Below are 55,400 nucleotides of genomic sequence, written 5' to 3'. Positions count from 1 at the left end.
TCCATATGGCGACCGACTGGGAACAGTATGCGGAACATATGCTGGAGGTGATGTCGGGGCTCGACGGGTATAAAAACCAGTCGCAGAGCAACGACTATGTACCGCGTCCGGAATCACGTCCGGTAACCAAATTTGAACAGCGTGGCCATCGTCTTGGTCACGGCGTATGGGACTTAATGTTCGAGAGGGTGAAATAATGGCAAAGAACCGTAGCCGTCGTCTGCGTAAGAAAATGCACATCGACGAGTTCCAGGAAATGGGTTTTTCGGTTGCATGGCGTTTCCCGGAAGGCACCAGCGTAGAAAAAATTGATGAAGACGTGGATGCTTTCATCAACGAAGTCATCGAGCCGAATAAGCTGGCGTTTGACGGCAGCGGCTACCTGGCGTGGGAAGGTTTGATCTGCAAACAAGAGATCGGCAAGTGCACCGAAGAACATCAGGCCATCGTACGTAAGTGGCTGGAAGACCACAAATTCGAAGAGGTGCGCATCAGCGAACTTTTCGACATTTGGTGGGACTAATAAAGCATCAGAGGGCCAGCAATTGCTGGCCCATTTTGTATGAGGGAGAATATATGATGCGCAAAACGCTGCTCGCTGCGGCTTTAATGACCACGGCTCTGACCGCACACGCAGAATACAAATGCGAGGTTACGCCGCGTGACGATGTGATCCTGAGTCCGCAAACCGTGCAGGTAAAAGGTGAGAACGGCAATCTGGTACTCACGCCTGACGGCAACGTCATGTTTAACGGCAAGCAGTATCAGCTGAGCGCCGCCCAACGCGAACAGGCAAAAGATTACCAGGCCGATCTGCGTAGCGCGCTGCCGTGGATCGATGACGGCGCCCGTACGCGGGTGGAACAAGGCCGTATCGCGCTGGATAAAATCATCGCAAAAGAGGTCGGGGAGAGCAGCAATATGCGCTCGCGCCTGACCAAACTGGACGCGCAGTTAAAAGAGCAGATGAACAAGATTATCGAACATCGTACCGATGGCCTGACGTTCCACTATCAGGCGATCGACCAGGTACGCGCCAACGGGCAGCAGCTGGTAAATCAGGCGATGGGCGGCATCCTGCAGGACAGCATTAATGAGATGGGCGCTAAAGCGGTGCTGAAGGGCGGCGGCAACCCGCTGCAGGGCGTGCTGGGTAGCCTGGGCGGCCTGCAAACCGCGATCCAGAATGAATGGAAAAACCAGGAAGCGGATTTCCAGAAATTCGGTAAAGACGTGTGCAAACGCGTGGTGTCGCTGGAAGAGAGCCGCAAGGCGCTGGTGGGGACGCTGAAGTAGGTTAGTGCGGCCCGGGCCCCTCACCCTAACCCTCTCCCCTGAGGGGAGAGGAAACAGTCTGCCACCGCTGGTGAGTTATAGCGTGGTTTGCCCCCTCTCCCCTGAGGGAGAGGGAACAGTCTGCCACCGCTGGTGAGTTATAGCGTGGTTTGCCCCTCTCCCCTGAGGGAGAGGGAACAGTCTGCCACCGCTGGTGAGTTATAGCGTGGTTTGCCCCTCTCCCCTGAGGGGAGAGGGAACAGTCTGCCACCGCTGGTGAGTTATAGCGTGGTTTGCCCCTCTCCCTTGAGGGAAGAGGGGGCAGTCTGCCACCGCTGGTGAGTTATAGCGTGGTTTACCCCTCTCCCCTGAGGGGAGAGGGAACAGTCTGCCACCGCTGGTGAGTTATAGCGTGGTTTGCCCCTCTCTTCGGAGGGAAGAGGGAACAGTCTGCCACCGCTGGTGAGTTATAGCGTGGTTTTCTCCCTCTCCCTTTCAGGGAGAGGGCCGGGGTGAGGGTAGAAGCGTTTGCAGATTCTCTAAAACTGTATTCAACACCCCTTCCTCGTTATTCCACAGTTCGTTGTTCCAGAACCGAATCACCGTCCAGCCTCTCTGATTCAACCAGGCGGTTCTGTCCCGGTCATATTCTTCTCTTTCATCGTGTTGTCCTCCATCCAGCTCAATCGCCAGGCGAGCCTCGCAACAAACGAAATCCAGAATGTAATTCCCGGCAGGATGCTGGCGACGAAATTTATAGTGAGCGAACCGGCGACTGCGTAACAGATACCAGAGTCGTCTCTCTTCTGTGGTCAGCTCACGGCGGAGCTGTTTTGCATAAGAACGAATAATTTCCATCCCTGCACTCTGCCAGCTTTTCCCTCAGCCAGCAGAACGGGATGCAAAATCCTGAATCAGGCTTCAGAATCTTCGGCGAGGAACAGCTCAAGAAGGGAGTTTAAGAACAGCTTGCCGTGCTCGGTTATTTTCCAGTAATCAGCACATTCAGTGAGATACCCCTGCGCCAGCGCTTCGTCAATCTGCGGGCGAATGACCGACTCCGGTAATCCGGTATACCGCGTAAACTCCACGCGGGGCGCGGCCTCCAGCAGGCGGAAGCGGTTCATAAAGAACTCAAACGGCTTATCTTCAGCTTCGACGTCGTGGCTGCGCTCCAGATAGCGTCCCTCCATAAAGCCACGCGGATGACGCGTTTTGGCCGTGCGCAGGATCCGTCCGTCCGGGAAGGTCACTTTGCCGTGCGCGCCACAGCCAATCCCTAAGTAATCACCAAAGCGCCAGTAGTTCAGGTTGTGCTGGCACTGGTAGCCCGGCTTAGCGTAGGCCGAGGTTTCATACTGTTGATACCCGGCAGCGGTCAGTAGCTGGTGGCCCTGCTCGAAAATATCCCACAGCGCATCGTCATCAGGTAGAACCGGCGGCCGCGAACCAAACAGCGTGTTGGGCTCAATCGTCAGCTGATACCAGGAGAGGTGCGGCGGGTTCAGCTCAATAGCCTGGCGCAGATCGTCCAGCGCTTCTTCCAGAGACTGATCCGGCAGGCCGTGCATCAGGTCGAGGTTAAAGCTGCGCAATCCCAGACCGGTTGCCAGGTGAGCGGCACGCTTTGCCTCATCCGGGCCATGAATTCGCCCCAGTCGTTTTAATTTCGGCTCGCTGAAACTCTGCACGCCAATGGAGATACGGTTCACCCCGGCGCGCTGATAGTCGACAAAACGGTCGGCCTCAACCGTGCCCGGATTGGCCTCCATGGTAATTTCTGCATCCGCTGCCAGAGTAAGGCGTGCACGCACGCCAGCCAGCAGCGTCTGCATCGCCGGGCCTGAAAGCAGGCTCGGCGTACCGCCACCGATAAAAATGGTCTTTACTTCACGTCCCTGCGCGTAAGGTACATCGGCGTCCAGATCGGCCAGCAGATGCTGAACATAATCGTCATGAGGCACTTCGCCTTTCAGCGCATGCGAGTTGAAATCGCAGTACGGGCACTTCTGCACGCACCACGGGATGTGAATATAAAGACTCAGGGGTGGCAAATTAGCCATTACGTAATGCTTCCAGTAACAGTTTCAGGGCGCGCCCACGATGGGAGATCGCGCTTTTTTCTTCGCGGGTCAGTTCCGCAGCGGTTTTGCCCTCGGTCGGGACAAAGAAAATCGGATCGTAGCCAAAGCCGCCACTGCCTGCCGCCTCGCGGGTAATCACACCCGGCCAGCTGCCGTGGCAGACGATAGGCGTAGGATCTTCTGCATGACGCATATAGACCAGTACGCAGTGGAACTGCGCCTGGCGCTGCTCGTCCGGCACATCCTTGAGCGTCTCCAGAAGTTTCTCAAGGTTCTGCTGGTCGCTGGCATCGACGCCGGAATAGCGAGCAGAGTAAATGCCCGGTGCGCCATCAAGGGCATCCACCGCCAGGCCAGAGTCATCGGCGATGGCCGGCAAGCCGGTTACCTGCGCCGCATGACGCGCCTTCAGAATGGCGTTTTCAATAAAGGTCAGGCCGGTCTCTTCTGCAGAGTCCACACCCAGCTCGGTCTGGGCTACCACATCCAGACCAAAATCGTTTAACAGCGAGGCCAGCTCGCGCACTTTACCGGCGTTACCGGTAGCGAGAACAACTTTTTGCATGTGTTAATCCTGTTGTATCAGTGCCGCGACTTCCGTCGGGATTTGTTGCGGATTAAGAATTTTGACCTGCTTGTGGCGCCCCAGTTCACCCTTCTCGATCAGTACCTGGCTTTTCGCGACGCGAAACTGCTTTGCCAGATACTTAACCAGATGGGCGTTCGCCTGGCCGTCCACAGGTGGGGCAGTGATGGCGACTTTTATTTCGTCGCCATGCAGTCCAGTAATGGTGTCACGGCTGGCTTTCGGCTGAATATACAGCCGCAAAACCAGCCCATCGGCGCAGGTGCTGACCGCACTCATAGCGCCATCCACAGCCCCGGCAGCAGGATGTTGCCTGTAGACTGCAGCAGTTCAGCGATGCCCATATTGATAACGTACAGCAGCAGTACGAGGATCATCGGGGAGAAGTCGATCCCGCCCATGGCTGGCAGCAGATTACGGATCGGGCGCAGCAGCGGGTCGGCGAGCTGAATAAGAGAATATTCCACCGGACTACGGCCCTGGCTCACCCAGCTCATGATCGCCATCAGCAGCAGGACCCAGAAAATCAGCAGGCCGATGGTTTTTATCAGGATCAGTACCGCCGCGATCCAGATGATCGGCTGGAAGGTGATGACCATAAACAGTACGATCGCTTTCACCACGCACAGGATCAGCGCTACCAGCAGGGAGGCACTGTCGATGGGCCCCATCGGGGGGATCACCCGACGCAGCGGCCCGACTATTGGCTGGGTCACTTTCACGACAAACTGTGAGAAGGGGTTGTAAAAATCACAACGGGCCCACTGCATCCAGACGCGTAACAAAAGCACCATCGTATACAGTTCAATGACCGTTGAGAGCAGGAAGGTCAACGTCTTCATGGCGTTCCTCAGGTTTCCTTATTATTGGGTGTAATCGCGCGCACCGAAAATTGCTGTACCGATGCGCACCATGGTGCTGCCAGCCGCAATTGCGGCGGCCATATCGTCCGTCATGCCCAGTGAAAGCGTGTCGACCGTTGGGTAGCGCGTTTTAAGCGCCTCAAATGCTACAGCCATTTGCCGGGCCACGGCAAACTGCCTGTCGTAATCCGCTTCAGGAGCAGGGATCGCCATTAACCCACGCAGGCAAATGCCGGGCAGCTCGGCCACCTGTTCCGCCAGCAGATCCAGCGCATCCAGCGGAATGCCGGATTTGCTGTTTTCATCACTAATGTTAATTTGAATCAGCACGTTAAGCGGCGGCATCCCGGCCGGGCGCTGCTCGCTCAGACGAGTGGCGATGCGTAGCCGATCGACGGTATGGCACCAGTCGAAATGCTCTGCCACCAGCCGGCTTTTGTTCGACTGCAAGGGCCCGATAAAGTGCCACTGCAGATCCGTGGCGCCTGTTTCGCGGAAGTGGCGAATTTTTTCCACACCTTCCTGCACGTAATTCTCACCGAACATGCGCTGGCCTGCGTCAATCGCTTCTGCGATAGCGCTCGCAGGTTTGGTTTTACTGACGGCAAGCAACGAAACTTCTTCTGAAGCACGGCCGCAACCTGTTGCTGCGGCTGAGATTTTGTCCCTGACCTGTGCCAGGTTATGCGCAATGTCGTTCATTTTCCGAGGATCATTAAATGGATATGGAAGAAATTGTGGCCCTTAGTGTAAAGCATAACGTGTCGGATCTACACCTGTGCAGTAACGCGCCGCCTCGCTGGCGCCGGCGAGGCAAAATGGAGTTTGCCCCCTTTCCGGGGCCGGATGTCGTAATGCTGCTGAAAAGCTGGCTCAGCGATGAGCAACAAGGGGCATGGTGCGCCCAGGGGCAGTTGGATTTTGCCGTCACGCTTGCGAGCAAGCAACGGCTGCGGGCCAGCGCCTTCGCGCATATGCAGGGCTGTTCTCTGGCGCTCCGCCTGCTTCCGGAGCGGTGCCCGCAGCTGCGTACCCTGGGGGTACCGCGGGCGATCCCGGAGTTGCTGGCGAACGACAACGGTCTGATTCTGGTGACCGGGGCGACAGGCAGCGGAAAATCCACGACCCTTGCGGCAATGGTCGACTTTCTGAATCACCACAGCGACGGGCATATCCTGACCCTCGAAGATCCGGTGGAGTTCATCCATCAGAGCAAGCGGTGCCTGGTGCAGCAGCGGGAGATTGGCCTGCATTGCCCCTCCTTTTCCGATGCGCTGCGGGCCGCGTTACGTGAAGATCCCGATGTGATCCTGCTTGGCGAACTGCGTGACAGCGAGACGATACGCCTTGCGCTCACCGCCGCAGAGACCGGGCATCTGGTGCTGGCGACCTTGCATACCCGGGGCGCCGCCCAGGCAATAGAGAGGCTGGTGGATGCTTTTCCGGCGCAGGAAAAAGAGCCGGTACGTAAACAGCTGGCAGGTAGCCTGCGTGCTGTGCTGGCGCAAAAACTCGAAAGAGATAACCAGCAGGGGCGCGTCGCGCTGTTCGAGTTACTGGTCAACACCCCTGCGGCAGCGAATTTAATTCGCGAAGGTAAAAGCTGGCAACTGCCTGGGGTGATCCAGACCGGGCAGCAGTCAGGCATGCAAAACTTCGATCAGAGCCTTGCTGAACGCAGGGCGCAGGGGCGGCTGTAATGCGTATGCGACAGCAGAGAATAACCCTGGCGGCCTTGTTTCCTGCTGCACGGGCGCTAAAATCGACTTTCTTATTGCAATGATTAAAAGCGGCTATGTCATCACAACCGAACCAAAGTCTTATCGACGGCATTCGCTGTCTGCAATATCTGGTTTCCAGCGGCCGTGCTATCGGTTGTCGTGAACTCGCGCGGCTGATGGGGATCAACACCACCCGTGTTAACCGCTTGCTAATGACCATGGCCTCCATTGGCCTGACCATGCAGGATGAGCATCGCCGCTATCTTCCCGGCCCCGGCATTCACGCCCTGGCGGCACAGTCCATCCGTGGCTCAGAGCTGTTTTCCCGCGCCTTACCCCGGCTGGAGCGCCATGCGCCACGAGATATCGTGGTGGCGCTGGGGGTGCTGTGGGAGGACCAGGTTATCTATATCTGGCACGCCGTTCCCGGCAGCCAGGCCAGCCAGGCGCTGGCCGGTTTCCACATGCTGCCTGCCTGGCAATCGGTGATTGGCATGTCGCTGCTGGCGAGCGAACCGGATGACGCGCTGATACCACGCTTTACCCCTGAACAGTGGCAAAACCTCGCGCCACATGTGGCCCAGCAGCGCGAGCTGGGGCGGGTCGTCTGGCATCACGACGATGGCGAAGTGTCGATGGCGCAGCCCGTAGGCGCGCATCATGCCGCGCTGGCGTTTGCCGGTATGTGGAATATTGACGATGAAAGCGTTCGCACACGCCTGGATGAGCTGACCGCGCTCAACGCCACGCTGCTGGCGGAATAAGGATGCATTGCCCGGAAAGCCGGGCAGAGGGAAGGGGATCAGTAGCCCTGTTCGAAGAAACTTTCGAGAATAATCACGGCCGAGGCGGAATCGACGCTGCCTTTGTTGAGCGCCCGAAAGCCACCATGCTCAAACAGACCGGCGCGGGCTTCTACCGTGCTTAAGCGTTCGTCGTGCAGCTTAATCGCCACCCCAAACCGGCCATGAATTTTATTGGCAAAATTGCGTGCCCGGGCAGTTAATGGCTGTTCTGTGCCATCCATATTCAGCGGTAACCCGACAATCACTTCATCCGGCTGCCACTCTTTCAGCAGTTTTTCAATCAGGTTCCAGTCCGGCGTGCCGTTTTGCGCTTTCAGCGCCGTCAGTGGACGAGCGGTGCCGGTGATACGCTGGCCGATCGCCACGCCGATGCTTTTGGTACCGAAATCAAACGCGAGAAGCGTGCCGCTCATCAGGCGTGCCCCGCAACGCCAGGCATGGTCTGGATATCAATACCAATCAGTTTTGCCGCATCCCGCCAGCGATCGGCGATCGGGGTTTTAAACAGAATGTTCAGATCTGCCGGGGCAGTGAGCCAGGCGTTGTCCAGGATCTCCTGCTCAAGCTGGCCTTTTTCCCATGAGGAGTAACCCAGTGCCACAAGGACATCGGCCGGCTGGCTGGTGGTGCCCAGCGTCTCCAGCACGTCGCGGGAGGTGGTGACAACGGTATTGTCAGAGATACGAATGCTGGAGGAAAAGCCTGGCGGCGTATGCAAAATAAAGCCGCGGTCTTCTGCCAGCGGGCCACCCAGCATCACCGGTTTATCGAGACGAATTTCAGGAACACGTTCGTCCTGGGAAATTTTCAATTTTTCCAGAATGCCTTCAACAGAAAGATTTTCCAGCGGTTTATTGATGATAATCCCCATCGCGCCATCTTCGCTGTACTCGCAGATATAAACTACGGAACGGCGGAAAATCGGATCCTGGAGAGCAGGCATGGCAATAAGAAAGTGATGCTGTAAATTCATTGTCAGAGGTTCAGTTTCCTGGTTTAAAAAGCGACAGCACCCAGTATGCGGACAAACCCGAATGCTGTCACTAACAGTATTGGCTGGGTGACTACTGCTTCAGCCGTTTTTCGATCGCATCCATCAGCATGCCGGTAATGGAGACCGGGAACTCAGCTTCGATTTCACGAATACAGGTCGGGCTGGTGACGTTCACTTCCGTCAGACGATCGCCGATGATGTCGAGGCCAACAAAAATCAGCCCTTTGGCTTTTAACAGCGGACCCACGCGGCGGGCAATTTCCCAGTCGCTTTCGGTCAGCGGACGCGGCTCGCCACGGCCACCGGCAGCCAGGTTACCCCGGGTTTCGCCGCCCTGAGGAATACGTGCCAGGCAGTAGGGAACCGGCTCGCCGTCCACCACCAGCACGCGCTTGTCGCCGTCAACAATCGCCGGAATATAGTTCTGCGCCATGCAGTAGCGGGAGCCATGCTCGGTCAGCGTTTCAGCGATCACGCCCAGGTTCGGGTCGCCCTCTTTAACGCGGAAGATAGAGGCGCCGCCCATGCCGTCCAGCGGTTTCAGAATGATATCGCCGTGTTTCTGCCAGAAGGCTTTCAGCTGCGCTTTGTTGCGCGTCACCAGCGTTTCCGGCGTCAGGTCGGAGAACCAGGCGGTGTAAAGCTTCTCGTTGCAGTCGCGCAGGCTCTGCGGTTTATTGACGATCAGCGTGCCTTTCTCTTCTGCGCGCTCAAGGATATAGGTGCAGTAGATGTATTCCGTGTCGAACGGCGGATCTTTACGCATCAGGATTACGTCGAGTTCGGCAAGCGGCAGATCCTGCTCGGAACCGAACTCGTACCATTTATCGTAATTCTGCTCGACGTTGACGATGCGGGTGCGCGCACGCGCTTCGCCGTTAATCAGGTACAGGTCGCTCATCTCCATATAGTGAAGCTGATAGCCGCGACGTTGCGCTTCCAGCAGCATAGCGAAGCTGGAATCTTTCTTGATATTGATGCTTGCGATGGGGTCCATCACGATGCCGAGCTTAATCATTGTCTTCTCCGTTAATGCTTCAACCTAAATCGCCAAAACGCACCTGCAGGGCAGTAATGGCGGTTAGCGCGGTGGTCTCAGTACGCAGAACGCGGGGTCCCAACAGAATATCAGTAAACTGGTAGCGAGCGGTCATGGCGATCTCCTCTGCCGACAGGCCGCCTTCGGGGCCAATCAACAAGCGCACGCGCTCAACCGGCAGCGGCAGGGTGTTAATACTGGCGCTGGCGCGAGGATGAAGGTTGAGCTTCAGCCCCTGCTCCTCTTCCGCACACCAGGCTTCAAGATCCATGGCCGGGCGGATCTCCGGAACGCGGTTACGGCCACACTGTTCGCAGGCGGCGATGGCGATTTTTTGCCACTGCTGGAGCTTCTTATTCAGACGTTCAGCATCCAGTTTAACCCCGCAGCGCTCAGAAAAAAGTGGCGTAATGAGGCTTACGCCCAGTTCGATCGATTTCTGGATGGTGAATTCCATTTTTTCGCCGCGCGACATCACCTGGCCTAAATGAATATGCAGCGGTGATTCACGATCGTCGATGTCGCCACGCAAAATACTCACCTGCACGCTTTTCTTATCCGCGCGGGTAATTTGTGCGTCAAAGACCTGGTTTGTACCATCAAACAGTTGAATCGCCTGGCCAGCCCCCATACGCAGCACGCGGCCAACGTGGTTGGCGGCCTCCTCAGACAGGGCAATTTCGCTGCCTGCGGCAATAGGTTCAGGGTGATAAATACGGGGAACGCGCATAGTCAAAGAATTCCATAAATAGCCAGGACCCGGCTCAGTCTGTCCCTTCTCCCCTGTGGGGAGAGGGATAGGGTGAGGGGTATACTTAAAGAAACAGTTGCCGCTAGTGTAGGTTAGCTCTTTTGCGCCTGGCAAGCGCGCTGCACGTAAGGGTTGTGATTCCCCTGAACTTTGGCAATGCGCACGTCGCGCTCGCACTCCCAGGCAGTCACCGGATAGAGTTTATCCCAGGCGTTGAAGAGCTGGGTCTGCTGGCGGGAGAGATTAAGGTTATACCTGTCGCGCATATAGAAGTAGGTGCGGGCGATGCTGCCGCGGGCGCGGGCCGGGGGCTCGGCAAGTTTCTCCTTGAAATCGACCTTCATCGCGCATTGACCGTACTGGCCTTCGCCGCCGTTCCACTGGCTGTACATAAAGTTGCCGCGATCGCCATTCACCTCGCCGACGGCGGGTTGCAGGTTATGCATGTCGCTCTCAATCTGGCGATAGACCGGATCTTTCGCACAGTTTTTACGCCCGCCATCCTGCCAGCACTGGCGCTGGTGGCCGAACTGCCATGCCGGGACCACATGTTCCCACTCAATGCGGCTGGCACGGTTTTCATTTTTACGTACTTGGTAGCCGCAGGACTTCAGGTCCACGACCCCTTTTTTGTCCTGCCAGTGAATTTTGCAGCCGCAATAAAAATCGCCCGGAACGTCGGCATTGATCTTCACGCCTGCGGTTTTTGCCTGAGAGAAACTGTGGATACCTTCGGCCAGTGCATGGCCTGAGAACGCCGTCGTCAGAAAAGCGACCGCGAGAGAGAAATTACGGGACATCGTGAACTCCGTGTCAAAACGAGCCCGCAACGTAACGAAAGTTGTTCATGTATGCAATCAGTCAGATCAGGAATGTTCCTGATAGTTCCGACGCTTACTCAGCCATCAGCGGTTCACCACACTTCACACAGCGATAGGTAGCTTCGCCGCGCACCACCCGGTTATGGCGGCGTATCGTAAGCTGGTGTTGCTGACACGGGCAGCGGTAGGGGAACGTATTGCGCCGAACCGAATCAAGCTCGAACTGGTGCGTCCGCCGGGCCGGAACGCCCAGCACCGCTTCCATCATCCATTTCCACTCCTTGCCGTGTGGGGCCACGCGGCCAAAGTGCTTCCACACCAGCAGATGCGCCAGCTCATGCGGGACCACTTCGTCGATAAAGGCCTGCTGGTTTTCCAGCATTAAGACGGGATTAAGGCGGATCTCGTAGGCATCAAGCCAGGCGGTGCCTGCCGCGGTGCCGCGCTGCTGCCACACCAGTTTGGGTTCTGGATAGTTCCGGTCGAGTTTCAGGTTGGCCTGGGCCAGCTTGTCGCGCAGGCTGCGCATAGCGGCTTGCTGAAGCGCAATGGGGAGACGAGGTGTTTTCATAAACGCAGAGCATAGAGCGTGCGGCGGGGCGGTGCAAGCGGCTTCCTCCGCGAGGGAGGAAGCCGGAGGGATCAGTCGTGGGCGCCAATTTCGCGCAGCGGACGACCCTTCATCAGGTTGCGTTCGATATGTTCCAGCGAAACGTGTTTGGTTTCAGGAACCAGCCACAGGGTGAGCACGATAAACAGCAGGTTCAGGCCGCCGTACACCCAGAAGGTGTTGGCATTGCCCAGCGTATCGAGCATGGTCAGGAAGGTTGCGCCGACAATCATATTGGCGATCCAGTTAGTGGCTGTGGAGCAGGTAATACCGAAGTCGCGGCCTTTCAGCGGCTGGATCTCAGAGCAGAGTACCCAGATCAGCGGGCCCGCGCTCATCGCAAAGCCGACAATAAACATCAGCAGCATCGCAACGGCGACGTACTGCAGGGTCGCGGAGTTAATGCCCACATGCAGCATGGTACCCAGCACGCCCATACCCGCCGCCATTACCAGGAAGCCCAGCGTCAGCGTCGGTTTACGACCCCAGCGATCCACCAGGCCGATAGCGATAAAGGTTGCCAGCACGTTGGTCAGGCCGACGATAACGGTGCCCCACATCTGCTGGGTGGTGTTGCTGTAGCCCGCCAGCTCAAAGATTTTTGGCGCGTAGTACATGATGACGTTCATCCCGGTAAACTGCTGCATGATCTGCAGCAGCACGCCAAGGAATACCGCCCGACGGAAGTTGCTGTTCTCTTTAAACAGCGCCCAGCCGCTCTGTTTTACCTGCAGGCTTTCGCGGATCTCTTCCAGTTCATGCTTCGCTTCCGCGCTGGTGTCGCGCAGGCGCAGCAGCACGCGCTCTGCATCGTTAAAGCGCCGTTTGGCCGCAAACCAGCGCGGACTGTCGGGCAGGAAGAAAACGCCAATCAGCAACAGCACCGCCGGGATAATGATCACGCCCAGCATCCAGCGCCATGCGCCGCTGTAGCTGAACGCGGTGTCGGAAAGGTAGGCCCCGAGAATACCAATGGTGATCATCAGCTGATACATAGAGATCATGCTGCCGCGGATTTTCTCCGGCGCGATCTCCGACAGGTAAAGCGGCGCAGTGTAAGAGGCAACGCCCACCGCCAGACCCAGCAGCACGCGGGAGGCAATCAGTACCTCCACGTTAGGGGCCGCGGCAGAGAAGAGAGAGCCGGCGACAAACAGGATCGCGCCGATCATCAGGCTCTTTTTACGCCCGAGCTTAAAGGAGAGCCAGCCGCTGCCGACCGCCCCGACCGCAGCACCGAACATCATCGAGCTGACCACCCACTCCTGGGTGTGGGCATTGATCTGGAATTCATCAGTAATGAACGGCAGGGCACCGGCAATAACGCCGATATCCAGACCGAACAGTAATCCTGCCAGTGCTGCGAGGAAGCAGACGAAGAATGTCATCGTCTTATTGGACGTCCGCCCCTGTTTTTTATTATCAGGCATGAAGCCCTCCAGTTGGTTTTTGTTTTATGAATGTAAAGATTTGAATGAGCTAATGTAAAAGTATGTGAGAGGGGCGAGACAAACAAAGAGAGTATTCCGAAAGGGCTGCGTTTTTATCGCGATGTAAGCGATTTCAGGCGGGGCATTCAGGCGTATAAAAAGCAAAAAGCCAGCACGAGGCTGGCTTTTTCAGTAAGCGGTCAGTCGATTATTTCAGACCGGCAGCTTCACGCAGCTGAGCGGCTTTGTCGGTTTTTTCCCATGGGAAATGTTCGCGACCAAAGTGACCGTAAGCAGCGGTTTCTTTGTAGATCGGGTGCAGCAGATCCAGCATCTGAATCAGGCCATATGGACGCAGATCGAAGAACTCGCGTACCAGCAGGGTCAGTTGCTCAGTCGCCACTTTTTCGGTGCCGAAGGTTTCAACCATGATGGAAGTCGGTTCTGCCACGCCGATGGCGTAGGAGACCTGAATTTCACAGCGGTCGGCCAGACCCGCAGCAACGATGTTTTTGGCAACATAACGTGCCGCGTACGCTGCTGAACGGTCAACTTTTGACGGATCCTTACCGGAGAATGCGCCGCCACCGTGACGCGCCATGCCGCCGTAGGTATCAACGATGATTTTACGTCCGGTCAGACCGCAGTCGCCCATTGGTCCACCAATAACAAAGCGGCCCGTCGGGTTGATGAAGTATTTGGTAGAAGCATTCAGCCACTCGGTCGGCAGAACCGGCTTGATGATCTCTTCCATCACCGCTTCCTGCAGGGATTTCTGATCGATATCTTCTGCGTGCTGAGTGGACAGAACCACCGCGTCGATGCCGACAATTTTGCCCGCGTCGTACTGGAAGGTGACCTGGCTTTTCGCGTCCGGACGCAGCCACGGCAGGGTGCCGTTTTTACGCACTTCAGCCTGACGCTGCACCAGACGGTGAGCATAGGTGATTGGCGCTGGCATCAGCACGTCGGTTTCGTTGGTTGCGTAGCCAAACATCAGGCCCTGGTCGCCCGCGCCCTGTTCCAGCGGATCGGCACGGTCAACGCCCTGGTTGATGTCCGGGGACTGCTTACCAATAGCGCTCAGTACGGCGCAGGAGTTGGCATCAAAGCCCATATCAGAATGTACATAGCCGATTTCACGCACGGTGTTACGGGTGATCTCTTCGATATCAACCCAGGCACTGGTCGTGATTTCACCGCCAACCATCACCATGCCGGTTTTGACATAGGTTTCACAGGCTACGCGTGCCTTTGGATCCTGCTCGAGGATCGCATCCAGCACCGCATCGGAGATTTGGTCAGCAATTTTATCAGGATGTCCTTCTGATACGGACTCGGACGTAAACAGGTGTTTTGCCATGTTTTAATTTACCTAAGGAGAATTTGTTTAGCTCAAACTGTCGTGTGGGGTAGCCGTGGCAGTGTTTTCCACCAGGGCTTGCAAACGATGACACTGGCAGTCTGAGTGTTAATCAGTATGGATGGATTAACATCTGGATGGCTATTTTAGGTCACTTCTTCGCCCGATTTCCAGCTTTTTTTGAATGTGTACACACGCCCTTGAAAACCCAGCCGGAAATTTTTGCTGACAGTGCGGCAACGCTCGCATTTATATTTTGCATTTTCCCCATCTTGTCGGTATAAAACGCGGCGCGCGGCTCATACAAAAAAGCACACGACGTTTCTTCGTGTCGCCACTTCCAGCCGGGTAAAGCAGTGAACTTTAGCTTTAACTTGTCGCGAGTTTTAACGGGCTTGCGTGGAGGTGATACGAGATAATGAACCGTCGTTTTCCGCTAATTCAGTTCTGCCGTTCAGGCCGGAACATGTTCCCCGCCATTCGCATTTCTAATCTGCAAACCTGCCGATGTTATACCCATCTCGGCGCTTCTCAGGATTCCCGGGCAGGCACTACGCTTTGTGAAGACTGAACAAGGGCGCTCTTGTTAATACAAGAGTTTTCTCGTGGTTTCGCCGGACCTTGTCATACAGAGTTCGGATACGTGTTTTACAATGATATGAATAAGAAACCGGTCGCACGACCCGGCGTTCAGCATTCTGTGCTGGAAAACCGGTCGGATAATGGGTTGTTATCGCAGATTGACGCTGCGATAGTAGTCAACTGTTTTACACTGAATAGTAAGAGTTGAGGTTCGCTATGTCTGACGACATGTCTTCGGTTTCGCCTTCGTCAGCAGGCGAACAGGGTGTACTACGTTCTATGCAGGAGGTTGCGATGAGCTCCCAGGAAGCCAGCAAGATGCTGCGCACATACAATATTGCGTGGTGGGGTAATAACTACTACGACGTCAACGAACTGGGCCACATCAGCGTCTGCCCGGATCCTGACGTACCGGAAGCGCGCGTCGATCTCGCCAAACTGGTGAAAGCGCGTGAAGCGCAGGGGCAGCGTCTGCCTGCACTGTTCTGCTTCCCGCAGATCCTGCAACACCGTCTGCGTTCCATTAACGCCGCTTTTAAACGCGCGCGTGAATCGTACGGCTATAACGGCGACTACTTCCTGGTCTATCCGATTAAGGTGAACCAGCATCGTCGCGTTATCGAATCCTTAATTCATTCCGGCGAGCCGCTGGGTCTGGAAGCCGGTTCCAAAGCGGAACTGATGGCAGTGCTGGCGCATGCCGGCATGACCCGCTCGGTGATCGTTTGTAACGGCTATAAAGACCGTGAATACATTCGTCTGGCGCTGATCGGTGAGAAGATGGGCCATAAGGTCTATCTGGTCATCGAGAAGATGTCCGAAATTAACATCGTGCTGGAAGAGGCCGAGCGCCTGAACGTGGTGCCGCGTCTCGGCGTGCGAGCGCGTCTGGCCTCCCAGGGCTCCGGCAAGTGGCAGTCCTCGGGCGGTGAAAAATCGAAGTTCGGCCTCGCGGCGAACCAGGTTCTGCAGCTGGTGGAGATCATGCGCGAGCGCGGTCGCCTGGACAGCATTCAGCTGCTGCACTTCCACCTCGGCTCGCAGATGGCCAACATTCGCGACATTGCTACCGGCGTGCGTGAATCGGCGCGATTCTACGTCGAGCTGCACAAGCTGGGCGTGAACATCCAGTGCTTCGACGTGGGTGGCGGCCTGGGCGTGGACTACGAGGGCACCCGCTCTAAGTCCGACTGCTCCGTAAACTACGGCCTGAACGAATACGCGAACAATATTATCTGGGCCATCGGCGATGCCTGCGAAGAGCACGGCCTGCCGCACCCGACGGTGATCACCGAATCTGGCCGTGCCGTCACTGCCCACCACACGGTGCTGGTCTCTAACATCATCGGCGTTGAGCGCAACGAATATACCGAAGCTACGCCGCCAGCTGACGACGCGCCACGCGCGCTGCAGAGCATGTGGGAAACCTGGCAGGAGATGCATGAGCCAGGCACCCGCCGTTCACTGCGTGAATGGCTGCACGACAGCCAGATGGACCTGCACGATATTCATATCGGCTATTCATCCGGAGCTTTCAGCCTGCAGGAGCGTGCCTGGGCAGAGCAGCTGTATCTGAACATGTGCCACGAAGTACAGAAACAGCTCGACCCGAGCAACCGCGCGCATCGTCCAATCATTGACGAGCTGCAGGAGCGCATGGCGGACAAAATGTACGTCAACTTCTCGCTGTTCCAGTCGATGCCGGATGCCTGGGGTATCGATCAGCTGTTCCCGGTGTTGCCGCTGGAAGGGCTGGACCAGGTGCCGGAGCGCCGTGCGGTGCTGCTGGATATTACCTGTGACTCCGACGGGGCAATCGATCACTACATTGACGGCGACGGTATCGCCACCACCATGCCAATGCCGGAATACGATCCGGAGAACCCGCCAATGCTGGGCTTCTTTATGGTCGGGGCCTATCAGGAAATTCTGGGCAACATGCATAACCTGTTCGGGGATACCGAAGCGGTTGACGTGTTTGTCTTCCCTGACGGCAATGTGGAAGTGGAACTCTCTGACGAGGGTGACACAGTGGCGGACATGCTGCAGTACGTGCAGCTCGATCCGAACAAGCTGCTGACCCAGTTCCGCGATCAGGTGAAAAAGACCGATCTGGACGATACGTTGCAGAAACAGTTCCTGGAAGAGTTTGAGGCTGGTCTGTACGGTTATACGTATCTGGAAGACGAGTAAGTCATCCGCCTTTCCCCTCACCCCAGCCCTCTCCCCAAGGGGGAGAGGGTGTTCAAATTGGGGAGAGGGTCAGGGTGAGGGGCAAAGACCGCACGATGCCTTATACTCACTTGAACCCGTATGAAATAGCGGCGATAATCCGCCGCAACAGGCACTATTCGAATCAATCCCTTCCTCGTCGGGCTTAACGACGCGGAAGGGATTTTTTTTCATCTATTTTTAATGCACCGACGTAATAAAGAGGTCAGGACATGAGCACTTTAGGGCATCAGTACGATAACTCTCTGGTATCTAACGCTTTTGGTTTTTTACGCCTTCCGATGAACTTCCAGCCATACGACAGCGATGCGGACTGGGTGATCACCGGGGTGCCATTTGATATGGCGACTTCCGGCCGCGCCGGTGGCCGTCATGGTCCGGCGGCCATTCGTCAGGTCTCCACCAACCTGGCCTGGGAGCATAACCGCTTCCCGTGGAACTTCGACATGCGCGAGCGCCTGAACGTGGTTGACTGTGGCGACCTGGTGTATGCCTTTGGTGACGCGCGTGAAATGAGTGAAAAACTGCAGGCGCACGCGGAAAAACTGCTGGCCGCCGGCAAGCGCATGCTCTCTTTCGGTGGTGACCATTTCGTGACCCTGCCGCTGCTGCGCGCCCATGCGAAGCACTTCGGTAAGATGGCGCTGGTGCACTTCGATGCGCATACCGACACCTATGCGAACGGCTGCGAATTTGACCACGGCACCATGTTCTTCACCGCACCGAAAGAAGGTCTGATCGATCCGAACCACTCGGTACAGATCGGTATCCGTACCGAGTTCGATAAAGACAACGGCTTTACCGTGCTGGACGCGGGCCAGGTCAACGATCGCGGCGTAGATGACATCATCGCCCAGGTTAAGCAGATTGTCGGTGATATGCCGGTCTACCTGACCTTCGACATCGACTGCCTGGATCCGGCCTTTGCGCCAGGTACCGGTACGCCGGTGATCGGCGGCCTGACCTCGGACCGCGCCATTAAGCTGGTGCGCGGCCTGAAGGATCTGAACATTGTAGGTATGGACGTGGTGGAAGTGGCTCCGGCCTATGACCAGTCCGAGATCACCGCGCTGGCCGCAGCGACTCTGGCGCTGGAAATGCTTTACATCCAGGCAGCGAAAAAAGGCGAATAAGCCTCACGCGCTGATTGCTGCTGCGCGACGCATGCGCAGCAGCAACATCCCCCCGGCCAGCAGAGTGATAACCTGCGACGCCACCAGCACCGAAAAGCCGGAACTGACCGACCCCACCGATTTCATCACCATCCCCATCAGCAGCGGAATAAACGCCGCGCAGATATTGCCGATCCCGTTAATGATCCCATATGCGCTGCCCACGGCTTCCCGTGCGGCGTGATGCTGGATCACCGCCGGAATGGCCGCCCCCTGAAGCCCCCAGAAGACATTGGCGGAAAGCATAAACAGCGCCAGCCATACCGGCTGATGACTCAGCATCAGCGCGACCACCGACAGCGCGGTCAGCGCCCCGCCCACGACAAAGAGTACCGGCGCCTGTTCCGGGCGCATTTTATCGAGCAGCACGCCACCCAGAAACTTTGACCCCAGACTCAGCAGGAAGGGAACCGCCGCAAGTATTCCCGTCGCGTGAAGGGAGAAGTGGTGTTCATCCCGCAGCCACGCGGGTAACCAGGCACTGCTCCCCCAGAGATAACTCAGGGTGGCGATTTCAACCAGTAAGATCCAGCCCAGCAGCGGCGTTTGCCAGGCGAGGGTGAAGGTTTCTACCATTCCCGGTTTCTTCATCTTCACCGCAGCGCGCGGTGCGGGCAGGAAGCGCCAGATTAACCCGCCACCCAGCAGCAGATTGATTGCCGCCAGCGCATAGAACGAGCCCGCCCAGCCCAGGTGCGCCATCAGCCAGGTAACCAGCGGAAAGCCCACGGCCAGCCCGAGCGAGACGCCAAGCGCGGTCACGGCGTTGGGTTTACCTATCTCTTCCGGACTGAAGTTATCGCTGATAAAGCGCGTTTTCAGCGAAAAGAGAGGGCCTTCGGCAATCCCCAGAACCAGACGGGCGATGAGCATCCCCATCAGCGAGCCCAGCAACGGCGAAATAGCGCAGACCAGTGCCCAAATCGCAATGCTGCTTAATAATCCCTGCCGATAATGGAATTTGCTTTCAATAACCGGAGTTAATAATAAGGCGGAAAACCCATAACCCAGAAGAAAGCAGGTCATTAACATTCCCTGTAACATTCTGTTTTCATTCAACCGAAAATGTTCGGCAAATTCGGGGTTCAAAATCATCACCGAGATATTAACCCGGTCAATGTAGGAAATAATTATCAATAATAACAGTGCGATTGTGCCTTGCCACCTTGCCGTCATAATGCCCGCCTTATGCTTGCGTGTATGTCTGTTTTTATTTGCGTGATTGTCACGGATCTAAAATGGTTTACCTGTGAAACTCATTGTTTGTAAACGATAAAATTCAATTAAGTTTCACAGGTGAAACACTGTGCTCTGCCGTTCCTTTATTTTTAGAGAACAAAAAGAATAGAAGTCAATATTTCTTTATTTAAATTTAAAGCCATCGATAAATCGTATTTTTTCACGCCGTAAAAATGAAAATTTCATATCGCTGCATTTTTTCGTGATCCTTTGCACACTTAGTTAATTAATTGCCTCCCGGTTAACAAATTCGTCACATTGAAGCTTGACGAAACATTCATCGCTTTTATATTGACCGTATTAAATAAGAAACAGAGTTTCATATATGAAACAAAAGCCTGGAGGATCGCGATGAGCTGGATAGGCGTATGTGACGCAGAACAAGTACAGGAAGATTTCCCTTTTAGCGGCAACGTCGAAGGCAAAGAGATCGGCGTTTATTTGATTGATGGCGAATATTACGCGCTGGAAGACGTGTGCCCGCACGCGTATGCCTTGCTGAGCCAGGGCTTCGTGGAAGATGGCAAAGTGGAATGCCCGCTGCATGAGGCGGTGTTCGATGTCAAAACCGGCCAGTGTCTGCATGGCCCCGGTGGTCGCAACCTGAATCGCTACCCGGTGCGGGTCTTTGAAAACCAAATCCAGATTACCTTTGTCGAGGAGACCGTGGCATGAGCGACACCCTGAACTACAACCCGGCGCTGCCCGAGAGCCGCCAGTTTACCCCGCCTGCCGAGGGCGGTAACGGTGCCATTCATAAGCCGGGTGCTTACCAGAATCTGATCTGGCAGACCCGCAGCCGCGAGCCGGAAAGCTGGGAAGTGAACCTGATCGCCACGCTGGAAGATCTTTTCGAGCAGGGCGCGGAAACCTTGCCGGAGCTGGTCAACGGGCTGAACGCGGTGCGCATGCATGACCAGCAGGGCGAGCCGTGGAGCGAGGCCAGCTTCCGGGCATTCTTACAGGTTAACGGCTACTGAGGGCAACGCGATGACGACTACCGTACAAAACTATCTGGATAAAGGTCTGCGTGGCCTCTGGTATCCGGTTCTGGCGAGCTGGGAAGTGCAGTCTGCACCGGTGGGCATTACCCGCCTGGGCGAGCAGATTGTGGTCTGGCGCAATAAAGATGGTCAGGTACAGGCGCTGGAGGACCGTTGTCCGCACCGCGGCGCGCGCCTGTCGATGGGCTGGAACCTCGGCGACCGTATCGCCTGCTGGTATCACGGCGTGGAAGTGGCAGGCAACGGCGAAGTGAAAGACGTGCCTGCGGTGGACAAATGTCCGCTGGTCGGCCAGCAGTGCGTGCGCAGCTATAACGTACAGGAGGCGCACGGCGCCATCTTCCTGTGGTTTGGCGTCACCGCTGACCAGCAGCCGGACGAACTGAGCTTCCCGGATGAACTCGCCGACACGGAAAATTTCAGCAACTTCCTCTGCACCGCCGCGTGGAAATGCAACTACCAGTACGCGCTGGAAAACGTGATGGACCCGATGCACGGCACCTATCTGCATTCGTCATCGCACTCGATGGCGGAAGGGGATCGCAAGGCCGACATGGTGCTGCAGCCGACCAAAACCGGCTTCATTTTTGAGAAAAAAGGGCAGAGCGGCGTCAACTTCGACTGGGTGGAGCTGGGCAACAGCGGCACCTGCTGGATGCGCCTCTCCATTCCTTACCGGCAGCGTTTCGGACCAGGCGGCCACTTCTTTATTGTCGGTATGGTGGTGCCGGAAGATAACGACAACTGCCGGGTCTTCTTCTGGCGCATCCGCCGCGTGCAGGGCTGGCAGCGCGATATGTGGCGCTTTATGTACCGCAACCGTCTGGAAAAACTGCACTGGGAAGTGCTGGAGCAGGATCGCGTGGTGCTGGAGAGCATGGCGCCAGACGCCCGTGAACATGAATACCTTTATCAGCACGACGTTGGCCTTTCCCGCCTGCGCCGCATGATGCAAAAAGCCGCGAAAGAGCAGCTGGCGATGCGCGAAGCGCAGCAGGGAGCAGCCTGATGAACGGGCTGCTGAACGGCAAGCGCATCGTGGTGACCGGCGCCGCGCGCGGGCTGGGCTATCACTTTGCCAGCGCCTGCGCGGAGCAGGGTGCCGCGGTGGTAATGTGCGACATCCTGAAAGGCGAGCTGGCTGAAAGCGCCCACCGGCTGAGCGAGCAGGGTTATGCGATCGAATCCCACGTTATCGATCTGGCGGATCCGCGCTCCATTGAGCAGGTGTTCAGCGCCATTGGCGAACAGGGGCAGATTGACGGCCTGGTGAACAACGCGGCGATGGCGACCGGGGTCGGTGGCAAAAACATGCTCGATTACGATCCAGATCTCTGGGATCGGGTGATGAGCGTGAATGTCAAAGGCACCTGGCTGGTCACCCGCGCCGCCGTGCCGCTGCTGCGTGAAGGGGCGGGGATTGTGAACGTAGCCTCCGACACCGCGCTGTGGGGCGCGCCGCGCCTGATGGCCTACGTCGCCAGCAAGGGCGCGGTGATTGCCATGACCCGCTCGATGGCGCGGGAGCTGGGTGAAAAGCGTATTCGTATTAACGCCATCGCGCCGGGATTAACCCGCGTTGAGGCAACGGAATATGTGCCCGCCGAACGCCATCAGCTCTATGAAAATGGCCGCGCGTTAACGGGGGCGCAGCAGCCGGAAGATGTCACCGGCAGCGTCGTATGGCTGTTAAGCGATCTGTCGCGGTTTATCACCGGGCAGCTGATTCCGGTCAACGGCGGTTTTGTCTTTAACTAAGGGTTGGCGATTATGGCAAACGATCAGGAAGTGAAGTATCTGGTGCCGGGGCTGGAGCGCGGTTTGCAGCTGCTGTTGGCCTTCGGCGAGCAGCATCGCGAACTGACCTTTGCCGAGCTGCACCGGCTGGTGGATATGCCGAAGGCCACCGCCTACCGCGTGGTGCAGACGCTTGAGTACATGGGCTTTCTGGAGCGCAACACGCGCACCAATACCTTTTCGCTCGGCATGAATGTGCTGCGCCTCGGCTTTGAGTACATCGCTTCGCTGGATGTGGCGCAGGTGGGCCAGCCGGTGATCGAACAGCTGCGCGACGTGAGCCAGTGCAGCAGCCATCTGGCGATCCGCGACGGACGTGACATTATCTACATCGCCCGCGTCAGCGCCGCCGGGTCGCGCATCAATCAGGTCAGCATTGGCACCCGTTTGCCGGTGCACTGCACCTCGCTTGGCCGCATGTTATTGACGGATATTTCCCGCGCCGACTTTGAACAGCTGTTCCCGCACGAGCGCCTGCCGGGCAACACGCCGGGGCAGCTTCATGACCGCGAAGCCCTGTGGCAGATGGTGCAGCAGGACAAAGCCCGCGGGTACGTGATCGGCGAATCCTTCTTCCGCCACGGCATCTCTTCTATCGTCTACCCGGTGTATGACCGGAGCGGGCGCGTGGCGGCGGTGGTCAGTATTCTGGTGCCATCGGAGGAGATCCCGCAGACCGACCGCGAGCGTCTGCAAAACGATGTTCGCCTCGCGGCGGATAAAATTTCTGGCTTCTTAGGGTATTTGTCACAGGCCAGTTAAATCAGTGAGTTAACGTCAGGCGCTTCACTGCGTCGGGCATGTTTTACGCCCAATTTGGGCCAGATGAGGCAACGAACGATGAGTGTAACCGGAATTGAAAAGCTGGAGTTTGGCGTTGAAGACCTGACGCACTGCGCCAAATTTATGCGTGATTTTGGCCTGACCGGCGATGCCAGCGGCCAGCGTTTTACCACCCTGAGCGGCGCGCGCGTTGAGCTTAATCCCATCGACAGCCCCGATCTGCCGCCGGCGTTTGAAGCGGGTAATACCCTGCGCCGCATGACCTGGGCGGTTGCCACACAGTCAGATCTGGATGCGCTGCGCCCGAAGCTTGCCGGGCAGCCCGGCTTTCGTGAGGTGGGTGACGCGCTGGAGTGCCTCGACCCGAACGGTATGACGCTGCGCGTGCAGGTCAGCCAGCAGACCGACGTGGAGCTGAACGTCGAGCCGATTAACCAGTGGGGCGACGCTCGTCGGATTGACACCCCCAGTCCGGTTTACGATCGCGCCCAACCCATCAACGTAGGGCACGTGGTGTTCTTTGTGGAGGAGCTGGCGGCGGTGGAAAAATTCTACCGCGAGGTGCTCGGCTTCCATGTCTCTGACCGCTACATCAACCGCGCCGTATTCCTGCGCTGCGGTGCGCGCGGCGGCCACCACAACCTGTTCCTGCTGCAACTGCCGAACCGCAAGCGTGGCCTGAACCACGTGGCGTTCACCGTACGCGACATCCACGAGGTGATCGGCGGCGGTATTGCGATGAATAAAAATGAGTGGAGCACCTTTATCGGGCCGGGCCGCCATCCGGTGTCGTCGGCGTACTTCTGGTACGTCAACAGCCCGACCGGCGGGGCATTTGAGTATTACACCAACGACGATTACCTGACCGAAAACTGGCAGCCGCGCGAGCTGGAGCACTCCCTGGTCTCCTTTACCGAATGGGCGGTAGAAGGCGGCATCGACCACGATACGCGCCGTCAGCAGAAAAAACCGGAGGCGGTATGACGTCGCGCATTGTCATTATCGGTGGCGGTCAGGCGGGTGGCTGGGCGGCGAAAACCCTGCGTGACGAAGGCTTCGACGGCGAGATTTGCGTGGTAGCGGAAGAGGAGTGGGATTTCTACGAGCGACCGCCGCTGTCGAAGGCAACGTTGCTGGAGCCGGACGCGGCGCTACCGCGTCTGTTTACGGAAGAGGCGCAGCAGGCGCTGAACCTCACCTGGTACCGCCCGCTGCGTGCAGAGCAGATCGATCGCGCGGCGAAAAACGTACATTTGAGTAACGGCGAACATCTTAGTTACAACATGCTTTTAATCGCCACCGGCGGGCGGGCGCGCATGCCGGGTGAGGCGTGGGCTGCGCATCCGCAGGTGTATACCCTGCGCCACTGGCAGGACGCCCAGCGCCTGAAAGACCGACTGGCGGAAAGTAAAACGCTGGCGATTGTTGGCGGCGGCTGGATAGGCCTTGAGATTGCCGCCTCCGCGCGCAAAAGCGGCGTGGCGGTCACGCTGTTTGAGCAGCAGCCCGCGCTGTGCATGCGATCGGTAAGTAGCAAAGTCTCGCAACGGTTAGAGGCTATCCATCGTCAGCAGGGTGTGGATATCCGTACCGGCTGTGGCGCACTGGAGCTGGAGGACGAAAACGGTCTGCCGGTCATCCACTGCGACGGCAAGCGCGAAACCTTTGACGCGGCGGTAGTCGGGATCGGCGTCGATCTTAATCTGGAGCTGGCGCGCAACGCCGGGCTTAAAACTGAACGCGGGATCGTGGTGGATGCTCAGGGGCGCACCTCGGATCCGTTCATTTTTGCCGCTGGCGATGTGGCTCAGCACCATCATTACGGCCTGTGTATTCAGTCGTGGGCCTTTGCCCAGAATCAGGCGGTGGCGACGGCGAAAGCGATGCTCAACCCCGATGCGCCAGGTTACGACGACGCGCCGTGGCTCTGGTCGGATCAATATCAGCACAATATCCAGATCCTCGGCATTCCACAGTCGGGCAGCAGCACGATAGTGCGGGACGATTCGCTGTTTTTCTCGCTCGACGCGAACGGACGGCTGACGCAGCTGGTGGCGTTCAACGATGCGCGCACCGTCAAGCTGGCTAAACGCTGGATGGCGGCAGGACGGGATTTATCGGATGTACCGCTCACCGACCCGACCTTTTCACTGATGTCATTGCGATAGCTAACCCGCACCCACAGGGGGAGAGATGACCACATTAGAGACCAACACCGCAGCCGTTGAGGCGAGCGGTGAGGGAGCCCGCACGCCTGAAAAAGCGGTGCGCTGGGCCATCCCGCTGTCGCTGCTGGCCTGCGTGCTGCTGGCCTTTTTCGACAAAATCAGTATTGCGGCGCTGTTTTCCGACGGCCATTTCCAGCAGGCGATAGGCATTGATTTCGACACCACGCGTCTCGGCATTCTGATGAGCGCGTTTCTGCTGAGCTACGGTTTTTCGTCGGTCTTTTTAAGCGGGCTGGGGGACAAAATCGCGCCGCTGCGCCTGCTTACCGGGATGATGGTGGTCTGGTGCGTGCTGATGGTGGCGATGGGCTTTACCCATAACTACACGCTGATGATCGTTCTGCGTATTTTGCTGGGCGTGGCGGAAGGACCGCTCTTCCCGCTGGCCTTCGCCATTGTGCGGCACAATTTCCCGCAGCATCTGCAGGCGCGCGCCACCATGCTGTGGCTGCTGGGTACGCCGGTGGGCGCGGCGATTGGTTTTCCGCTCTCCCTCTGGCTGCTGAATACCTTCGGCTGGCAAAGCACCTTCTTCGTGATGGCGATGCTGACCGTGCCGGTGCTGATCTTCGTGCGCGTCGGTCTGCGCGGGATCCGTCTGGAGGCAAAACCCGGCACCTCACGGGCATCTCAGGATGAACGACGAGCGGCGCGGCGCGAACTGTTTGTCAGCCCGCACTTCTGGATCATCTGCATCTTTAACATCGCTTTCCTTACCTATCTGTGGGGCATCAACGGCTGGCTACCGGGCTATCTGATCAAGGGCAAAGGTATTCACCTTGAGCACGCGGGCTGGCTGTCGTCGATGCCGTTCATCGCCATGCTGGCAGGCGAGGTGATTGGCGCGTGGCTCTCGGACCGGGTCGATAAGCGCGCCGCGGCCTGCTTTATCTCTATGGCGGGTGCGGCTCTCGGGCTGGCTGCGGTGATGCAACTCGATACCCCGCTGGCCATCATCGCAGCAATGAGCTTCAGCACCTTTATGTGGGGGACCGGTGCGCCCAACATTTTCGCCCTGCTGGCGAAGGCCACCCATCCACGGGTGAGCGCCACGGCGGGCGGGATCTTCAACGGACTGGGAAACTTTGCAGGCGCGCTGTCGCCGGCGGTGATGGGTGCGTTAATCGCCTTCACCCACAGCATGGATTCCGGGCTGATTTTTCTGGCGGTGATGGCGGCGGTGGGCTGCGTCCTGTTACTGCCGCTGCTGAGACGTTACTGAGGAGAGTGTCATGACTGATTCAACCGTAACCAACACATCTGGCATCAAACCTGACCACCTGACTATGGAAGAGTGGGTCGAATCGCGTATCGCGCGCTTCGAAGGCCGCAAATACGACTGGAACGCGCTGAAGTTCCAGGCTGATTTTGACCCCAAATACCGTCGGGCGCAGATGCGTTATATCGGCACCGGGGCAACGGGCGTGGCGAACGACACCAACACCGTGCAGGCGGACCACTTTACTTTCTCCACCATGGTGCTGCCGTCGAAGTGCGAAGGGCCGCTGCACCTGCACGATGATGTGGAAGAGGTGTTCTTCATGCTCAAAGGGCAGATCACATTGATGATCCAGGACGGCGACAACTACACCGAAACCGTGTTGCGCGAGCGCGACCTGATCTCCGTCCCGCCGGGCATCTATCGCGGCCTGTTCAACCACGGGGAAGAAGAGGCGCTGATGTGCGTCATGCTGGGGACCAACAAGCCGGAGATCCCGACCTATCCATCCGATCATCCGCTCTCGAAAGTGAAGCGGAATTAGGAGGGCATGATGACGGGTTTTCGTGAACAGGGAAGCGGTATTCCGCTGATGCTGCTGCACGGGATCAGCTCCGGCGCGGCCTCCTGGCATAAGCAGATGGCGCTGAAGGGTTTTCGCGTGCTGGCCTGGGATATGCCCGGTTATGGCGAAAGCCCGACGCTGGCGGCTGAACGGGCAAACGCCGGGGATTACGCCGACGCGCTGGCGGCGATGCTTGACCGCGCGGGCGTCTGGCAGGCGGTGCTGGTGGGGCACTCCCTGGGAGCGCTGGTTGCCAGCGCCTTTGCGGCAAAATTCCCTGAACGCGTCATCTATATGGTACTGGCAGATGCCGCGCAGGGATACGGCCAGGCCGACCCGGCGCAGCGCGAGCAGGTCTGGCGCAACCGCGAGCAGCAGATGGCGCTGGGCGGGGAAATCCTTGCCCAGACCCGCGCCGCGAAGCTGCTTCGCCCCGGCGCGCGCGCGGAAGATATCGCCACCGTCGCGGCGGGCATGCGCAAGCTGCGCCCGGAGGGCTACCTCGCTGCAGCATGGATGCTGGCGAACGACGACATTCACGGCTGGCTGAAAGGCTATACCGGGACGTTTGAGGTCTGGTGCGGCGAGCAGGATGTCATAACGGAACCCGACCGGGTACAGGGGCTGGCGCTGCGCTACGGCATGCCGTTTACCGCTATTCCGCAAGCCGGGCACGCCAGCTATCTCGATAACGACGCGTTTTTTAACCAACAGCTTTTACGCATTAACCAAGAGGTGCGCAATGAATGCACAAATTGACGGGCGCGTAGCGGTGGTCACCGGCGGCTCTTCTGGCATTGGCTTTGAAACGCTGCGCCTGCTGCTGGGCGAGGGGGCAAAGGTGGCCTTCTGTGGCCGCGACCCTGACCGGCTCGCCAGCGCCCATGCCGCGCTGCAGAACGAGTACCCCGACGGGGACATATTCTCTTACCGCTGCGACGTGCTGAAAGCCGACGACGTGCAGGCCTTCGCGGATGCGGTAAATGCCCGCTTTGGCGCGGCGGACATGCTGATCAACAACGCCGGGCAGGGCTACGTGGCGCACTTCCACGACACCCCGCGCGAGGCATGGCTGCGCGAAGCCGAACTGAAACTGTTCGGGGTGATCAACCCGGTGCAGGCGTTTCAGCCCTGGCTGGAGCGGTCCGATATCGCCTCCATCACCTGTGTGAATTCCTTGCTGGCGCTCCAGCCGGAAGAGCACATGATCGCCACCTCTGCCGCCCGTGCGGCCCTGCTGAACATGACCCTGACGCTCTCGAAAGAGCTGGTGGGCAAAGGCATTCGCGTCAATTCAATCCTGCTCGGCATGGTGGAATCCGGGCAGTGGCAGCGCCGCTTTGAGAACCGGGCGGACCAAAATCAGAGCTGGCCGGAGTGGACGGCAGAGATCGCGCGCAAGCGAGGCATTCCAATGGCGCGCCTCGGCAAGCCGCAGGAGCCGGCGCAGGCGCTGCTGTTCCTTGCTTCGCCGCTGGCCTCGTTTACCACCGGCGCCGCGCTGGACGTTTCCGGCGGTTTCTGCCGCCATCTGTAAGGACGCATCATGAAAAAGATCATGTTGATTGGTTTTGGCGCCATGGCGCAGGCGGTAATTGAACGCCTGCCTGCCGGGGTCGCTATTGGCTGGGTCGTGGCGCGCGAGTCTCACCACCCGGCGATTCGCCAGCAGTTTGGTGATGCGGTGCTGGCGCTGACCTCCCCGATGGAGTGTGCTGAAGCGCCCGATCTGGTGCTGGAGTGCGCCAGCCAGCAGGCGGTGGCGCAGTACGGCGAAGATATTCTGCGTCGCGGCTGGCATCTGGCGGTGATCTCCACGGGCGCACTGGCGGACAGCGGCCTGGAACAGCGCCTGCTCAACGCGGGCGGCAAGCTGACGCTGCTCTCCGGGGCCGTGGCAGGTATCGACGGACTGGCGGCGGCGAAAGAGGGTGGGCTTGAGCGCGTCACCTATCAGTCACGCAAAAGCCCGGCCAGCTGGCGCGGCAGCTACGCCGAGCAGCTTATCGACCTCAGCGCAGTCAGAGAGGCGCAGGTGTTCTTTGAGGGCAGCGCCCGCGAGGCGGCACGACTGTTCCCGGCCAACGCCAACGTGGCCGCGACCGTGGCGCTCGGCGGCGTCGGGATGGATGACACCCGCGTACAGCTGATGGTCGACCCGGCTACTAAACGCAATACCCACACGCTGCATGTCGAGGGCGTGTTTGGTGAGTTCCATCTTGAGCTGAGCGGGCTACCGCTTGCCTCTAACCCAAAAACCTCCACCCTGGCGGCACTGAGCGCGGTACGCGCCTGCCGCGAGCTGGCCCTGAGCTGAGGAGTGACGATGGACGAACTGAAGATTTTTATCGGCGGCCAGTGGCGACACGGCAGCGGTAACCCGATGCAGAGTCACTTCCCGGCAGACGGGGCGCTCAACGCGACGCTGAACGCGGCAAGCCTCGACGATCTGCATGAGGCGATAGAGGCCGGAGAACGCGCCTGGCGCGAACCAGCCTGGCGTAACAGCCTGCCGCATCAGCGCGCGAAGATCCTGCATAAGGTGGCGGATCTGATTGAAGCCCGCGTGGATGATCTGGCGCAGAGGCAGAGCCGCGATAACGGTAAGCCGCTGGCGGAAGCGCGCGGGCTGGTAATGAGTGCGGCAGGAACGGCGCGCTATTTTGCCGCCGCCTGCGAGCTGCTGGAAGGTGAACTCCCGACGCCGCGCCAGCCTGACTTGCTGACGCTGAGCCGCTACGAGCCGCTCGGCGTGGTGGCCGCCATCACGCCGTGGAACTCGCCGATTGCCAGCGAAATGCAGAAGGTGGCTCCGGCGATTGCTGCCGGAAACGCGGTGATCCTCAAGCCTGCTGAAGCCACGCCGCTGATGGCACTGGAGCTGGCGCGCATCTTTGAACAGGCCGGGCTGCCTGCCGGGCTGCTGAGCGTGCTGCCGGGCAAGGGTTCAGTAATCGGCGATGCGCTGGCGCGTCACCCTAAGGTGCGGAAGATTTCCTTTACCGGTGGCACCACCACCGGCCGTCATCTGGCGCACGTGGCGGCGGAAAAGCTGATCCCGGCGTCGCTGGAGCTGGGCGGTAAATCGCCAACCATCGTGCTGGAAGATGCGGATATCGAGCAGGCCGCGCGCGGCATCTGCTATGGCATTTTCAGTTCGGCGGGTCAGGCGTGTATCGCCGGTTCGCGGCTGTTTATCCACCAGAGCATTTACGCTCCGCTGATGGCGCGTCTGCTGGAATTAACCCGCGGGCTGCGCGTCGGACATCCGTTTAAAGATGGTGTCCACGTTGGGCCGCTGATCAACGAGAAACACCGTCAGAGCGTGCAGGCGTATGTCGAGCTGGCGAAGCGCGAAGGGGGCCGGGTGCTGTGCGGCGGGGAGATCCCGGCCGATCCCAGTCTGGCAAACGGCAGCTTCTTCCTGCCAACGATTATTGAAGGGCTGAGCAACAGCGCCCGCGCCTGCCAGGAAGAGATCTTCGGCCCGGTGCTGGTGGCGATGCCGTTTGACGATGAGGCTGCGCTTCTCCGCGAGGCGAATGACTCGGTTTACGGCCTGGCGGCGGGGATCTGGACGCGTGATAGCGGACGCGCGCTGCGCTTAAGCGATCGGCTTGAAGCGGGCACGGTGTGGATCAACACCTACAAGGTCTTTGCAATTTCGACCCCGTTCGGGGGCTTTAAAGAGAGCGGTCTGGGCCGCGAAAAGGGCATTCAGGGGCTGAAAGCCTGGATGCAGCAAAAGAGTATTTATCTGGCGACGGGTAACAGCGTCAACCACTGGTGCGACTGAGAAAGGGTGAGCAATGAGCGAAATGATAACCGTCGGCGACGCCATCGCCAGAACGCTGGAGCAGTATCAGGTTGAGGCCATCTACGGCGTCATCTCCATTCACAACCTGCCCATCGCCGATGCGGTGGGGCAGCGCGGCAACATCCGCTTCGTGCCCGCGCGTGGTGAAGCAGGCTCGGTCACCATGGCCGATGCACATGGACGTTTTTCTGGCCTTGGCGTGGCGCTGACCAGCACCGGTGCCGGGGCGGGTAATGCGGTAGGCGCGCTGGTAGAGGCCATGAACGCCTGTACGCCGCTGCTGCATTTAACCGGACAGGTGGAAAAAGCCTGGCTGGATGCCGACACCGGTTTTATCCACGAAACCCGCGATCAACTGACCTTCCTGAAGGCCAGCTCAAAACGGGCGTACCGCATCAGCAATGCAAACCAGGCGATAGCGATTCTCCATAAAGCCATTCAGGACGCACAGACGCCGCCGTGCGGACCGGTCTCGGTGGAAATTCCGATTGATATTCAGGGGACGAAAATTCCGCTGTCGCTGGTAACGGCGCCGGTAAAAACCGCTGCGGGTTCAGCGGTAGATGCCGGGGTGGTCGACACACTGTGGGCGCAGCTTAAGCAGGCGAAACAGCCGCTGCTGTGGCTGGGGGGCGGCGCGCTGGGAAGCGTGGATGCGGTGCAAAAACTGGCGGATGCGGGCGTGACGGTGATCTCCAGCACCCACGCGCGCGGCGTGCTGCCGGACAGCCATCGCGCCAGCCTGCGGGCATTCCATAACTCGCCGTCGGTTGAGGCGCTGATAGCCGAGTGTGATTTTACGCTGGTGGCGGGGTCGCGCCTGCGCAGCAACGAAACTCGCTCATGGACGCTAGAGTTACCTTACCCGCGCGTGCAGATCGATATCGATCCGGCAGCGGCGAGTCGTAACTATTTGATGGATAACACCATCGTGGGCGACTGTTCCGCCCTGTTGAGCGCGCTGGCCGAAAAAGCGCAGGGGCGCGAATGGGGTAATGCGCAGTGGGATACGCAGGTGCAGCAGGCGGTTGCCAAAGCCGGGGAGGGGCTGCGCGAGCAGTGCGGCGCCTATGCAAAACTTAACGACGCGATTGAGAAAGCCTTACCGCAGGATGGCCTGCTGGTGCGCGATATCACCGTTTCCGGCAGCCTGTGGGGCAGCCGTCTGTTCCGCGCCAACGGCCCGCTGATGAATATTCACTCTCTGGCCGGGGCGATTGGCATGGGCCTGCCGATGGCGATTGGGACCGCGATTGCTAACCCACAGCGCAAGGTCGTAGGGCTGGTGGGCGACGGCGGCCTGAGCCTGAATTTAGGCGAGCTGGCGACGCTGGCGCAGGAGAAAGCCAACGTGACGCTGCTCATCATGAACGACGGCGGTTACGGCGTAATGCGCGGTATTCAGGATAAGTATTTTGGCGGGCGTCAGTATTATAACGCGCTGCATACGCCGGACTTTACCCTGCTGGCGCAGGCGATTGGCTTGCAGGCCTGGAGCGTTGAGCGGGCGGAGGACTTTGATGCGGTCATGACAGAGGCGCTGGCCATGCCGGGGCCATCGGTGGTGGAAGTGCGTATGGGGCAGATTGGCGCCCTGAAGTTTGCCGGGCCGCCGCAGAAAACGCTTTACTAGAGTACGCTGTTTCCCCTCACCCTGACCCTCTCCCCACAGAGGAGAGGGGACTGGCCAGTGCGGACCTTTAGCTCGTCCTGCTCCGGGAGGCAGGAGTACAAGGGGCTATCTTCTTCCCCTCACCCCTCGCCCCTTTGGGGAGAGGGGCGGGGTGAGGGGGAAATAATCAGAACAGGTTCAGCGGAAATGCGAAATAAAAAAGGAGGCGCGAACGCCTCCCTGGGTCTTATTTAATCCCGTCTGCCGCCATGCGATCGCGAATGTGCTGCGCACGCGCTGCGGAGGCAGGGTGGTCGTCAAACATGGAGCTTTGACGGCCTGCTTCCTGTTGAGCCAGTTTTTCAAAGCTGGTCGCTAAACCTGACGGATTAATTCCACGTTTGCGCAACAGATCGTAAGAGTAGTCGTCGGCTTCAGATTCCTGACGCTGGGAGAACTGCGAGTTGACCAGTTTTTCACCCAGATCGCCAAGCTGTGACTGAGACAGACTGCCGACAATACCGCCGGCAGAGGCCGCCGCCACGCGAACGGCGTTCGTGCCGAGGGCGACCTGCATGCCTTTCTTTACGTGGCCGAGAGCAACGTGACCCATTTCATGGCCGATTACCGCCTCGACTTCGTTGTCGTTCATCATGTCCATTAACCCGCTGTAGACGCGGATACAGCCGTTAGCCATGGCAAAGGCGTTAACGTCTTTGGCCATGTAAACTTTGTAGTTCACCGGCTGGCCATTGATGTTGTCGCCAAGGGCCGAAGCAATCTTGTTCAGACGCTGAGCGTAAGTGCTGTCTGCAGGTGCGATGGTCGCTTTACCGTCCATCTCCTTACAGGCCTCATCGCTTAATGTTTTCACCTGAGCATCGGTCAGGGAGTAGGCCTGAAACGCCTCTGCTCCGGAGCTCAACAGGCCACCAGAATTCATATTCTGACATCCGCTAAGCAGAAGTGTCGTTCCCAGAGCCAGCACTATTGCACGCATTTTCATTATGTTGCTTCCGTACTCGTTAACTTGAAAAATTCTGAAAGTTTTGCCGCCCCGGAGGAGGGTGCAAAACCAATTATAAAGAATATAAACGAAGGCGGGCGAGAAGATTGCGCAACGTGCGAGCCTGTTCCAGAGATTTCTTAAGCGGCAAAAGAATGGTCCATGTACATGCTTTGTCGCTTGGGTTACATTGTTGGCACTTTTTTCCGGCGTAGCCCAAAACGCGCTGTCGTCAAGCCGAAACGGGTATGGCCTTCAACATCCGATCTGGAGTCAAAATGTCCTCACGTAAAGAGCTTGCCAATGCTATTCGTGCGCTGAGCATGGATGCTGTACAAAAAGCTAAATCCGGTCACCCGGGTGCCCCTATGGGTATGGCTGACATTGCCGAAGTCCTGTGGCGTGATTTCCTGAACCACAACCCTCAGAACCCGGCCTGGGCCGATCGCGACCGCTTCGTGCTGTCCAACGGTCACGGCTCCATGCTGATCTACAGCCTGCTGCACCTCACCGGCTACGATCTGCCGATTGAAGAGCTGAAAAACTTCCGTCAGCTGCACTCTAAAACGCCAGGTCACCCGGAAGTGGGTTATACCGCGGGTGTCGAGACCACCACCGGTCCGCTGGGGCAGGGTATTGCTAACGCCGTGGGTATGGCGATCGCTGAGAAGACGCTGGCGGCGCAGTTTAACCGTCCGGGCCACGACATCGTTGATCACTTCACCTACGCGTTCATGGGCGACGGCTGCATGATGGAAGGCATTTCTCACGAAGTGTGCTCCCTGGCCGGTACCCTGAAGCTGGGCAAACTGGTGGCGTTCTACGACGACAACGGCATCTCAATCGACGGCCACGTTGAAGGCTGGTTCACCGACGACACCGCAGCCCGTTTCGAAGCCTACGGCTGGCACGTCGTGCGTGGCGTTGACGGCCACGACGCTGACGCGATTAAACGTGCAGTAGAAGAAGCGCGCGCAGTCACGGACAAACCGTCCCTGCTGATGTGCAAAACCATCATTGGTTTCGGCTCCCCGAACAAGGCCGGTACCCACGACTCTCACGGCGCACCGCTGGGTGACGCAGAGATCGCCCTGACCCGCGAAGCCCTGGGCTGGAAACACGCGGCGTTTGAGATCCCATCTGACATCTATGCCCAGTGGGATGCAAAAGAAGCCGGTCAGGCGAAAGAAGCGGCCTGGAACGAGAAATTCGCGGCCTACGCCAAAGCCTTCCCGCAGGAGGCGGCAGAGTTCACCCGTCGTATGAAAGGTGACATGCCGGCAGACTTCGACGCCAAAGCGAATGAGTTCATCGCGAAACTGCAGGCTAACCCGTCCAAAATCGCCAGCCGTAAAGCGTCCCAGAATGCGATCGAAGCCTTTGGCCCGCTGCTGCCTGAGTTCCTCGGCGGCTCCGCAGATCTGGCGCCATCTAACCTGACTATCTGGTCCGGTTCTAAAGCGATCAACGAAGATACTGCCGGTAACTACATCCATTACGGCGTGCGTGAGTTTGGTATGACCGCGATTGCCAACGGTATCTCCCTGCACGGTGGTTTCCTGCCGTACACCTCCACCTTCCTGATGTTCGTGGAATATGCCCGTAACGCGGTGCGTATGGCTGCGCTGATGAAACAGCGTCAGGTGATGGTTTACACCCACGACTCCATCGGTCTGGGCGAAGACGGCCCGACCCACCAGCCGGTAGAGCAGGTTGCCTCTCTGCGCGTGACCCCGAACATGTCCACCTGGCGTCCGTGTGACCAGGTTGAATCTGCGGTAGCGTGGAAATATGGCGTTGAGCGTCAGGACGGCCCGACCGCGCTGATCCTCTCCCGTCAGAACCTGGCCCAGCAGGATCGTACTGAAGCGCAGCTGGCGAACATCGCCCGCGGCGGTTACGTGCTGAAAGACTGCGACGGTCAGCCTGAGCTGATTTTCATTGCCACCGGCTCTGAAGTTGAACTGGCGATTGCTGCCTGGGATCAGCTGGCAGGCGAAGGCGTGAAAGCGCGCGTGGTCTCCATGCCGTCTACCGACGCCTTCGACAAGCAGGATGCGGCGTACCGTGAATCCGTGCTGCCGAAAGCCGTTTCCGCCCGTGTGGCAATCGAAGCGGGTATCGCTGACTACTGGTTCAAGTATGTGGGCCTGAACGGCGCCATCGTTGGTATGACCACCTTCGGTGAGTCTGCGCCAGCGGAGCAGCTGTTCGAAGAGTTCGGCTTCACCGTTGAAAACGTGGTCGCAAAAGCGAAAGAACTGCTGTAATCACGATTGCGCCCGGCGGCACGTTGCTTGCCGGGCCTGCAAAATATTCAGGCCGGGCTGACGTAAGCGTCACCCGGCTTTTTTGTGCATGTTATTCCTCAAAGATGTAATACCTCTGTAAATTATTCCATTCAAAATGTGACGCAAGTCATATAGCTGGCTTATTGGTCTGGACAGTCATTTCCTTTATTCCGTGTTTCGCTTATTCTGGCTGAAGCGTTTCAGTCGATTAAACGTTCGACAAATGACCAATCAGTTGGAGTTTGTGACAGGCAAGGATTCCCCTCAGAGCGTTGCTGCATTACTCTGTCAGCCACCTCGAGTCAGGGAAAGCTTTGCAGGAGACTTATGACCGTACGCGTAGCGATTAATGGTTTCGGTCGCATCGGACGTAACGTGGTTCGTGCTTTATATGAATCCGGGCGTCGGGCGGAAATTACCGTGGTGGCAATCAATGAACTGGCGGATGCCGCAGGCATGGCGCATTTGTTGAAATATGACACCAGCCATGGGCGCTTTGCCTGGGACGTTCGTCAGGAAAGAGAGCAGCTGCTTGTCGGTGATGACGTGATTCGTCTGCTTCACGAGCGGACGATCGAAGCATTACCCTGGCGCGAACTGGGTGTTGATGTGGTTCTTGATTGTACCGGCGTTTACGGCAATCGCGAACACGGCGAAGCCCATCTGGCGGCCGGCGCTAAGAAAGTGCTTTTCTCGCATCCAGGCAGTAACGATCTCGATGCCACGGTCGTTTACGGTGTCAACCATCATGAGTTGCACGCGGAACACCGGATTGTCTCCAATGCCTCCTGTACCACCAACTGTATTATTCCGGTCATCAAGCTGCTGGACGATGCCTACGGCATTGAGTCGGGTACGGTTACTACCATCCACTCCGCCATGCACGATCAGCAGGTCATTGACGCATACCACCCGGACCTGCGACGCACTCGCGCGGCGAGTCAGTCGATTATCCCGGTGGACACCAAACTGGCGGCCGGCATCACCCGAATTTTCCCGCAGTTTGAAGACCGTTTTGAAGCCATCGCCGTGCGTGTACCCACCATCAACGTGACGGCGATCGACCTCAGCGTTACCGTGAAAAAACCGGTAAAAGCCTGTGAGGTCAACCTGTTGCTGCAAAAAGCGGCACAGCAAGCATTTCATGGTATAGTTGACTATACGGAATTACCGTTGGTCTCAGTAGATTTTAACCACGATCCGCACAGCGCCATTGTTGATGGCACCCAAACGCGCGTGAGTGGGGCGCACCTGATCAAAACGCTGGTCTGGTGTGATAACGAATGGGGCTTTGCTAACAGGATGCTCGACACCACGTTAGCCATGGCCGCACAAGGTTTCAGGTAAGACGCGCATTGCGTCTGCAAAACTTTAAGAATCAACGAGAGGATTCACCATGTCTGTAATTAAGATGACCGATCTGGATCTGGCAGGTAAACGCGTTTTCATCCGTGCGGATCTGAACGTACCGGTTAAAGATGGTAAAGTGACCAGCGACGCGCGTATCCGTGCATCTCTGCCAACCATCGAACTGGCGCTGAAGCAGGGTGCGAAAGTGATGGTAACCTCCCACCTGGGTCGTCCGACCGAAGGCGAGTACAACGAAGAATTCTCTCTGCTGCCGGTTGTTAATTACCTGAAAGACAAACTGTCCAGCCCGGTACGTCTGGTTAAAGACTACCTGGACGGCGTTGAAGTTGCTGAAGGTGAGCTGGTTGTTCTGGAAAACGTTCGCTTTAACAAAGGCGAGAAGAAAGACGACGAAACCCTGTCCAAAAAATACGCTGCCCTGTGCGACGTATTTGTAATGGACGCGTTCGGTACCGCTCACCGCGCGCAGGCTTCCACTCACGGTATCGGCAAATTTGCTGACGTTGCCTGTGCAGGCCCGCTGCTGGCAGACGAACTGGAAGCCCTGGGTAAAGCGCTGAAAGAACCTGCACGTCCGATGGTTGCTATCGTTGGTGGTTCTAAAGTTTCTACCAAACTGACCGTTCTGGACTCTCTGTCCAAAATCGCTGACCAGCTGATCGTAGGCGGCGGTATCGCTAACACCTTCGTTGCAGCCCAGGGCCACAATGTTGGTAAATCTCTGTACGAAGCAGACCTGGTTGACGAAGCGAAACGCCTGCTGAGCACCTGCGATATCCCGGTTCCAACTGACGTTCGCGTCGCGACCGAGTTCTCTGAAACCGCAACCGCAGAGCTGAAATCTGTTTCTGACATCAAAAATGAAGAGCAGATTCTGGACCTGGGCGACGCCTCTGCAGAGAAACTGGCTGAAATTCTGAAGAATGCAAAAACCATTCTGTGGAACGGCCCGGTTGGCGTGTTCGAATTCCCGAACTTCCGTAAAGGTACTGAAATCGTGGCTAACGCGATTGCAGACAGCGAAGCGTTCTCCATTGCTGGCGGCGGTGATACTCTGGCAGCAATCGATCTGTTCGGTATTTCCGACAAGATCTCCTACATCTCCACTGGCGGCGGTGCATTCCTCGAATTCGTGGAAGGCAAAGTTCTGCCAGCAGTAGCCATGCTCGAAGAGCGCGCTAAGAAGTAAGCCATTTTAGGGCAGGGAAACCTGCCCAATTTTCAGCGCGCTTTTAAGAGCACGCCCCTTTCCAAGGCCGAAGATACAGGACTCGCAACATGTCTAAAATTTTTGATTTCGTAAAACCTGGCGTGATCACTGGTGATGACGTTCAGAAGGTGTTCCAGGTAGCTAAAGAAAACAACTTTGCTCTGCCAGCTGTTAACTGCGTCGGTACCGACTCAATCAACGCCGTACTGGAAGCCGCAGCAAAAGTTAAAGCGCCAGTAATCGTTCAGTTCTCTAACGGTGGTGCTGCGTTCATCGCAGGTAAAGGCGTGAAAACTGACGTTCCTCAGGGCGCGGCAATCCTGGGCGCAATCTCTGGCGCACATCACGTTCACCAGATGGCTGAACACTACGGTGTTCCGGTTATCCTGCACACTGACCACTGCGCGAAGAAACTGCTGCCGTGGATCGACGGTCTGCTGGATGCGGGCGAAAAACACTTCGCTGCAACCGGTAAACCACTGTTCTCTTCTCACATGATCGACCTGTCTGAAGAGTCTCTGGAAGAGAACATCGAAATCTGCTCCAAATACCTGGCGCGTATGGCCAAAATGGACATGACCCTGGAAATCGAACTGGGTTGCACCGGTGGCGAAGAAGACGGCGTGGACAACAGCCACATGGACGCTTCTGCGCTGTACACTCAGCCAGAAGACGTTGATTACGCTTACACCGAGCTGAGCAAAATCAGCCCACGCTTCACCATCGCTGCCTCCTTCGGTAACGTACACGGCGTGTACAAACCAGGTAACGTGGTACTGACCCCAACTATCCTGCGTGATTCTCAGGAATACGTTTCCAAGAAACACAACCTGCCGCACAACAGCCTGAACTTCGTCTTCCATGGCGGTTCCGGTTCTTCTGCGCAGGAAATCAAAGACTCCGTTAGCTACGGCGTAATCAAAATGAACATCGATACCGACACCCAATGGGCAACCTGGGACGGTATCCTGCAGTACTACAAAACTAACGAAGCTTACCTGCAGGGCCAGCTGGGTAACCCGAAAGGCGAAGACCAGCCGAACAAGAAATATTACGATCCACGCGTATGGCTGCGTTCAGCCCAGACCTCTATGGTGACGCGTCTGGAGCAGGCTTTCAAAGAGCTGAACGCGGTTGACGTTCTGTAATTTGAGCTGCTGACAGTATCAAAAGCCCGCGTTAATCGCGGGCTTTTTTTATGTTTTTTCAACGTCCTACTACCACTATTTATGTGATCTGTTTGGCAAAATCACTGCTTTTGTTTACCCTTTACTAACCTGCCTGCCTCGACGGGGGATGCATTTTTATGGTCTGGCTTAGATTAAGGAATATTGAATGGAAGATCTCGGTGTTGTAGATAGCATCAATAACGCTGGCTCCTGGCTGGTGCGCAACCAGGCATTATTACTGAGTTATGCAGTAAATATTGTCGCGGCCATTGCAATTATCATCGTGGGGATGATTGTGGCACGCGTAATCTCTAATGCGGTCAACCGCCTCATGCTGTCGCGCCACATTGATGCCACGGTAGCAGATTTTCTCTCGGCGCTGGTGCGCTACGGTATTATCGCCTTTACGCTAATTGCGGCACTTGGGCGCGTAGGGGTACAGACCGCGTCAGTGATCGCCGTACTCGGTGCCGCTGGTCTGGCTATCGGTCTGGCGTTGCAGGGATCGCTGTCGAACCTGGCCGCCGGGGTGCTGCTGGTCACCTTCCGTCCGTTCCGTTCTGGTGAGTATGTGGATCTGGGCGGTGTGGCCGGCACCGTGCTGCAGGTGCAGATTTTCTCTACCACCATGCGCACCGTTGATGGCCGTATCGTCGTGATCCCGAACGGTAAGATCATCGCCAACAATATCATCAACTTCTCTCGTGAACCGGTGCGTCGTAACGAGTTCATTATTGGTGTGGCGTATGACTCTGATATCGATAAAGTGAAGCAACTGCTTACCAACATTATCGAGTCAGACGATCGTATTCTGAAAGATCGTGACATGACTGTCCGTCTGAACGAGCTTGGCGCTTCATCGATCAACTTTGTGGTACGCGTCTGGAGCAACAGCGGTGATTTGCAGAACGTTTACTGGGATGTACTGGAGCGTGTGAAGCGTGATTTCGACGCCAACGGTATCAGCTTCCCGTATCCGCAAATGGACGTGAACTTTAAGCGCGTGAAAGAACCGGCGGAATAACTCCTTCTGTGACCCGGCAAGCGAAACGCTGCCGGGTCTTAATTAGTTTCACTAATTGCCAATTAATATTATCCATTTCCTCTTATTATTCTCCCGCAGTATAGTCAGCCCTCAAGACAGTTTTCTGAGATTAATCCTCATGTTATCCTTTTATATTCAAGGGCTTATGCTTGGCGCGGCGATGATCCTGCCTCTTGGCCCACAAAACGCTTTTGTCATGAACCAGGGTATTCGCCGCCAGTACCATCTGATGATTGCCAGTCTTTGTGCTCTGAGTGATATGCTCCTGATTTGTGCCGGTATTTTTGGCGGCAGCGCACTGCTGATGCAGTCGCCCTGGCTGCTGGCGCTGGTCACCTGGGGTGGCGTCGCGTTTCTTCTCTGGTATGGCTTTGGCGCACTGAAAACGGCGCTGGGCAGCAATATTGAGCTGGCAAGTGCCGAAGTGATGAAGCAGGGACGCTGGAAAATCATCGTGACTATGCTGGCGGTGACCTGGCTTAATCCGCACGTTTATCTTGATACCTTCGTGGTGCTGGGGAGCCTGGGCGGGCAGCTGGACGCAGAGCCGAAACGCTGGTTCGCGCTGGGTACCGTGAGCGCCTCTTTCCTGTGGTTCTTTGGCCTGGCGCTGCTCGCCGCCTGGTTGGCGCCCCGTCTGCGTACCGTCAAAGCACAGCGCATCATCAACGGCCTGGTCGGCGTGGTGATGTGGTTTATCGCCTTTCAGCTCGCGAAAGAGGGCGTTCATCACATAATTGAACTATTCATCTAAGCGTTGTCTTATGGACAATTGACCAGCAGCCGCTATGCTTGCTGGCATTCGCTCTGTTACATGGGCACTCTTCGCAACATGGAGGAATAAAAGTGAAGTTGAATGCAATCGCCCTGGCGGCATTAGTGGGTTTGGGCGCAGCGTCCGTTCAGGCCAGCGAACTGCCTGACAGCCCACACATTGTGACCTCCGGCACCGCAAGCGTGGATGCGGCACCGGATATCGCGACCTTAGCCATTGAAGTGAACGTGGCGGCAAAAGATGCAGCCACCGCCAAGAAGCAGGCAGACGATCGCGTTGCGCAATATCTCTCTTTCCTGGAGCAGAATGGCGTTGGTAAAAAAGATATCAACTCTGCCAACCTGCGTACCCAACCAGATTATGACTATAAGGATGGCAAAAGCATCCTGAAAGGTTATCGCGCGGTGCGCTCCGTAGAAGTTACGGTGCGTCAGCTGGATAAACTCAACGCCCTGCTGGATGGCGCGCTGAAAGCGGGCCTGAATGAGATCCGTTCCGTGTCACTGGGTGTTGCGCAACCTGAGAAATATAAAGACGAAGCGCGTAAAGCCGCGATTGATGATGCCGTGCGTCAGGCGCAGCAGCTCGCTTCTGGCTTTAACAGCAAGCTGGGCCCGGTTTACAGCGTGCGTTACCACGTCTCTAACTATCAGCCGAGCCCGATGGTACGCATGATGAAAGCTGAGGCGGCGCCTGTTTCCGCGCAGGATACCTACGAGCAGCCAACGATTCAGTTTGACGATCAGGTTGACGTGGTGTTCCAGCTGGAACCTGCGCAGGGCCAGCAGCAGAACCAGCCGGTTCAGCAGAATCAGCAGCAGGATACGGCGACCAAAGCACCGTAAAAACGGTTTTTCAGCACCCATAAAAAGCCGGGCCAGCATGAATGCGGCCCGGCTTTTTTATTAGTCCTGGCGCAGAACCTTATGTCCGTGGGCCAGCAGCGCATCGGTGACGTTGCGCATCATGCGACTTTCCGGTGCGAAGCGGTGCCAGTAGAGCATGCGGCGCTGATGTAAGCCCGGCGTCAGGTCGATCAGCTCACCGCTCTGCAGTTCTCTCTCGATCTGCAGATGCGGGATCATGCAGCAGGTTGTGCCCTGACGCGCAAGCTGCACAAAGGCTTCAGATGAGTTAACGATATGGCAGGGCACGCTGCCCGGCGGCAGATCGAAATTCTGCTGCAAGAATGCCTGATGCATATCATCAAGATGGTCAAACGCCACGGCGGGCGCTTTAAGCAGAGCCGCGCGGGTGACGCCATTCGGGAAATAGCGCTCAGCAAAAGCTTTTGAGGCGACGAAGAGATAATCCAGCGCGCCCAGTTGATCCACCAGGCAGCTTGGCAGCGCCTGGGGCTGGATACTGACCGCGCCCACCACTTCACCGCGGCGCAGACGCTCCTGGGTGCGGGTTTCATCTTCAACCTGAAGGTTCAGGCGGATAGGCGAATCGGCCAGCACCGGCGCCAGCGCGGGCAGCAGCCAGGTTGCCAGACTGTCGGCGTTGACCGCCAGCGACAGCAGAAGCGGCGTAGAGCCGGTTTGTTCATCACCCAGCCATTCATCTTCCAGCAGCTCAACCTGACGCAGCAGCGCCAGCAGTTTTTGACCCTGTTCGGTTGGACGCGGCGGCACGGTACGAACCAGCAGCGGCTGCCCGAACATGTTCTCAAGCTGTTTGATCCGTTGCGAAACGGCGGACTGGGTAATGCACAGCTTCTGGGCCGCGCGTTCGAACCCGCGTTCACGTATAACGGCATCAAGGGCCTGTAGTGTTCTGTAGTCCGGACGTTTCATTGCTCTGGCTGACTCCCAAATAATTCAATACTTCGCACTATGACATAAATTTATGTTTGATACAGACGAAATTGGTGACCTCGCAGATCACATGGCACAGGTGAATGCTCTATAATGCGCGTCACGCAAAAACACCACGGGCAAGAGATCATGACGCAGGATGAACTGAAAAAAGCAGTAGGATGGGCCGCTCTCCAGTATGTACAGCCGGGCACCATTGTCGGCGTGGGCACCGGGTCAACGGCCGCACACTTTATTGATGCGCTGGGTACGATGAAAGGCCAGATCGAGGGCGCGGTCTCCAGCTCCGATGCCTCCACGGAAAAGCTGAAAAGCCTGGGCATTACCGTATTCGATCTGAACGAAGTTGATCGCCTGGGGATTTACGTTGACGGCGCCGATGAGATCAACGGCCATATGCAGATGATTAAAGGCGGCGGCGCGGCGCTGACGCGCGAGAAGATTATCGCCTCCGTTGCGGATAAGTTTATCTGTATCGCCGATGCCTCCAAGCAGGTCGATATCCTTGGCACATTCCCGCTGCCGGTAGAAGTGATCCCTATGGCGCGTAGCGCGGTTGCCCGTGAGCTGGTTAAGCTGGGCGGACGCCCTGAATATCGCCAGGGTGTGGTGACGGACAACGGTAACGTGATTCTGGATGTGCATGGTCTGGAGATCCTCGACGCCGTGGCGCTGGAAAACGCCATCAATGGCCTGCCGGGCGTCGTGACGGTTGGCTTGTTTGCCAACCGTGGCGCGGATGTCGCGCTGATTGGCACCGCCGATGGCGTCAAAACCATCGTGAAATGATCTGACGGGGGGAGTCTCCCCCCGCTAACTTTTTTTGCAAAAGCGATATTCGGTGACTTGTGTCACATTTTTAAGTCTCTCCTGACGATCCTGCCGCTTTCTCATTCCTCTGCAGCATTTTTCACTGCCAATCGACGCTGTATGACATTTCTTCAGAGTCCCGACGCAAACGTTCATATTGCTGCAATAGTTTTTTTTGATATGTTGGCTGGAGTGGATTCACATCCAGCACAACAACAGTTCAGACAATCAGACAGGGTCGGGGAAATGGCAAAGGTATCACTGGAGAAAGACAAGATTAAATTTCTGCTGGTCGAAGGGGTGCATCAGAAAGCACTGGATAGCCTTCGTGCGGCGGGTTACACCAACATCGAATTTCACAAAGGTGCGCTGGATACCGAACAGCTGAAAGAGTCAATCCGTGATGCCCATTTCATCGGCCTGCGCTCCCGTACCCATCTGACAGAAGACGTTATTGCAGCGGCTGAAAAACTGGTAGCGATTGGCTGCTTCTGCATCGGCACCAACCAGGTAGACCTTAACGCGGCGGCGAAGCGCGGTATTCCGGTATTTAACGCGCCTTTCTCCAATACCCGCTCCGTGGCGGAGCTGGTGATCGGCGAATTGCTGTTGCTGCTGCGTGGTATCCCTGAAGCCAACGCCAAAGCACACCGCGGTATCTGGAATAAGCTGGCCTCCGGTTCTTTCGAGGCGCGTGGTAAAAAGCTGGGTATCATCGGTTACGGCCATATCGGTACGCAGCTGGGGATCCTTGCTGAATCTCTGGGGATGCACGTCTTCTTCTACGACATCGAAAGCAAACTGCCGCTGGGCAACGCCACCCAGGTTCAGCATCTCTCCGACCTGCTGAATATGAGCGACGTGGTGAGCCTGCACGTACCGGAAAACGCCTCAACCAAAAACATGATGGGTGCGGAAGAGCTGGCGCTGATGAAGCCAGGCTCGCTGCTGATCAACGCCGCGCGTGGTACGGTGGTGGACATCCCTGCACTGTGTGATGCCCTGAAACGCAAACATCTGGCAGGGGCGGCCATCGACGTCTTCCCGACCGAGCCTGCGACCAACAGCGATCCGTTCACCTCGCCGCTGTGTGAGTTTGACAACGTGATCCTGACGCCACACATCGGCGGCTCCACCCAGGAAGCACAGGAAAATATCGGTCTCGAAGTGGCCGGTAAGCTGAGTAAATACTCCGACAACGGTTCAACCCTGTCTGCGGTCAACTTCCCTGAAGTCTCGCTCCCGCTGCACGGTGGTCGTCGTCTGCTGCACATCCACGAAAACCGTCCGGGCGTACTGACGGCCATTAACCAGATCTTCGCCGAGCAGGGCGTTAACATCGCCGCACAGTACCTGCAAACGAACGCGCAGATGGGCTATGTGGTGATTGATATCGAAGCGGATGAAGAGGTTGCCGAGAAAGCGCTGCAGGGGATGAAAGCCATTCCGGGCACCATTCGCGCGCGTCTGCTTTACTAGGTCAGTGCGGCCTGATGCCCGGCGACGCTACGCTTGCCGGGCCTGCATAACCCTGGGCCGGGTAAGGCGAAGCCGCCACCCGGCTTTTTTCACCACTGCCAAATCGTTGATGGCGTCACCACCGCAGGCAGCGGGATGTCCCATTTCTCCACCGGTAGCTTTTCAACGCCCTGACAATCATGCGCATAGCCCACGGGCTGTAAGCCGTACTGCTGCCAGTTCTGCAGGGTGCGATCGTAAAAACCTCCGCCCATCCCCAGGCGCTGTCCGCTTTCATCAAACGCCACCAGCGGCGTCACCAGCACGTCCAGCTGGTCCAGCGGCAATACGTCGCGCACGTCCAGTTTCGGTTCGGTGATTTTGAGACGATTCATCACCAGCTCGCTATGGGGATGGTAGTGCAGAAACAGTAGATTGCCTGTGCTGAAAGGGTGGAGTACCGGCAGATAGACTTTTTTCCCGGTGCGCCAGAGTTCGTCTATCAGCGGCTGGGTATCCAGTTCGCCGTCAAAGGAGAGAAACAGTGCCACCGTGTGCGCCATCACCACGGGCGGATACGCCATCATGCGGGCCGCGGCTTGTTGCGCGAAATGGGCTTGTTGTTCAGGCGTTAAGGCTCTGCGCTGCTGACGGATAAACTGACGAATGTGTTGACGAGAAGCAGGGACTTCAGGAAGTTGCGTCATGGTAGTCGCTGGACAGAAAGGTGAGGGAATCTCCGAGATGCCGCCGCAGGCTGTAACCCTTGAACCCTTGGTTCAAGGTGAATGTGTCGTCATAGTTTTAAGGCTTCTCGGACGAACCGAGCATGCTCACCAACCATGGAGCGCCACATTCTTGTGGTATGAAATATCGGCTCAGGGGACTGGCCCACATGCGAACATCTCAGAGAAATTTTTCCTTCAGGGTCACTCTACCATAGTAGACCATGAAGTGTTATTCAAAGTTTTGCCCCGGTCTGTCTGTAATGCGACCCTGATCAAGCAATGCCTGTTCAATGGTCTGCTGGAGCATTTTAATGCGTTGTTCCATGCTCGCCGCGTACTCGCGGGTCTTCGCTTTTTCCTGAGTCAGTTCATAACTGATGTTCAACGCGGCGATGAAGACCAGCTGCTCAGTATTTGTGACTCTAGTGCGTTCTTTTAAATCTTGCAACCGCTGATTCAAATCATCCGCAGCCTGATTCAAAGCATCCCTTTGTTCAGGCGGACAATTCACTCGCAGCGAACGGCCAAAAATTTGGATATCGACGGGTTGTGCAGACATGCCACCTTCCTGCTGTTTGACTGCGCTGCCTTCACATCCGATTCCAGGGGCTGCGAAGGGGCGACACTATAGCTACCCTGGTGCGCAGATACAAGCCCTATTCTGGTTCACCAGGGTCCAAAGTGGTAGCATACCATGAATATTCCTCCCAATGATGACGAATGCGCATGTCTATACAGAACGAAATGCCTGGCTACAACGACGTTAGCCAGTTACTGAACCAGCAGGGCGTGGGTTTAACGCCTGCTGAAATGCACGGTCTGATCAGCGGGATGCTGTGTGGTGGAAACAGCGACAGCTCATGGCTGCCGCTGGTTCACGACCTGACGAACGAGGGGCTGGCGTTTGGTCACGATCTGGCTCAGGCGCTGCGCAGCATGCATGGCGCAATCAGCGATGCGCTGGAAGATGACGGGTTCCTTTTTCAGCTTTATCTGCCTGATGGCGACGACGTCAGCGTGTTCGATCGCGCCGATGCGCTGGCCGGCTGGGTCAACCACTATCTGTTGGGGTTGGGCGTAACGCAGCCTAAACTTGATAAGGTGACGGGCGAAGCCGGAGAAGCGATCGACGATCTGCGCAATATTGCACAGCTGGGCTACGACGAGGAGGAGGACCAGGAAGAGCTGGAGATGTCCCTCGAAGAGATCATTGAGTATGTGCGCGTTGCGTCGCTGCTCTGCCACGATACCTTTACGCGGGCCCAGCCCACAGCGCCGGAAGTGCGCAAACCAACCTTACACTAATAACAACTACTGGAGGGTGTCATGACTCAGCAAGAGTATCTTCGCCGCCGACAGGCGCTGCTGGCCGCTATGCAGCCGGGAAGCGCCGCGCTGATATTTGCCGCACCGGAGGCCACGCGCAGTAACGATAGCGAATACCCGTATCGCCAGAGCAGTGATTTCTGGTACTTCACCGGCTTCAACGAGCCGGAGTCGGTGCTGGTGCTGATTAAAAGTGATGACACCCACAACCACAGCGTGCTGTTTAACCGCGTCCGGGATCTCACCGCCGAAATCTGGTTTGGTCGCCGCCTGGGCCAGGATGCCGCCCCTGAAAAGCTGGGGGTGGATCGTGCGCTGGCGTTCAGCGAAATCAACGACCAGCTCTACCAGCTGCTTAATGGCCTTGATGTGGTTTACCACGCGCAGGGTGAATATGCGTATGCCGACGACATCGTTTTTGCCGCACTGGATAAGCTGCGCAAAGGCGCCCGGCAAAATCTGAAAGCCCCGGCAACGCTCACCGACTGGCGTCCTGTTGTACACGAGCTGCGCCTGTTTAAATCGGCGGAGGAGCTGGAGGTGATGCGCCGCGCGGGTGAAATCAGCGCATTGGCCCATACACGGGCGATGCAAAAATGCCGTCCGGGAATGTTCGAATATCAGCTCGAAGGCGAAATTCACCATGAATTTACTCGCCACGGCGCGCGCTATCCGGCTTACAACACCATTGTGGGCGGCGGCGAAAATGGCTGCATTCTGCACTATACCGAAAACGAATCTGAACTGCGGGATGGCGATCTGGTGCTGATCGACGCCGGGTGTGAATTTAAAGGCTATGCGGGGGATATTACCCGCACCTTCCCGGTGAACGGCAAATTTACGCCGGCCCAGCGCGCCATCTACGACATCGTCCTGCATTCACTGGATACCGCGCTGATGCTTTTCCGCCCCGGCACCTCCATTCAGGACGTTACCGGTGAAGTGGTGCGCATTATGCTCGGCGGGCTGGTGGATCTGGGGATCCTTCATGGTGATGTTGATCAGCTGGTTGCTGAAAACGCGCACCGCCCCTTCTTTATGCATGGTCTGAGCCACTGGCTGGGGCTGGATGTGCATGATGTGGGTGTGTATGGTCCGGAACGTTCGCGCGTGCTGGAGCCGGGCATGGTGCTGACCGTTGAACCGGGGCTCTATATCGCACCGGATGCCGATGTCCCTGCGGAGTATCGCGGGATTGGCATTCGTATCGAAGATGACATCGTCATCACTGAAACCGGCAACGAAAACCTGACCGCCTCCGTGGTGAAAAACGCCGACGAGATCGAGGCGCTGATGGCGGCGGCGCGCGCATGAGCATCATCATTGTTGGCGGAGGCATGACGGGCGCAACGCTGGCGCTGGCGATCTCCTCCCTGACCCAGGGCAAACTGCCGGTCCATCTGGTTGAGGCCGTTGCGCCGCAGTCGGCCGGCCATCCTGGATTTGACGGACGCGCCATCGCGCTGGCGCAGGGGACCTGCCATCAGCTGGCGCGCAGCGGCATCTGGCAGGCGATTGCCGATTGCGCTACTGCCATCGAAACCGTTCACGTCAGCGACCAGGGCCACGCCGGGTTTGTCACCCTTGAGGCACATGATTACCATATTGATGCGCTGGGACAGGTGGTCGAACTGCACGACGTGGGCCTGCGCCTGTTCCGTCTGCTGAAGGATGCCCCTGGCGTGACGCTGCATTGCCCGGCGCGCGTGGAGCACTTTACCCGCCGCGAAGAGGCGGTGAGCGTTACGCTGGATGACGGCACGACGCTGGAGGGTCAATTACTGGTAGCCGCCGACGGCTCCCGCTCGGCGCTCGGCCAGCAGTGTGGCATCCAGTGGCAGCAGCAGCCGTACCATCAGCTGGCGGTGATTGCTAACGTCGCCACCGCCGAGCCACACCGTGGCCGCGCGTTTGAACGTTTTACTCAACACGGCCCGCTGGCCATGTTGCCCATGTCAAAGGGGCGCAGCTCGCTGGTCTGGTGCCATCCGCTGGAAAGTGCGGATGCGGTGCAGCGCTGGTCTGATGAACGCTTCTGTACCGAACTGCAAAAAGCCTTTGGCTGGCGGCTCGGGCGTATCACCCAGGCCGGTAAGCGTTCGGTCTATCCCCTGGCCTTAACCACAGCGTCGCAGTCCGTCTCCCATCGCGTCGCGCTGGTGGGCAATGCCGCACAAACGCTTCACCCCATCGCCGGACAGGGCTTTAATCTGGGCATGCGCGATGTGATGACCCTTGCCGAAACCCTGGCACAGGCGTTTGCGCAACAGCAGGATTGCGGTGCTTATCCGGTATTATGTCATTACCAGAAGCGGCGGCTGGCCGATAAAGAGGCGACGATCGGCGTGACCGACGGGCTGGTGCATCTGTTTGCTAATCGCTGGGCGCCGCTGGTTGCAGGACGTAACGCCGGGTTAATGGCGATGGAACTATTCATTCCGGCACGTGATGTGCTGGCGCAGAGGACGCTTGGTTGGGTCGCTCGCTAAGGAGTAAACAAAGTGCAGAATGTTGATGTCGCCATTGTAGGCGGTGGAATGGTAGGACTGGCGCTGGCCTGTGGCCTGCAGGGCAGCGGTCTGCGCGTGGCGGTACTGGAACAAAAACAGCCGCAGCCTGTGGCTCCCGATGCACCGCCTGAGCTGCGCGTCTCGGCGATCAATGCCGCCAGTGAAAAGCTGCTGACCCGCATCGGCGTCTGGTCAGAGATTATTGCCCGGCGTGCCAGCTGCTATCACGGGATGGAAGTGTGGGACAAAGACAGCTTCGGACACATCGCGTTTGATGATGCAAGCATGGGCTACAGCCACCTCGGACATATCATTGAAAATGCGGTTATTCATCACGCCCTGTGGCAGAAGGCGCAGCAGTGTAGCGATGTTACGCTGATTGCGCCCGCACAACTGCAGCAGGTCGCCTGGGGTGAAAACGATGCCTTTATTACTCTGCAAAGCGGCGACATGCTCACCGCTCGCCTGGTGGTGGGGGCCGACGGCGCAAATTCCTGGCTGCGAAACAAAGCCGATATTCCGCTCACGTACTGGGACTATCGCCACCATGCGCTGGTGGCCACTATCCGTACCGCGGAGCCGCATCAGGCCGTGGCCCGGCAGATTTTCCATAATGATGGCATTCTGGCCTTCCTGCCGCTTGCCGATCCGCATCTCTGTTCGATCGTCTGGTCGCTGGCGCCTGAAAAGGCCCAGCAGATGCAGGAAGCCTCAGCAGATGAGTTTAATCAGGCGTTGTGCGTGGCGTTTGATAACCGACTGGGGCTCTGCTCCGTCGAAAGCGAGCGTCTGGTGTTCCCGTTAACTGGCCGCTATGCGCGCCAGTTCGCCGCGCATCGTCTGGCGCTGGTGGGCGACGCGGCGCACACCATTCATCCGCTGGCCGGGCAGGGCGTGAACCTGGGCTTTATGGATGCCGCCGAACTGGTGGACGAGCTGCGCCGACTGCATCGCGAAGGCAAGGATATTGGTCAGCACCTCTATCTGCGCCGGTACGAGCGCAGCCGCAAACACAGCGCGGCAATGATGCTGGCGGGTATGCAGGGCTTCCGCGAGCTGTTCGCGGGGGCTAACCCGGCGAAAAAACTGCTGCGCGATCTCGGCCTGAAACTGGCTGACACCCTCCCGGGCGTTAAACCACAACTCCTGCGTCAGGCGATGGGGCTTAACGATCTTCCTGACTGGCTCCAGTAAATTAGACTCCCGTCACACTTTATTTTCCCGGCCTCTGCGCCGGGGATTTTCCATCATTTGAAATAATCTAATTTCACCGACTTTTTCGCATTAGATTATCTAATCTGTCGATTTTTATGTTACGGAAATTTCGCGCATTTTTCCGTAGTAAATATCAGCCTGTGCTAAATGCCAACTCATTGACTTTGCTTTTGTGCGGATCAATTCGCATTTTTATAGTGAATAACTCTGTACGCTCTGCTGGCGTTTTTGACCATAAGCTAATGTGATGACCCGTTTTGCCTTATGGTTAACCACCGTTTTCGGTGGTAAGTTCAGAGGAAAGAGAACGTTTGCGTCGGCGTCCGGGAGCGATGTCGATGCCGGGTTTCGTGGTGAATTTTTCAGCATGAAACGCAAGACAGCCCAGCTCATTCAACGAGGATAAGATGGCTCAACAGACGCCTTTGTACGAACAACACACCTTATGCGGTGCTCGCATGGTCGATTTCCATGGCTGGATGATGCCGCTGCATTATGGTTCGCAGATTGATGAGCATCATGCGGTGCGCACCGATGCCGGTATGTTCGACGTCTCTCACATGACCATTGTCGATCTGCACGGCAGCCGCACCCGGGAGTTCTTACGCTATTTGCTGGCGAACGACGTCGCCAAACTGAAGACTCCGGGTAAAGCGCTCTATACCGGCATGCTGAATGCCTCCGGCGGCGTGATTGACGACCTGATTGTTTATTACCTCTCCGATGATTTCTTCCGCCTCGTTGTTAACTCCGCCACCCGCGAAAAAGACCTCTCCTGGATCACTCAACATGCTGAACCTTACGCCATCGAGATCACCGTGCGTGACGACCTGTCGCTGATTGCGGTGCAGGGGCCAAACGCCCAGGCGAAAGCCGCCTCACTGTTCAGCGATGAACAGCGCCAGGCCACCGAAGGCATGAAGCCGTTCTTTGGCGTGCAGACGGGCGATCTGTTTGTGGCCACCACCGGCTATACCGGTGAAGCGGGCTATGAAATTGCCATGCCGAACGAAAAGGCGGCTGATTTCTGGCGTGCACTGGTGGAAGCGGGCGTTAAGCCGGCGGGTCTGGGCGCGCGCGATACCCTGCGCCTGGAAGCCGGTATGAATTTATACGGCCAGGAGATGGACGAAGGCGTTTCACCGCTGGCGGCCAACATGGGCTGGACCATTGCCTGGGAACCTGCCGATCGCGAATTTATCGGCCGTGAAGCGCTGGAGATGCAGCGTGAGAAGGGCACCGAGCAGCTGGTTGGCCTGGTAATGACCGACAAAGGCGTCCTGCGTGGTGAACTGCCGGTGCGTTTCACCGATGCCAATGGCAACCACTGCGAAGGCATTATCACCAGCGGCACCTTCTCCCCGACGCTGGGTTACAGTATTGCTCTCGCGCGCGTCCCGGCGGGTATTGGCGAGACTGCCGTGGTGCAGATCCGCAACCGCGAAATGCCGGTCCGCGTGACCAAACCGATTTTTGTTCGCGCCGGTAAACCGGTCGCCTAATTATTTTTATCAGGAGAAATTCAATGAGCAATGTGCCAGCAGAACTGAAATACAGCAAAGAACACGAGTGGCTGCGCAAAGAAGCCGACGGCACTTACACCGTCGGGATCACCGAACATGCTCAGGAGCTGTTAGGTGACATGGTATTTGTGGATCTGCCAGAAGTGGGCGCGACCGTAACCGCGGGCGACGACTGTGCGGTGGCTGAATCTGTAAAAGCCGCTTCTGATATCTACGCTCCTGTGAGCGGCGAAATCGTGGCGGTTAACGACGCGCTGAGCGACTCGCCGGAGCTGGTCAACAGCGAGCCTTATGGCGAAGGCTGGATCTTCAAAATCAAAGCCAGCGACGAAGCACAGGTTGCCGCTCTGCTGGATGCCACCGCGTACGAAGCCTTACTGGAAGACGAATAATGCTGTGCCGGATGGCGCTGCGCTTATCCGGCTTACAGGACAACGTAGGCCCGGTAAGCATTAGCGCCACCGGGCAACAGAGTTACAGACAACTACGATTCACTGCACGTTTCAGGAACCATCGCTCATGACACAGACTTTAAGCCAGCTTGAAAACCGTGGCGCCTTTATTGAACGTCACATCGGGCCGGATGCTCAGCAACAGCAGGAGATGCTGAAGACGGTTGGCGCGGATTCGCTCAACGCCCTGATCGGCCAGATTGTGCCAAAAGATATTCAGCTCGACACGCCGCCGCAGGTGGGGGAATCGACCACTGAATTCGCCGCGCTGGCTGAGCTGAAGGGCATTGCCAGCCTGAACAAGCGCTTTAAGTCTTACATTGGCATGGGCTACACTAACGTGCAGTTGCCGCCGGTGATCCTGCGCAACATGCTGGAAAATCCGGGCTGGTACACCGCGTACACCCCTTATCAGCCGGAAGTGTCTCAGGGGCGTCTGGAAGCGCTGCTCAATTTCCAGCAGGTCACGCTGGATTTGACCGGTCTGGACATCGCCTCCGCTTCGCTGCTGGATGAAGCCACCGCCGCCGCCGAAGCGATGGCAATGGCAAAACGTGTCAGCAAACTGAAGGGGGCAAACCGCTTCTTCGTTGCAGCAGACGTTCACCCGCAAACCCTGGATGTGGTGCGTACCCGTGCTGAGACATTTGGCTTTGAAGTGCTTGTTGATGATGCCGAGAAAGTGCTGGATCATCAGGATATCTTTGGGGTGCTGTTGCAGCAGGTTGGCACTACCGGTGAAGTGCATGACTACGGCAAACTGATTGCCGCGCTGAAAGCGCGCAAAGTTGTCGTCAGCGTGGCGGCCGATTTTATGGCGCTGGTGTTGTTAACCGCTCCGGGCAAACAGGGCGCGGATATCGTCTTTGGCTCCGCGCAGCGCTTCGGCGTGCCGATGGGCTACGGCGGCCCACACGCGGCCTTCTTCGCCGCAAAAGATGAATTCAAACGCTCCATGCCGGGCCGTATTATCGGCGTATCGAAAGATGCGGCGGGTAACACCGCGCTGCGCATGGCGATGCAGACTCGCGAGCAGCACATCCGCCGTGAGAAAGCGAACTCCAACATCTGTACTTCCCAGGTTTTACTGGCCAACATCGCCAGCCTGTACGCCGTCTACCACGGTCCGGCCGGCCTGAAGCGTATTGCCAGCCGTATTCATCGTCTGGCCGATATCCTGGCCTGCGGCCTGCAGCAGAAAGGACAGAAACTGCGCCACGCGCACTTCTTCGATACCCTGTGTGTCGACGTCGCTGACAAAGCCACCGTGCTGGCGCGCGCTGAGGCAGCAGAGATTAACCTGCGCAGCGACATCCTGAATGCGGTCAGCATTACCCTGGATGAGACCACCACCCGTGACGATGTGCAGGCGCTGTTTAACGTTCTGCTGGGCGAGGGCCACGGCCTGAACGTGGATGCTCTGGATAAAGAAGTGGCGCATGACAGCCGCTCCATTCAGGAGACGATGCTGCGCGACGATGCGATCCTGACCCATCCGGTGTTCAATCGTTACCACAGCGAAACCGAGATGATGCGCTATATGCACTCGCTGGAGCGTAAAGATCTGGCGCTGAATCAGGCGATGATCCCGCTGGGTTCCTGCACCATGAAGCTGAACGCCGCCGCCGAGATGATCCCTATCACCTGGCCGGAATTTGCTGAGCTGCACCCGTTCTGCCCGGCTGACCAGGCGGAAGGTTATCATCAGATGATCAACCAGCTCTCCGACTGGCTGGTGAAACTGACCGGTTACGACGCGCTCTGCATGCAGCCGAACTCCGGCGCACAGGGTGAATACGCGGGCCTGCTGGCAATCCGCCACTACCACGAGAGCCGCAACGAAGGCCATCGCGATATCTGCCTGATCCCAAGCTCCGCTCACGGCACTAACCCGGCATCGGCCCAGATGGCGGGGATGGAAGTGGTAGTGGTAGCCTGCGATAAGAACGGCAACATCGATCTGGCTGACCTGCGTGCTAAAGCGGAACAGACCGGCGATAAGCTCTCCTGCATCATGGTGACTTATCCGTCCACCCACGGCGTATACGAAGAGACCATCCGTGAAGTGTGCGAAATCGTGCACCAGTATGGTGGCCAG

At 57.4% G+C, this 55,400-nt stretch carries 58 protein-coding genes and 1 other RNA gene (2 of these 59 only partly in view); 39 read left to right on the top strand and 20 right to left on the bottom strand.

Features of this window, described 5'->3' with window-relative positions; all coding sequences use genetic code 11:
• The 3 genes in view from trmB to MXM41_RS15755 are tightly spaced (at most 53 nt apart) and all read left to right on the top strand, a layout consistent with a single transcriptional unit that may run on beyond the window.
• Positions 1-197, top strand: partial view of a tRNA (guanosine(46)-N7)-methyltransferase TrmB gene (trmB, locus tag MXM41_RS15765; protein WP_325932961.1) — the end only. The gene continues 523 nt to the left of window position 1, outside the view; the window shows 197 of its 720 coding nt (coding positions 524-720); its start codon lies off the left edge, out of view; the stop codon is at positions 195-197.
• On the top strand, positions 197-523 hold the full coding sequence (locus MXM41_RS15760; RefSeq protein ID WP_325932960.1) for a YggL family protein: 327 nt from the start codon (positions 197-199) through the stop codon (positions 521-523). Before trmB ends, MXM41_RS15760 begins: the two co-directional genes overlap by 1 nt.
• Before the next feature lie 53 nt (positions 524-576).
• Positions 577-1,296 (top strand): DUF2884 domain-containing protein, encoded by a 720-nt coding sequence (locus MXM41_RS15755; protein WP_325932959.1) that lies wholly within the window; start codon positions 577-579, stop codon positions 1,294-1,296.
• A 474-nt stretch (positions 1,297-1,770) separates the two neighbouring features.
• On the opposite strand, the gene MXM41_RS15750 is transcribed toward MXM41_RS15755, so the two are convergent.
• Genes MXM41_RS15750 through MXM41_RS15725 form a run of 6 tightly spaced genes read right to left on the bottom strand, consistent with a single transcriptional unit; the run spans position 1,771 to position 5,510 of the window.
• Entirely contained in the window at positions 1,771-2,133 is a 363-nt protein-coding gene (locus MXM41_RS15750; protein WP_325932957.1) for an endonuclease domain-containing protein, read from the bottom strand.
• A gap of 56 nt (positions 2,134-2,189) precedes the next feature.
• Positions 2,190-3,338, bottom strand: a complete 1,149-nt coding sequence (gene hemW, locus MXM41_RS15745) for a radical SAM family heme chaperone HemW (RefSeq protein WP_325932955.1) — start codon at positions 3,336-3,338, stop codon at positions 2,190-2,192.
• Positions 3,331-3,924 (bottom strand): XTP/dITP diphosphatase, encoded by a 594-nt coding sequence (locus tag MXM41_RS15740; RefSeq protein WP_325932954.1) that lies wholly within the window; start codon positions 3,922-3,924, stop codon positions 3,331-3,333. Before MXM41_RS15740 ends, hemW begins: the two co-directional genes overlap by 8 nt.
• Before the next feature lie 3 nt (positions 3,925-3,927).
• Positions 3,928-4,224, bottom strand: coding sequence for a DUF167 family protein YggU (gene yggU / locus MXM41_RS15735; protein ID WP_325932952.1), 297 nt, complete (start codon positions 4,222-4,224; stop codon positions 3,928-3,930).
• Positions 4,221-4,787 (bottom strand): YggT family protein, encoded by a 567-nt coding sequence (locus MXM41_RS15730; RefSeq protein WP_325932950.1) that lies wholly within the window; start codon positions 4,785-4,787, stop codon positions 4,221-4,223. The genes yggU and MXM41_RS15730 overlap by 4 nt, the downstream gene beginning before the upstream one ends.
• A gap of 21 nt (positions 4,788-4,808) precedes the next feature.
• A complete protein-coding gene (locus MXM41_RS15725) occupies positions 4,809-5,510 on the bottom strand; it encodes a YggS family pyridoxal phosphate-dependent enzyme (RefSeq protein ID WP_325932948.1) in 702 nt (233 codons plus the stop codon).
• Positions 5,511-5,527: 17 nt separating this feature from the next.
• Between MXM41_RS15725 and MXM41_RS15720 the strand changes: the two genes are divergently transcribed.
• Entirely contained in the window at positions 5,528-6,508 is a 981-nt protein-coding gene (locus MXM41_RS15720) for a type IV pilus twitching motility protein PilT (protein ID WP_325932947.1), read from the top strand.
• A gap of 95 nt (positions 6,509-6,603) precedes the next feature.
• Complete coding sequence (locus tag MXM41_RS15715; RefSeq protein ID WP_325932946.1) at positions 6,604-7,293, top strand: IclR family transcriptional regulator; 690 nt, start codon at positions 6,604-6,606, stop codon at positions 7,291-7,293.
• Positions 7,294-7,331: 38 nt separating this feature from the next.
• On the opposite strand, the gene ruvX is transcribed toward MXM41_RS15715, so the two are convergent.
• The 8 genes from ruvX to metK form a co-directional block, all read right to left on the bottom strand.
• Complete coding sequence (gene ruvX / locus MXM41_RS15710; RefSeq protein WP_325932944.1) at positions 7,332-7,748, bottom strand: Holliday junction resolvase RuvX; 417 nt, start codon at positions 7,746-7,748, stop codon at positions 7,332-7,334.
• A complete protein-coding gene (locus MXM41_RS15705; RefSeq protein WP_325932943.1) occupies positions 7,748-8,308 on the bottom strand; it encodes a YqgE/AlgH family protein in 561 nt (186 codons plus the stop codon). Before MXM41_RS15705 ends, ruvX begins: the two co-directional genes overlap by 1 nt.
• A gap of 91 nt (positions 8,309-8,399) precedes the next feature.
• Complete coding sequence (gene gshB / locus MXM41_RS15700; RefSeq protein WP_325932942.1) at positions 8,400-9,347, bottom strand: glutathione synthase; 948 nt, start codon at positions 9,345-9,347, stop codon at positions 8,400-8,402.
• 19 nt (positions 9,348-9,366) lie between these two features.
• On the bottom strand, positions 9,367-10,098 hold the full coding sequence (gene rsmE, locus MXM41_RS15695; protein WP_325932940.1) for a 16S rRNA (uracil(1498)-N(3))-methyltransferase: 732 nt from the start codon (positions 10,096-10,098) through the stop codon (positions 9,367-9,369).
• A gap of 113 nt (positions 10,099-10,211) precedes the next feature.
• Positions 10,212-10,919, bottom strand: a complete 708-nt coding sequence (gene endA / locus MXM41_RS15690) for a deoxyribonuclease I (protein WP_325932939.1) — start codon at positions 10,917-10,919, stop codon at positions 10,212-10,214.
• A gap of 94 nt (positions 10,920-11,013) precedes the next feature.
• A complete protein-coding gene (locus MXM41_RS15685) occupies positions 11,014-11,511 on the bottom strand; it encodes a SprT family zinc-dependent metalloprotease (protein WP_325932938.1) in 498 nt (165 codons plus the stop codon).
• Positions 11,512-11,582: 71 nt separating this feature from the next.
• Positions 11,583-12,980, bottom strand: coding sequence for a sugar porter family MFS transporter (locus MXM41_RS15680; RefSeq protein WP_325932937.1), 1,398 nt, complete (start codon positions 12,978-12,980; stop codon positions 11,583-11,585).
• A gap of 208 nt (positions 12,981-13,188) precedes the next feature.
• Positions 13,189-14,343, bottom strand: a complete 1,155-nt coding sequence (metK, locus tag MXM41_RS15675; RefSeq protein ID WP_325932936.1) for a methionine adenosyltransferase — start codon at positions 14,341-14,343, stop codon at positions 13,189-13,191.
• Between the two features lie 418 nt (positions 14,344-14,761).
• Here metK and MXM41_RS15670 point away from each other — a divergent pair, with 418 nt between their 5' ends.
• The 4 genes from MXM41_RS15670 to speB all read left to right on the top strand — a co-directional run bounded on the left by MXM41_RS15670 (position 14,762) and on the right by speB (position 18,290).
• A complete protein-coding gene (locus MXM41_RS15670) occupies positions 14,762-14,914 on the top strand; it encodes a hypothetical protein (RefSeq protein ID WP_325932934.1) in 153 nt (50 codons plus the stop codon).
• 87 nt (positions 14,915-15,001) lie between these two features.
• Positions 15,002-15,133, top strand: coding sequence for an acid stress response protein YqgB (gene yqgB / locus MXM41_RS15665; protein WP_325932933.1), 132 nt, complete (start codon positions 15,002-15,004; stop codon positions 15,131-15,133).
• Positions 15,134-15,141: 8 nt separating this feature from the next.
• Positions 15,142-17,118 carry a biosynthetic arginine decarboxylase gene (speA, locus tag MXM41_RS15660; protein WP_325932932.1) on the top strand — a complete coding sequence of 659 codons (1,977 nt, stop codon included), beginning with the start codon at positions 15,142-15,144 and terminating at the stop codon, positions 17,116-17,118.
• A 251-nt stretch (positions 17,119-17,369) separates the two neighbouring features.
• The gene (gene speB, locus MXM41_RS15655) at positions 17,370-18,290 is read left to right on the top strand and encodes an agmatinase (RefSeq protein WP_059307233.1); all 921 of its coding nucleotides are present in this window, start codon (positions 17,370-17,372) and stop codon (positions 18,288-18,290) included.
• 3 nt (positions 18,291-18,293) lie between these two features.
• Here speB and MXM41_RS15650 read toward each other — a convergent pair whose 3' ends face one another.
• Positions 18,294-19,505 carry an MFS transporter gene (locus MXM41_RS15650; protein WP_325932931.1) on the bottom strand — a complete coding sequence of 404 codons (1,212 nt, stop codon included), beginning with the start codon at positions 19,503-19,505 and terminating at the stop codon, positions 18,294-18,296.
• A 414-nt stretch (positions 19,506-19,919) separates the two neighbouring features.
• On the opposite strand from MXM41_RS15650, the gene MXM41_RS15645 reads away from it, so the two are divergent.
• The 14 genes from MXM41_RS15645 (at position 19,920) to MXM41_RS15580 (ending at position 32,614) form a co-directional block, all read left to right on the top strand.
• A complete protein-coding gene (locus MXM41_RS15645) occupies positions 19,920-20,243 on the top strand; it encodes a Rieske (2Fe-2S) protein (RefSeq protein ID WP_013098654.1) in 324 nt (107 codons plus the stop codon).
• Positions 20,240-20,548 carry a recombinase-like helix-turn-helix domain-containing protein gene (locus tag MXM41_RS15640; RefSeq protein ID WP_325932930.1) on the top strand — a complete coding sequence of 103 codons (309 nt, stop codon included), beginning with the start codon at positions 20,240-20,242 and terminating at the stop codon, positions 20,546-20,548. The genes MXM41_RS15645 and MXM41_RS15640 overlap by 4 nt, the downstream gene beginning before the upstream one ends.
• A gap of 10 nt (positions 20,549-20,558) precedes the next feature.
• Positions 20,559-21,581: an aromatic ring-hydroxylating dioxygenase subunit alpha gene (locus tag MXM41_RS15635; protein WP_325932929.1), complete on the top strand. Its 1,023-nt coding sequence runs from the start codon at positions 20,559-20,561 to the stop codon at positions 21,579-21,581.
• Complete coding sequence (locus tag MXM41_RS15630) at positions 21,581-22,330, top strand: SDR family oxidoreductase (protein ID WP_325932927.1); 750 nt, start codon at positions 21,581-21,583, stop codon at positions 22,328-22,330. The genes MXM41_RS15635 and MXM41_RS15630 overlap by 1 nt, the downstream gene beginning before the upstream one ends.
• Before the next feature lie 12 nt (positions 22,331-22,342).
• Positions 22,343-23,131 carry an IclR family transcriptional regulator gene (locus MXM41_RS15625; RefSeq protein ID WP_325932926.1) on the top strand — a complete coding sequence of 263 codons (789 nt, stop codon included), beginning with the start codon at positions 22,343-22,345 and terminating at the stop codon, positions 23,129-23,131.
• A 78-nt stretch (positions 23,132-23,209) separates the two neighbouring features.
• Positions 23,210-24,136 carry a VOC family protein gene (locus MXM41_RS15620; protein WP_325932925.1) on the top strand — a complete coding sequence of 309 codons (927 nt, stop codon included), beginning with the start codon at positions 23,210-23,212 and terminating at the stop codon, positions 24,134-24,136.
• The gene (locus MXM41_RS15615) at positions 24,133-25,320 is read left to right on the top strand and encodes an NAD(P)/FAD-dependent oxidoreductase (protein ID WP_325932924.1); all 1,188 of its coding nucleotides are present in this window, start codon (positions 24,133-24,135) and stop codon (positions 25,318-25,320) included. Before MXM41_RS15620 ends, MXM41_RS15615 begins: the two co-directional genes overlap by 4 nt.
• Before the next feature lie 25 nt (positions 25,321-25,345).
• Positions 25,346-26,602: an MFS transporter gene (locus MXM41_RS15610; RefSeq protein WP_325932922.1), complete on the top strand. Its 1,257-nt coding sequence runs from the start codon at positions 25,346-25,348 to the stop codon at positions 26,600-26,602.
• 10 nt (positions 26,603-26,612) lie between these two features.
• A complete protein-coding gene (locus MXM41_RS15605) occupies positions 26,613-27,143 on the top strand; it encodes a cupin domain-containing protein (protein ID WP_112791640.1) in 531 nt (176 codons plus the stop codon).
• Between the two features lie 9 nt (positions 27,144-27,152).
• Entirely contained in the window at positions 27,153-27,923 is a 771-nt protein-coding gene (locus MXM41_RS15600) for an alpha/beta hydrolase (RefSeq protein ID WP_325932921.1), read from the top strand.
• Positions 27,907-28,701: an SDR family oxidoreductase gene (locus MXM41_RS15595; RefSeq protein WP_325932920.1), complete on the top strand. Its 795-nt coding sequence runs from the start codon at positions 27,907-27,909 to the stop codon at positions 28,699-28,701. Before MXM41_RS15600 ends, MXM41_RS15595 begins: the two co-directional genes overlap by 17 nt.
• 9 nt (positions 28,702-28,710) lie before the next feature.
• On the top strand, positions 28,711-29,481 hold the full coding sequence (locus MXM41_RS15590; RefSeq protein ID WP_325932919.1) for an aspartate dehydrogenase: 771 nt from the start codon (positions 28,711-28,713) through the stop codon (positions 29,479-29,481).
• A gap of 9 nt (positions 29,482-29,490) precedes the next feature.
• Entirely contained in the window at positions 29,491-30,960 is a 1,470-nt protein-coding gene (locus MXM41_RS15585) for an aldehyde dehydrogenase (RefSeq protein ID WP_325932918.1), read from the top strand.
• Between the two features lie 13 nt (positions 30,961-30,973).
• Complete coding sequence (locus MXM41_RS15580) at positions 30,974-32,614, top strand: thiamine pyrophosphate-binding protein (RefSeq protein ID WP_325932917.1); 1,641 nt, start codon at positions 30,974-30,976, stop codon at positions 32,612-32,614.
• Between the two features lie 226 nt (positions 32,615-32,840).
• On the opposite strand, the gene MXM41_RS15575 is transcribed toward MXM41_RS15580, so the two are convergent.
• Entirely contained in the window at positions 32,841-33,599 is a 759-nt protein-coding gene (locus tag MXM41_RS15575; protein ID WP_325932916.1) for a M48 family metallopeptidase, read from the bottom strand.
• Positions 33,600-33,877: 278 nt separating this feature from the next.
• On the opposite strand from MXM41_RS15575, the gene tkt reads away from it, so the two are divergent.
• From tkt to MXM41_RS15540, 7 genes are all read left to right on the top strand, one after another.
• Positions 33,878-35,869 (top strand): transketolase, encoded by a 1,992-nt coding sequence (gene tkt / locus MXM41_RS15570; protein WP_325932915.1) that lies wholly within the window; start codon positions 33,878-33,880, stop codon positions 35,867-35,869.
• A 348-nt stretch (positions 35,870-36,217) separates the two neighbouring features.
• Positions 36,218-37,237 (top strand): erythrose-4-phosphate dehydrogenase, encoded by a 1,020-nt coding sequence (gene epd, locus MXM41_RS15565; protein WP_325932914.1) that lies wholly within the window; start codon positions 36,218-36,220, stop codon positions 37,235-37,237.
• A 49-nt stretch (positions 37,238-37,286) separates the two neighbouring features.
• Positions 37,287-38,450, top strand: a complete 1,164-nt coding sequence (pgk, locus tag MXM41_RS15560) for a phosphoglycerate kinase (RefSeq protein ID WP_325932913.1) — start codon at positions 37,287-37,289, stop codon at positions 38,448-38,450.
• A gap of 89 nt (positions 38,451-38,539) precedes the next feature.
• Positions 38,540-39,619, top strand: a complete 1,080-nt coding sequence (gene fbaA / locus MXM41_RS15555; protein ID WP_032613902.1) for a class II fructose-bisphosphate aldolase — start codon at positions 38,540-38,542, stop codon at positions 39,617-39,619.
• Between the two features lie 187 nt (positions 39,620-39,806).
• The gene (locus tag MXM41_RS15550; RefSeq protein WP_325932910.1) at positions 39,807-40,664 is read left to right on the top strand and encodes a small-conductance mechanosensitive channel MscS; all 858 of its coding nucleotides are present in this window, start codon (positions 39,807-39,809) and stop codon (positions 40,662-40,664) included.
• A gap of 139 nt (positions 40,665-40,803) precedes the next feature.
• Positions 40,804-41,439 carry an arginine exporter ArgO gene (gene argO / locus MXM41_RS15545; RefSeq protein ID WP_325932909.1) on the top strand — a complete coding sequence of 212 codons (636 nt, stop codon included), beginning with the start codon at positions 40,804-40,806 and terminating at the stop codon, positions 41,437-41,439.
• A gap of 92 nt (positions 41,440-41,531) precedes the next feature.
• On the top strand, positions 41,532-42,305 hold the full coding sequence (locus MXM41_RS15540; protein WP_325932908.1) for an oxidative stress defense protein: 774 nt from the start codon (positions 41,532-41,534) through the stop codon (positions 42,303-42,305).
• Positions 42,306-42,365: 60 nt separating this feature from the next.
• On the opposite strand, the gene argP is transcribed toward MXM41_RS15540, so the two are convergent.
• Positions 42,366-43,259 carry a DNA-binding transcriptional regulator ArgP gene (gene argP, locus MXM41_RS15535; protein ID WP_325932907.1) on the bottom strand — a complete coding sequence of 298 codons (894 nt, stop codon included), beginning with the start codon at positions 43,257-43,259 and terminating at the stop codon, positions 42,366-42,368.
• Between the two features lie 150 nt (positions 43,260-43,409).
• On the opposite strand from argP, the gene rpiA reads away from it, so the two are divergent.
• Together rpiA and serA are read left to right on the top strand one after the other, a co-directional pair.
• Entirely contained in the window at positions 43,410-44,069 is a 660-nt protein-coding gene (gene rpiA / locus MXM41_RS15530; protein ID WP_325932992.1) for a ribose-5-phosphate isomerase RpiA, read from the top strand.
• Positions 44,070-44,336: 267 nt separating this feature from the next.
• Positions 44,337-45,569, top strand: a complete 1,233-nt coding sequence (serA, locus tag MXM41_RS15525; protein ID WP_325932905.1) for a phosphoglycerate dehydrogenase — start codon at positions 44,337-44,339, stop codon at positions 45,567-45,569.
• A gap of 89 nt (positions 45,570-45,658) precedes the next feature.
• Here serA and MXM41_RS15520 read toward each other — a convergent pair whose 3' ends face one another.
• The 3 genes from MXM41_RS15520 to zapA form a co-directional block, all read right to left on the bottom strand.
• Positions 45,659-46,255 carry a 5-formyltetrahydrofolate cyclo-ligase gene (locus MXM41_RS15520; protein WP_325932903.1) on the bottom strand — a complete coding sequence of 199 codons (597 nt, stop codon included), beginning with the start codon at positions 46,253-46,255 and terminating at the stop codon, positions 45,659-45,661.
• A gap of 25 nt (positions 46,256-46,280) precedes the next feature.
• Positions 46,281-46,464, bottom strand: a non-coding RNA gene (gene ssrS, locus MXM41_RS15515) — 6S RNA.
• Between the two features lie 41 nt (positions 46,465-46,505).
• Complete coding sequence (gene zapA, locus MXM41_RS15510; RefSeq protein ID WP_039029820.1) at positions 46,506-46,835, bottom strand: cell division protein ZapA; 330 nt, start codon at positions 46,833-46,835, stop codon at positions 46,506-46,508.
• A gap of 167 nt (positions 46,836-47,002) precedes the next feature.
• On the opposite strand from zapA, the gene MXM41_RS15505 reads away from it, so the two are divergent.
• The 7 genes from MXM41_RS15505 to gcvP all read left to right on the top strand — a co-directional run.
• Positions 47,003-47,581: a YecA family protein gene (locus MXM41_RS15505; protein ID WP_325932902.1), complete on the top strand. Its 579-nt coding sequence runs from the start codon at positions 47,003-47,005 to the stop codon at positions 47,579-47,581.
• Positions 47,582-47,602: 21 nt separating this feature from the next.
• Positions 47,603-48,916, top strand: coding sequence for a Xaa-Pro aminopeptidase (pepP, locus tag MXM41_RS15500; protein WP_325932901.1), 1,314 nt, complete (start codon positions 47,603-47,605; stop codon positions 48,914-48,916).
• Positions 48,913-50,091 carry a 2-octaprenyl-6-methoxyphenyl hydroxylase gene (ubiH, locus tag MXM41_RS15495; protein WP_325932900.1) on the top strand — a complete coding sequence of 393 codons (1,179 nt, stop codon included), beginning with the start codon at positions 48,913-48,915 and terminating at the stop codon, positions 50,089-50,091. Before pepP ends, ubiH begins: the two co-directional genes overlap by 4 nt.
• A gap of 12 nt (positions 50,092-50,103) precedes the next feature.
• The gene (gene ubiI / locus MXM41_RS15490) at positions 50,104-51,306 is read left to right on the top strand and encodes an FAD-dependent 2-octaprenylphenol hydroxylase (RefSeq protein WP_325932899.1); all 1,203 of its coding nucleotides are present in this window, start codon (positions 50,104-50,106) and stop codon (positions 51,304-51,306) included.
• Between the two features lie 428 nt (positions 51,307-51,734).
• Positions 51,735-52,829, top strand: coding sequence for a glycine cleavage system aminomethyltransferase GcvT (gene gcvT, locus MXM41_RS15485; RefSeq protein ID WP_325932898.1), 1,095 nt, complete (start codon positions 51,735-51,737; stop codon positions 52,827-52,829).
• 23 nt (positions 52,830-52,852) lie between these two features.
• Positions 52,853-53,242: a glycine cleavage system protein GcvH gene (gcvH, locus tag MXM41_RS15480; protein WP_325932897.1), complete on the top strand. Its 390-nt coding sequence runs from the start codon at positions 52,853-52,855 to the stop codon at positions 53,240-53,242.
• Positions 53,243-53,369: 127 nt separating this feature from the next.
• Positions 53,370-55,400 carry the 5' portion of an aminomethyl-transferring glycine dehydrogenase gene (gene gcvP / locus MXM41_RS15475; protein WP_325932896.1) on the top strand. It continues 843 nt past the right edge of the window, so only the first 2,031 of its 2,874 coding nucleotides appear in the window; the start codon lies at positions 53,370-53,372; its stop codon lies off the right edge, out of view.

Origin of the sequence: Leclercia adecarboxylata, from assembly GCF_035787115.1 — a bacterium.
Taxonomy (GTDB): domain Bacteria; phylum Pseudomonadota; class Gammaproteobacteria; order Enterobacterales; family Enterobacteriaceae; genus Enterobacter; species Enterobacter adecarboxylatus_E.
The sequence above is the reverse complement of the archived record's forward strand: the minus strand, read 5'-3'. Positions and strand labels throughout refer to the sequence as shown.

What these genes read in the sequence shown, in the direction of transcription:
- MXM41_RS15760 (WP_325932960.1), top strand. Translation starts at nt 197, where the DNA reads ATGGCAAAGAACCGTAGCCGTCGTCTGCGTAAGAAAATGCACATCGAC.
- MXM41_RS15755 (WP_325932959.1), top strand. Translation starts at nt 577, where the DNA reads ATGATGCGCAAAACGCTGCTCGCTGCGGCTTTAATGACCACGGCTCTG.
- MXM41_RS15750 (WP_325932957.1), bottom strand. Translation starts at nt 2,133, where the DNA reads ATGGAAATTATTCGTTCTTATGCAAAACAGCTCCGCCGTGAGCTGACC.
- hemW (WP_325932955.1), bottom strand. Translation starts at nt 3,338, where the DNA reads ATGGCTAATTTGCCACCCCTGAGTCTTTATATTCACATCCCGTGGTGC.
- MXM41_RS15740 (WP_325932954.1), bottom strand. Translation starts at nt 3,924, where the DNA reads ATGCAAAAAGTTGTTCTCGCTACCGGTAACGCCGGTAAAGTGCGCGAG.
- yggU (WP_325932952.1), bottom strand. Translation starts at nt 4,224, where the DNA reads ATGAGTGCGGTCAGCACCTGCGCCGATGGGCTGGTTTTGCGGCTGTAT.
- MXM41_RS15730 (WP_325932950.1), bottom strand. Translation starts at nt 4,787, where the DNA reads ATGAAGACGTTGACCTTCCTGCTCTCAACGGTCATTGAACTGTATACG.
- MXM41_RS15725 (WP_325932948.1), bottom strand. Translation starts at nt 5,510, where the DNA reads ATGAACGACATTGCGCATAACCTGGCACAGGTCAGGGACAAAATCTCA.
- MXM41_RS15720 (WP_325932947.1), top strand. Translation starts at nt 5,528, where the DNA reads ATGGATATGGAAGAAATTGTGGCCCTTAGTGTAAAGCATAACGTGTCG.
- MXM41_RS15715 (WP_325932946.1), top strand. Translation starts at nt 6,604, where the DNA reads ATGTCATCACAACCGAACCAAAGTCTTATCGACGGCATTCGCTGTCTG.
- ruvX (WP_325932944.1), bottom strand. Translation starts at nt 7,748, where the DNA reads ATGAGCGGCACGCTTCTCGCGTTTGATTTCGGTACCAAAAGCATCGGC.
- MXM41_RS15705 (WP_325932943.1), bottom strand. Translation starts at nt 8,308, where the DNA reads ATGAATTTACAGCATCACTTTCTTATTGCCATGCCTGCTCTCCAGGAT.
- gshB (WP_325932942.1), bottom strand. Translation starts at nt 9,347, where the DNA reads ATGATTAAGCTCGGCATCGTGATGGACCCCATCGCAAGCATCAATATC.
- rsmE (WP_325932940.1), bottom strand. Translation starts at nt 10,098, where the DNA reads ATGCGCGTTCCCCGTATTTATCACCCTGAACCTATTGCCGCAGGCAGC.
- endA (WP_325932939.1), bottom strand. Translation starts at nt 10,919, where the DNA reads ATGTCCCGTAATTTCTCTCTCGCGGTCGCTTTTCTGACGACGGCGTTC.
- MXM41_RS15685 (WP_325932938.1), bottom strand. Translation starts at nt 11,511, where the DNA reads ATGAAAACACCTCGTCTCCCCATTGCGCTTCAGCAAGCCGCTATGCGC.
- MXM41_RS15680 (WP_325932937.1), bottom strand. Translation starts at nt 12,980, where the DNA reads ATGCCTGATAATAAAAAACAGGGGCGGACGTCCAATAAGACGATGACA.
- metK (WP_325932936.1), bottom strand. Translation starts at nt 14,343, where the DNA reads ATGGCAAAACACCTGTTTACGTCCGAGTCCGTATCAGAAGGACATCCT.
- MXM41_RS15670 (WP_325932934.1), top strand. Translation starts at nt 14,762, where the DNA reads ATGAACCGTCGTTTTCCGCTAATTCAGTTCTGCCGTTCAGGCCGGAAC.
- yqgB (WP_325932933.1), top strand. Translation starts at nt 15,002, where the DNA reads ATGAATAAGAAACCGGTCGCACGACCCGGCGTTCAGCATTCTGTGCTG.
- speA (WP_325932932.1), top strand. Translation starts at nt 15,142, where the DNA reads ATGTCTGACGACATGTCTTCGGTTTCGCCTTCGTCAGCAGGCGAACAG.
- speB (WP_059307233.1), top strand. Translation starts at nt 17,370, where the DNA reads ATGAGCACTTTAGGGCATCAGTACGATAACTCTCTGGTATCTAACGCT.
- MXM41_RS15650 (WP_325932931.1), bottom strand. Translation starts at nt 19,505, where the DNA reads ATGACGGCAAGGTGGCAAGGCACAATCGCACTGTTATTATTGATAATT.
- MXM41_RS15645 (WP_013098654.1), top strand. Translation starts at nt 19,920, where the DNA reads ATGAGCTGGATAGGCGTATGTGACGCAGAACAAGTACAGGAAGATTTC.
- MXM41_RS15640 (WP_325932930.1), top strand. Translation starts at nt 20,240, where the DNA reads ATGAGCGACACCCTGAACTACAACCCGGCGCTGCCCGAGAGCCGCCAG.
- MXM41_RS15635 (WP_325932929.1), top strand. Translation starts at nt 20,559, where the DNA reads ATGACGACTACCGTACAAAACTATCTGGATAAAGGTCTGCGTGGCCTC.
- MXM41_RS15630 (WP_325932927.1), top strand. Translation starts at nt 21,581, where the DNA reads ATGAACGGGCTGCTGAACGGCAAGCGCATCGTGGTGACCGGCGCCGCG.
- MXM41_RS15625 (WP_325932926.1), top strand. Translation starts at nt 22,343, where the DNA reads ATGGCAAACGATCAGGAAGTGAAGTATCTGGTGCCGGGGCTGGAGCGC.
- MXM41_RS15620 (WP_325932925.1), top strand. Translation starts at nt 23,210, where the DNA reads ATGAGTGTAACCGGAATTGAAAAGCTGGAGTTTGGCGTTGAAGACCTG.
- MXM41_RS15615 (WP_325932924.1), top strand. Translation starts at nt 24,133, where the DNA reads ATGACGTCGCGCATTGTCATTATCGGTGGCGGTCAGGCGGGTGGCTGG.
- MXM41_RS15610 (WP_325932922.1), top strand. Translation starts at nt 25,346, where the DNA reads ATGACCACATTAGAGACCAACACCGCAGCCGTTGAGGCGAGCGGTGAG.
- MXM41_RS15605 (WP_112791640.1), top strand. Translation starts at nt 26,613, where the DNA reads ATGACTGATTCAACCGTAACCAACACATCTGGCATCAAACCTGACCAC.
- MXM41_RS15600 (WP_325932921.1), top strand. Translation starts at nt 27,153, where the DNA reads ATGACGGGTTTTCGTGAACAGGGAAGCGGTATTCCGCTGATGCTGCTG.
- MXM41_RS15595 (WP_325932920.1), top strand. Translation starts at nt 27,907, where the DNA reads ATGAATGCACAAATTGACGGGCGCGTAGCGGTGGTCACCGGCGGCTCT.
- MXM41_RS15590 (WP_325932919.1), top strand. Translation starts at nt 28,711, where the DNA reads ATGAAAAAGATCATGTTGATTGGTTTTGGCGCCATGGCGCAGGCGGTA.
- MXM41_RS15585 (WP_325932918.1), top strand. Translation starts at nt 29,491, where the DNA reads ATGGACGAACTGAAGATTTTTATCGGCGGCCAGTGGCGACACGGCAGC.
- MXM41_RS15580 (WP_325932917.1), top strand. Translation starts at nt 30,974, where the DNA reads ATGAGCGAAATGATAACCGTCGGCGACGCCATCGCCAGAACGCTGGAG.
- MXM41_RS15575 (WP_325932916.1), bottom strand. Translation starts at nt 33,599, where the DNA reads ATGAAAATGCGTGCAATAGTGCTGGCTCTGGGAACGACACTTCTGCTT.
- tkt (WP_325932915.1), top strand. Translation starts at nt 33,878, where the DNA reads ATGTCCTCACGTAAAGAGCTTGCCAATGCTATTCGTGCGCTGAGCATG.
- epd (WP_325932914.1), top strand. Translation starts at nt 36,218, where the DNA reads ATGACCGTACGCGTAGCGATTAATGGTTTCGGTCGCATCGGACGTAAC.
- pgk (WP_325932913.1), top strand. Translation starts at nt 37,287, where the DNA reads ATGTCTGTAATTAAGATGACCGATCTGGATCTGGCAGGTAAACGCGTT.
- fbaA (WP_032613902.1), top strand. Translation starts at nt 38,540, where the DNA reads ATGTCTAAAATTTTTGATTTCGTAAAACCTGGCGTGATCACTGGTGAT.
- MXM41_RS15550 (WP_325932910.1), top strand. Translation starts at nt 39,807, where the DNA reads ATGGAAGATCTCGGTGTTGTAGATAGCATCAATAACGCTGGCTCCTGG.
- argO (WP_325932909.1), top strand. Translation starts at nt 40,804, where the DNA reads ATGTTATCCTTTTATATTCAAGGGCTTATGCTTGGCGCGGCGATGATC.
- argP (WP_325932907.1), bottom strand. Translation starts at nt 43,259, where the DNA reads ATGAAACGTCCGGACTACAGAACACTACAGGCCCTTGATGCCGTTATA.
- rpiA (WP_325932992.1), top strand. Translation starts at nt 43,410, where the DNA reads ATGACGCAGGATGAACTGAAAAAAGCAGTAGGATGGGCCGCTCTCCAG.
- serA (WP_325932905.1), top strand. Translation starts at nt 44,337, where the DNA reads ATGGCAAAGGTATCACTGGAGAAAGACAAGATTAAATTTCTGCTGGTC.
- MXM41_RS15520 (WP_325932903.1), bottom strand. Translation starts at nt 46,255, where the DNA reads ATGACGCAACTTCCTGAAGTCCCTGCTTCTCGTCAACACATTCGTCAG.
- zapA (WP_039029820.1), bottom strand. Translation starts at nt 46,835, where the DNA reads ATGTCTGCACAACCCGTCGATATCCAAATTTTTGGCCGTTCGCTGCGA.
- MXM41_RS15505 (WP_325932902.1), top strand. Translation starts at nt 47,003, where the DNA reads ATGTCTATACAGAACGAAATGCCTGGCTACAACGACGTTAGCCAGTTA.
- pepP (WP_325932901.1), top strand. Translation starts at nt 47,603, where the DNA reads ATGACTCAGCAAGAGTATCTTCGCCGCCGACAGGCGCTGCTGGCCGCT.
- ubiH (WP_325932900.1), top strand. Translation starts at nt 48,913, where the DNA reads ATGAGCATCATCATTGTTGGCGGAGGCATGACGGGCGCAACGCTGGCG.
- gcvT (WP_325932898.1), top strand. Translation starts at nt 51,735, where the DNA reads ATGGCTCAACAGACGCCTTTGTACGAACAACACACCTTATGCGGTGCT.
- gcvH (WP_325932897.1), top strand. Translation starts at nt 52,853, where the DNA reads ATGAGCAATGTGCCAGCAGAACTGAAATACAGCAAAGAACACGAGTGG.